Consider the following 41,120-nt stretch of genomic DNA (forward strand, 5'->3'; position numbering starts at 1 on the left):
TTGATGCATGGGAACGACTGGGATCATGAATCTGTTGGCAAGAGCCGTCCAATGGTACGGTTTTGAACCTGGAAGGTCGACCTGGCAACCCGCTGAATATCCCCTGGGGTGACGGCGGCGATCCGATCCAAATCTCGAAATACATGCCGCCAACTGCCGGTTTTAATCTCATATTCCAGCAATAACTGAGCCATCCCTGGATTGGAATCGAGGCGGCGGAGCAGGGAGGCTCGGACTTGAGTTTTCACCCGCCTTAACTCCTGTTCCGACACTGGCTCTGTTTTCAAGCGCTCCAGCTCTATCTGGAGCGCGACTGCTACCTCTTCAACGGTGTGTCCCGGTGCGGTCTGAGCCGAGAACAGCATCAGGCTGGGATACTTGTCCCCTGGGAAACCGCTGGAGCCCTGGGCAGCGAGAGCGACTTGCTGCTCGGCCACCAAGGCTTTGTAAAGGCGAGCGCTGCGGCCACTGTTGAGGAGCTGCTCGATTAAAGTGTAGACCACTTGATCGGGATCATGACTGTCAGGGATGTGATAGCCCTCCAAATACCAGGGTTGAGACGCGAGGTGCAGGGTCACCTCCCGAGGGGCAGTTTGGGGAGGTTCAACCACGGTGACCGCCGGGGGGACAGGTTTGGCCGGATAGCGCCCAAAGTAAATCTCAGCCAGTCGTTTCACCTCCGTGGGGTTGACATCTCCCACAACGGCGATCGCCAGGTTATTGGGGACATAATATTGCTGAAAAAACCGCTGTACCTGTGGCCGTGTCAGCTGCTCAATATCCTGGGTATAGCCAATCACGGGTCGGCGATAGGGATGCACTCGATAGGCCGTCTGCAAGAAAGCTTCGATCATTTGCCCCAGGGGAGCGTTTTCCGAACGGGTGCGGCGTTCCTCCAGAATTACGGCTTTCTCTTGAAAAAATTCTCGAAATACAGGTTCTAGAAACCGCTCGGACTCCAGGGACATCCACAGCTCTAACTTATTGGCTGGGAAGCTATAGAAATAACGGGTTGCATCCACGGTAGTATTGGCATTCAGTCCCACCCCCCCTGCTTGTTGCACAATCTGCCCCATTTGATTCTGCTGCACATAGTCCATAGCCTGGGCTTGGAGGGTCTGGAAGCGATCTTGCAGCGGGGGGAGGGCTGCGGTCTGCTGCTGAGCCTTGGCCTGCTGGATCTGATCAAACAAGCGATCCAACGCCGCCAAGAGGGGGGCTTCAGCGGCGTAATCGCGGGTGCCGATGCGGGTGGTACCCTTAAAGGCCAGATGTTCCAGATAGTGAGCCACTCCGGTTTGTCCGTTCGGTTCATTCACCCCGCCCACATTGGCATAGGTCACAAAAGAGACCACCGGAGCCTGATGCCGCTCCAGGACAATAAACTTCAAGCCATTGTTCAGCCGAAATTCGGTGACTCGCCGGATGACATCCTCCCAATAGGGTTGGATCGAGGGGATTGGCGGTTGTGCCAAAACAGGGTGGGGGCAGCTTCCCCACAGGAGCAGAGTCAGCAGACAGATTGCTAACAGGCGATGCCACGGGTAAGGAATGGGCATCACAGAGGGCAAGGAATTGGTAATGAGATCGTTTTTTTGAGGATTATCTTCCAGCAAAAGTGGCCGGAGGGAAGCAGTAACTAGGGGGTGAGATGGAGGCATATTGAGGCAGAGCAGCTAGAGATGCGGACAGCAGAAGGGTTGCCTCTATTTAAGTTAAACCGAATATTTGCCAATGAGTGACGGTTCTCCAGACAGATCCCCGATTTCCACCCCCAAATTAGTACCAAATTAGTAAAAGTAGGCTTTAAAATTAGCCGTCGCGATCGCACCTTCCAGCAAAATGTCGAGAACTTAGTTACACTGAAGACACAATAACTTTACATTCATCCTATCTGTCTAAACTCCTTTTTATCAGTGTGATTTCTACAGATCACTTGATCACACCCTGATAAATTCCTAAATGTGAGGGCACGTATGATCTCAATCTCCCTACATCTTGAGGTCTTTTCTATGCTCACACATCAACCCCTACAAAAAGATTGGTGGAATTGTCCTGTTACTGGCTCGGATGGCTTGCTAGATCAACTGATTAGCAGACAGAGAAGACAGTCTGTACCTGAGAGTAGTCTTTTACTGCATCATAAACTCCTGAGCAAGGCTGAGAATTTTGCGGAGATAACTCAAAGCAAGGACAGCAATAGATTTTGCAATCAGGAATTTATTCTACTGGTTAAGATTAAGTATCTCTTGGATAAGAATTTGGGCACATACGCTGGATTGAGCAATTTTATTAAATTCTTCGAGGTTGCAATTGCCGCCAAAGATGCTTTTTTTAAGATGGAGCAATCTGAAATGCATTATCAGGGATTTCAGCAGCGGTTGTTCTAACAGTTCATTGAAGATCAGCTAGCGAAATACAAGAATTTTACCCATGACAACCATTTGGCATTTCGGGAAGAAGTAGACAACATGCTACCGAGGTTTCTCTCAGGGATGAAGACTGAGGATGGAAAGTCGGCTCTGGAAGGCTATGTTCAACAAGTAAACCACATCGCAGAACACGAACTGGGCCTGACGCTACTTTATTTATTCAAGTCAAAGAACTTGGAAAGCTATACAATGCTAAGAATTATAGCCAACTTACTTGAAAATCTTGAATATCAAGAGCTGCCTAATTTCAAGACCTTGCTTGATTTGGTCAAAATCAATTGGAATGCCTTTTATAGCCTCGGGACAGTGATTGGAATTCCTGAGAAACTCAATACCCTGAGAACCCACACCAAGATCGTTCAATATTTTGTCCTTTTCAGACGGCACCAAGTCTCTTTTAGCGAGTTCAGTAACCTACTTAAGACTTTGAGGCAGTGGTATCGGTGTTATGAGAGTATTCTTGAAATCAGGCAGAAGTATCCAGCCAGTGAATATAAACAACTCCAGGAATTCTCCCTGAGAATCCCTGGCGAAAAGATTTATCTTAACTATCAGAAGGTATTAACCGATCAAAATACTAAGTATACGTACATCGATTTTGGATAATTCCCCATCTAAGTCAAGAGATTGCTGCAGGTTTCTGACTGGAACCAGTAACTTCTGTTCTCTGGTTCTCTTCTGGCAATATCTTCAATATGCGCCGAATGGGAGGTATAGACCCGACTGCCTAGCACAAGTGTCTGAAAGGCTTGTGGCGCCGTATTTTTTCGGAAAAGGTGAGCTGACATGAGAGGCTGAAATTTGCGTCATTTCAACGTCTAGACGATGTTAGCCACCACCTGCCTCTATGATCAAGTGCTGTCTTTACTGCATCAATACAGTCAACCGCACGATCTGGGGCACCTGAAAGCCCTCACTTGGATGGTAAAGACCCTGGTGTCTAGTGGTCGGTTGAGCTGCCTACCGGAGTGGGAGTCGTATGTGCCCAGTCGCGCCCGTCAGGCGCAAATCACGGAACCAGGAAAAATGAGAAGCTCCCCAGGAGTTGTATCTGCGGGATATTTGTTGCATCATGTAACAAGCTCTTTCCCAAATCGGGATTTTAGAGGACATTTGTGAACGATTAACCTACTATTCAGGAGCATGGTTGCAATGTCTTTAACCGATACTCAAGTTTTTGTGGCCTTAGTTGTGGCTCTATTGCCAGGAGTTCTAGCATTTCGGCTAGCCACCGAGCTGTATAAGTAATCGGCTATTAAATCGCTACGGAGCCTGCCCTGGGTTCTGTGATCAGCGGAGTTAGTGTCTCTTTAAGATTGGTTTCCAGCGGTCACATCAGCCCATGGTGTGCCCTTGGAAGATCGCCAGGGTAGGTTCCCATTGTTACTGACCCTTGTCCTCCTATGAACGCGCTCTTACCGTCGCCCCAACCCCATCAACCTCCCCAAACGCCCCGTGCTCTGCCTCGCCAGCGGCGGCGTCATCAGCCTACCTATCGGGGACGCACGCTTGAAGTTGCCGCCAAACTGGGTGTCAATTTAATGCTGGGAACGGTTGCCGTGATGACGCTCGTTAACTTGCTACCCTATGCACAGACTCAGGATGCAAAGTTGCAAACCATGCGTCAAGAGGTGAGCAAAACAGAAGCGCGGGTGAATCAACTAAAAGCCGACTTCAGTCAATACTTTGATCCCCAGCAGGCTCGGGTGATCATGCAGCAGCAGGGGTACCGTGTGGATCCCCTTCAGTATCAGATTGTCTGGCTTGGAAATCGGAACGCCCCAACTTCCCAGCCATGAACCCAAAACCACTAGCTTGATACAATAACGAGGATGCGCCCCATCCCCTCCTCGCAACTGGGAGGATATGTTAAGACCTAACTCGGTTGCTGTGTAATCCATTTTTTCTTTGCTAGTGATACCCCGGCTTAACATCACGCTATGACAACTGCGATCGCCTATCCCAATGCCCCTGACGTTTCTGCAGAGGATTATCTAGTTCTCGGCCTTGCTACTTGCTTTGTCAAAGAAGATGGCCAAGTTTATGAAGTGAAGGTGGTTGAACCCATTCCCTCAGCAGCTCTGGAAGCATTGATCAAAGGAATTCCCACCTCCTATGCTCGGGCCTGTGCTACCACCCTCGGTGCAGTTTTGCAGGGAGAGACCTTACAAATGCCGATGGACTTTCCTGCCGATGCTCAGTTTTGTGAGGATTTTGCCTACCGAGCTGTTGCTGCCGTTCGTACCTATCGGATTCGCCCCGTTGCCCAAGCCCACATTCCCCTAGGCAGTAGTTACCAAGACTTCAACTATTCAACGGAGCGCAAGCGAGTTTTAAACGCCAGTCGTGTGGTCAAAACTGAAGATAACGTTAAGCAACATTCCTATACACACCAGGTTCTTTAGGGCAACCTCTCAGAATCGGCATTTAGCATTCTGAGAGGTTGCCTGACTCACCAGTGTCGCTAAATATCACTCGATTCGGAGCCAGAATGGGGTGAATTGGCGGTGTTGAGGTGTCGGCTCAGATGGATCGTCATCTGCCTGTTGTGGAAATCCCTCGATGCTTCGTTACAACTTTGTGGATTTTTCCAGTATTCTCATCTCATGGACGCAATATGGCGATGACTGATGAGGGGTTCCCATGGAAGGCAATAATCTAGAGTCCAAAAACACGAATACAAAAAGCCCGTTAGAGCTAGCTGAGTATGCCTCCCTGTTGCTCTCGGTTGCAGGAACAGTTGCTTCTGCCCTCACCCAGCAAGCTGTGCTGGCAGCTGCGCCTCTGAGTCTTTCACTGATTTTGAATTTAGCCAATCGTCGTCGCATCCAAGCATTGCCGCCGTTGGCTGCCCCCGCCGCCCTCTTGGCCGAGCCATCTCCACTTACAACCGATACTCCATCTCATGCCGTTGCCGATCTGGTCAGAATTCAAGAGCAAAGTTTTTTATTTGCAACGCCAAGACACCAGTCTTCAAGAAACGGTCGATAGCTTGATGCAGCAGTTGCAGGGTCTGCCAGCCTCAGGGGCTTTATCGACCATGGAAGAAACTGTCTCCCAACTGTCGCAGGCGATCGCCCAATTACAAACCAATTCTCCCCTGGACCCGGTCTTTGATGTTGCAGTGGGAGGGAACGATTGGCAGGAGCCCTTGCAGGCCTTAGAGGTGAAATTAGAGCGAGTATTGTCAGGCATCCCAACTGAGCTTGCCCCAGCGGATGATTGGCATGCAGCCTTTCAGCAATTGGAAGCCAAGTTAGAAAATACCTTGGTCAGTTTAGCGCCGACCGTGGATGACCCCTTTGCCCCGGCCTCTGACCCAGCCTGGGGGGATGAGATCAAATCCCAAGTGGTGCGTGCCGAAACCAGCATAGGTACGGCTCTAACCCAACTGGCTGCCATCCAACAACAACTGGAACCCCTGGCAGCCCTCCCCGCTCAGGTGGAATGGTTACAGGGGCAGATCAGTGTCCCAACTCCCCCAGCAATGGTCGATGTCACCGCCTTGGTCGAGGAGGCGGTGCAGCAAAAACTAGCAACGTTGGAACCATCGGTTCCCAAGGCTGACCCTAGTGAGGCCATCGGCTCCTTACAAGCCCAGGTGGAAATGTTGAAAACACAACTCGATAGTGTTTCAGCCAGTCTTTCTCAGGGGCTGGCGAATTTGCCTCATCTGGTGAGCGAAGCCATTGTCAACCATCCATCCACCCCCTCAGCCCCCTCCCCAGCGACGGGTGATTTAACGGCACCGGTAGAAGCTGCTTTGACCCAGTTATCGGCAGAGATTGCCGCCATTCCCAATCTGGTGGAAACGGCGGTGCAAAGGCGCATTGAAACCATGCACTCTGAACTAGAGCTATTTCCAGATATTCCAGCCACCTCTGCTCAAGCGGATGATACACCGGATTGGGATTCGCTGCTGGCAGAGCTGGAAATTGACCCCAAGGGTTAAGCCCCCTCAACTACCGGATGCCAGTTGTTTGCCAAGCAGCCCTCGTCACCCTGGCAACCCAGGATTTTGCGGTTGTGGTTGAGTTTTATCAACATCTGCTGAATCAGCAACCCCAACCCCATACGCCCCAACGTTATGCAGAGTTTCAGCTGGCTGGCCTGCGTCTGGGAATTTTTCGCCCCCGGAGAGAAGATCAAGGAGAGTTTGCGAACAGCTGTCAGAGTTGTCTGAGTTTGTGTTTGGAGGTGGAGAACCTTGAGGAGGCGATCGCCCACCTCACCCAACTAGGCTATCCACCCCCCGGCGAGCTGATCACGGCTGCCCATGGGCAAGAAATTTATGCCTATGATCCCTTGGGTAATCGACTGATTTTGCATCAACCACCCAACTAAGAAATTCTCCCAAGGATGGGAGCTTATGAATCCGTTATCAAAGGCGATGAACTGAAGCTGATGCCTTCTACCTTGGCTTCGGCTTGGTGGGCGATCGCCCGCAGTTGATCGACGGTGTGTGGGTCAGCCGTTTGCCACAACCCCCGCTGATGGGCTTCTAACAGACGTTCTGCCATATCCCTTAACGCCCAGGGATTATGCTGCTCAATGAAATCTTGCACCGCTGGATCGAATAAGTAGGCGGCGGCGACTCCCTGATACATAAAATCCTCGACACAATGGGTGGTGGCATCGTAGGCAAACAAATAATCCACGGTGGCTGCCATTTCAAAGGCACCTTTATAGCCGTGCCGCATCACCCCTGCAATCCACTTAGGATTGATGACCCGTGATCGGTACACTCGTCCTAGTTCTTCCTGCAAGTGCCTTACTTTGGGGTTGGCAGGCTGGGAGTGATCCCCAAAGTAAACCTGGGGATTTTCACCCCGAATTGCCCGCACAGCAACGGTTAAGCCACCTTGAAATTGGTAATAGTCATCGGAGTCGAGCAGATCATGTTCCCGGTTGTCCTGATTATGGAGTACCACCTGCAGTTGCCGCAGTCGCTGTTCAAAGGCTTCCGGAGCCGCAGCTTCGCCTCCTTGGGCGGTGTAGGCATAGCTACTCCAGTTGAGATAGGCACGGGCTAAGTCCTGGTCATCTGTCCAGTTTTGGGCTTCGATCAACCCTTGTAACCCCGCCCCGTAGGCACCCGGTTTGGAGCCAAAGATGCGGTAGCGAGCACGGAGGGCGGCCTGGTCAAGGGAGAGTCCAGCCTCATGCCACCGCCGACTTTCTTGCTGGACTTGAGCTGCCAAGGAATTCTGTTCCGGGGGTTCGTCCAGGGCTGCCACCGCCTGTACCGCCTGATCAAACAAGTCAATGAGATTGCTGAAGGCATCGCGAAAGAAGCCGGAAATTCTCAAGGTGACATCAACGCGAGGTCGTCCCAGGTAGGACAGGGGGAGAATCTCAAAGTCCACGACCCGCCGCGATGGCCCATCCCAAACCGGCTGCACACCCAACAAAGCCAGGGCTTCTGCCAAATCATCGCCTCCGGTACGCATGGTTGCGGTTCCCCAAATGGAGAGCCCCAGGGTTTGGGGATACTCTCCGTGTTCCTGGGTATACCGTTCAATCAACACGGCGGCGGCTTTCCGCCCCACATCCCAGGCACTTTCGGTGGGGATGGCTCGAATATCAACGGAGTAAAAATTCCGTCCCGTGGGCAAGACATCAGGTCTGCCTCGGGTTGGGGCTCCCGATGCCCCACTGGGAATATAGCCCCCGGCTAAACCGTGGAGCAAGTAGTGTAGCTCCTGATCAGTGTGTCGTAGTGCGGGTAGTAGTTGTGTCTGAATCCAGCGCTGGGATAGATGCAGCGCCTCGGTCTCGGAAGCCATGGCGGGGAAGCCCTCGCCATCCGCTAACAGGGAGTCTACAAGCTTGGCGGCTGCTAGTTCCAACGCCGCGATCGCATCCCCTAGAATCTGACAGTCCGGATGTCCCTGGGCGGCTAATTGCTGGCGTTGCACGTCAGCAAGGGCAACCCCCATGTCTGCCGTTAAGGGATCCAAGTCTAACCCCCAATCCTGGGCGATCGCCCGGGTGAGTCCTGACTGGGCTGGGTTGGGATGACGGGCGATCGCCACCACCAGATCCCGGAGTTGCGACCCTTGGGGACACTGGCCAAAAATATGCAACCCATCCCGAATCTGGGCTTCCTTCAGCTCACAGAGATAACCATCGGCAACGGTAATCCAGTCTCGATCTAGTGTCCAGGTATCGGTGTCAGCGGTGGCTCCATGGGCGGGTTGGCGGGGCTGGCGGTGCTGTAAATCCCGGTGGAGATTGGCCTGTCGCACCAGTTGGCTCATGCGATCCTGAATCACAGAAACCCTGGTCGGATCAAGGCTTTGAGCTTCGTAGTATTCATCAATCAGCTGCTCCAACTGCTGTAAGGGGCCGTAGAGTTCAGCCCGGGTCATCGGCGGGGTGAGATGATCGAGAATCACGGCCTGGGCGCGACGCTTGGCCTGGGAACCCTCACCGGGGTCATTGACGATAAAGGGATAGAGGTGGGGTAAAGCTCCCAATGCAACCTCGGGATAGCAGTCAGCAGCCAGGGCCACACTTTTACCAGGGAGCCATTCTAAATTGCCGTGTTTACCGACATGGACGATGACGTGGGCACCAAACCCATGCCGGAGCCAGTGATAAAAGGCCAGGTAAGCCGGGGTTGGTTCTAGATCGGGGGCATGGTAGTTTAAGGCTGGATCAATGTCATAGCCCCGGCTGGGCTGAATGCCAACAAAGACATTTCCCAGTTGCAGTCCCGGAATTGCGATGTCTGCCTTGGGGGTACACCGATCTCCCCAGCGATCGCGGATACCTTGGTGTACTGTTGGCGGCAGATGGTCGAAATAAGCTGCAAAGGCGGCGATCGGCAGGGTTTGCTGGATCGGACGCAGGTCGCGCCCTTCGGGGTCATTGGTCAGGGTGGCTGTGAGCTGCTGGATCAAGTCCCCTCCCGTGGGTGGCAATGCCTCGATCTGGTAACCAGCCTGCTGCATTGCCTTCAGCATCTCCACACAACTGGCAGGGGTATCCAGCCCCACTCCATTCGCCAGTCTGCCGTCTCGGGTGGGGTAGTTTGCTAGGATCAAGGCCACCCGTCGTTGGGCAACGGGGGTTTGCCGCAGCTTCACCCAATTAGCGGCCAAATCCGCCACAAACTGAATGCGATCGCCCATGGGGGCATACCCCACCACATCGGTTTCTAAGTCGGCATTCCAGGTTTGCACCGCCTTAAACGAAACGGCGCGACTGATAATCCGCCCATCCACTTCTGGCAGCGCCACATTCATCGCCAGATCCCGGGGAGAGAGCCCCTGGAATTGACTCGCCCACTGCTCCACCGTGCCGCCACTGAGGATCACCTGTAAAATCGGCACATCCAACTGCTGCCAGAGGCCGACTTGGGGGATGGCGGTTTCCAAACGGGCCAGGGAAAAACTCGTAGCGTTCAGCAATACTTGAATGGCCTGACCATCCTGGGGTTTGGAAGTAGGTCAGCAGCTGTGCCTGCACCGCTAGATCGCGCAAGGAGGAGACATAGACAGGAATTGGATCGAGCTGATGCTGAGCTAGGGCGGCACAGAGGGCATCCATGGGGGCTGTGTTCCCCGCTAAATAGTGAGCGCGATAAAACAGCAGCCCGACGCGGGGCTGGGATGGTTGTTGCTGGGAAGCGGGCCATGGATAGAGACCCACCCGAGGCACCCCTTGGGGGGCAGGGGGGTGATAGCGAGTTCCCAGGCAGGTATCGGCTAGAAATTGCAACCCATGGGTGAGGTTCTCGAGACCCCCTTCGGTGAAATACCGCCAGAGTTGGTGAGCCGCCCCGAGGCTGGTGGTGGAATGGCTGAGCAGATCGGGGTCAGGGCGATCATCCCCAGGCAAAAGCACCAAGGAGGCTCCAGTTCTACCTACCAGATCTTTGACCACCTCAAGGCCATAGGGCCAGTAAGCGCGACCTCCCAACAGGCGAACCACAATCACCTGGGCGTGCTGGAGCACTGTCTCTGCATAGGTATCGATCGTCAGTTGTTGCTGAAGTTGCAGCAAATTGACCACCCGGAGTGCCGGAAAACCATGGGGTAGGCGAGACACCGCCTGAGCCAGGGTTTGAATATCAGTATCGGCAGTGGTGAGCAAGATCAGAGGGGCGGGGGTTTGTTCAATAAAAATCACCCCAGCTTGATCCGGGTTCCAACCTCCGGGAGTGGCGGCAAGACGGTGCATAGTAATACCGTTTTAATCGGGGGCAGGAGGGCGATAGCGTTCACGGATGGATTGTGTGTTTACCGAACCGCTGTCTGGAAAGACGGGGCTTGAATCCCGTGCTTTTGATCAAGGGGAGTGATAAGCTCAAAAAACCTCCGTGCTTCTCCCGTAAATTCGAGGCATGACATTCGCCGACGCTGAATTTTATCCCCCTGTCTCTGTTTGCCAACCCGTTGAAGAAGCGCTACGTCAGCAAGTAGAGCAGGAGCGACTCCTCAACCAAGTTACCACCCAGATTCGTCAAAGTTTGGAGTTACCTGTAATCCTGGAAACTGCTGTGCAGCAAGTGCGGGATTTTTTACTGGCAGACCGCCTGGTAATTTACCAATTTGATACCCAGAGTTCCACCCCATCGACGGAGACCTCCCCAGGGATTGCCAACTGTGCAGGTCAGAGCCGGGAAATTGAAGGATTGGGCGGTCAGGTTACCTATGAAGCGAGAGCCTCCCAGGGGATTATTACCGCACTGCATTGGGCGGAACCAGACAGCTGTTTTGTCCGGGTGCCGCTGTGTCGGGAGCGTTATCACCGGGGCAGCACCCTGGCGATCGCCGATACAGAACTCACCTATGCCAACGTTCCTTGTTTAATGAATCTGCTGCGCCAGCTACAGGTGCGTGCCAAACTCGTCGCTCCGATTATGGTGCAGGAATCTTTGTGGGGGTTACTGATCGCCCATCAGTGCTTTGAACCACGGGAGTGGCAGCCCACGGAACAACGATTTTTACAGCACATTGCCGAACACCTGGCGATCGCCATTTACCAAGCGCAGCTCTACGCTCAAGTTCAACAGCAGAAACAAACCCTCGAACAGCGCGTCATTGAACGCACCCAAGATCTCCGGGATACCCTACTAGCTGCCCAAGCTGCTAACCGTGCCAAAAGTGAGTTTCTGGCGAACATGAGCCATGAACTCCGCACACCGCTCACCTGTGTAATTGGCATGTCAGCCACCCTGTTGCAATGGTCATTGGGGCAACTGAGTCAACGCCAACGAGACTTTCTCCAAACCATTCACAACAGCGGCAAGCACCTGCTAGAACTCATTAACGACATTTTGGATCTGTCCCAAGTTGAGGCTGGCAAGATGCTGCTGAATGTCAGCGAATTTTCCCTCACTCAACTGGCCTATCAAAGCCTCCAAATCCTGAAGGAAAAAGCTGAACGCAACCAGGTTACCCTGGCGTTAGAAATTCAGTCTCAGCGGTTCGAGATTGATGCTCCCGAACCGCCCCCCACCCTGAACTTCGCCGCTGACCAGCGGCGGGTACGGCAGATTCTCTTGAATTTGCTGAGCAATGCGATCAAATTTACCCCAGAGGGCGGCCAAGTGATCCTGAGACTGTGGTCAGAAACCAACAAGGTCGCCTTGCAGATAGAAGATACGGGCATCGGCATTCCTGAAGATCAAAAAACCCCTGCTGTTTCAAAAATTTCAGCAGCTCGATACCTCCCATGATCGAGAATATGAAGGTACGGGACTGGGACTGGCGTTGACCCAGCAGTTGCTAGAGTTGCACGGTGGCTGGATCGAAGTTGAATCTACCGTTGGTGTTGGCTCTGTCTTTACTGCCTGGGTTCCGGCCCAACTCCTCCCTGCTGCTCCTCTAGCCTTTGTGAGTGCGGGGAATACCCAGGGGCAAATAGTCTTGATTGCCCATCAAGAAGAAACCGCCAAAATCATCTGCGATCTGCTGACCACTGCGGGATATCAGGTGATCTGGATCATGGATGGACTCAGTGCTGTCGCTCAGGTACAGTTACTTCAGCCCCAGCTTGTGATCTTAGAGATGCAGCTCTCAGGTGCGGATGGGACGGAGGTAATTCTGCAATTACGCAGGACGCCCCTTGCCAAACCCCTCAAGATTTTGTCCCTCTCCCCTCCGGATGGCTGCACCCATCCCTGCCACCCCCTGACCGTGGGAGCCGATGACTATATGAGCTATCCTTTCCAACCCCAGGAGCTATTCCACAAAATTGTCGCTTTGCTCGCACTTGTCAATCCTTAATATTTGTATTCTCAACAGACAACTGGTGGGCGATTGGTATTTCCCCGACGATCAATCCACGCTGATTTTGATTCTGGATCCCCCATGGCTGATTCGAGGCAACTTCTCAACACCCTACACCACGGTCTGATTGTTTCCTGTCAAGCGCCCGTTGACTCCCCGTTGCACACCCCCCCCGATCATTGCCGCGATCGCCCAAGCAGCGGTCAATCAGGGAGCGGTTGGTGTGCGGATTGATACACCTGCCCATATCTCCCGAGTTCGACAGCAAGTGAGTGTCCCCATCATTGGCCTCTGGAAGCAGCAAATTCCAGGTTCCGAAGTCTACATTACGCCGCAGTTTCACCACGCTCAAGCGATCGCCGAGGCAGGAGCCGATCTGATCGCGATAGATGCCACCCTGCGATCGCGTCCCCAGGGCGAAACCGTTGAATCCCTGATCCGCCGCATTCACCAAGAGTTAGGGAAACCCGTGATGGCAGATATTGATACCCTGGAAGCCGCGATCGCCGCCGAGACAGCAGGTGCGGATCTGATTGGCACCACCCTCTATGGCTATACCGCCGCAACCCGGCATCTAACACCACCCGGTTTTGAACTGTTAAGCGATTGGGTGCAGCAGGGGCACATCCCTGTCATCTGCGAAGGGGGCATTCAGACGCCTGCAATGGCACGGCAAGCCCTAGAGTTGGGTGCCTATGCGGTGGTGGTGGGAACCGCCATTACCGGGATTGATGCCCTCGTCAACGCTTACTGTGCTGCCCTGCGTCAGCCTGTTTAGCAGTAGATCGACACGCAGGATGGGAGGTGAGCCCTGGGATTTGCTGGAGACTCGTCTCCCAGGCACCTGCAACCCCAGGGAATGCTGCAAAACTCCAAAGTGAGAATTACGGCCTGGTTGGTTCCAAAGCTTGTGTAGTCAGCTAAGGTCATAGTAGAATTAACGTTTGTGTCGAATTAGAGTCAGTCCATGCCCAAACTCAAGACTCGCAAAGCTGCTGCCAAGCGTTTCCGCAGCACGGGTAGCGGCAAGATTATGCGCCGCAAATCCATGAGGAACCACCTGCTACAACACAAGAGTGCCGCTCGGAAGCGCTCCCTCTCCCATCCAGCTTTGGTGGACGAGCGAGATGCTGAGAACGTGCGCCTCATGCTGCCCTACTTATAAGATTTTGAAGGTCTCAGGTAACTATGACACGGGTCAAACGCGGTAACGTTGCTCGTAAACGCCGCAAAAAAGTTCTCAAACTTGCTAAAGGGTTCCGGGGTTCTCACTCCAGCCTATTTCGTACCGCTAACCAGCAGGTAATGAAAGCCCTGCGGAATGCCTATCGCGATCGCCGGAAGCGGAAGCGAGATTTTCGCCGTCTGTGGATAACTCGCATCAATGCTGCTGCCCGTCTCCATGGTCTCAGCTATAGCCAATTGATAGGTCAGCTGAAAAAGGCCAATATCTTGATTAATCGTAAGATGCTAGCTCAGTTAGCGGTGATTGACCCTGCAAGCTTTGGCAAGGTGGTCGAACTGGCTGCCCAATCTGGGGGTTAAGCTGGGCGGCTCATCACCGTTTCTCCTCATGTCATCGGTTTATCGAGCCATGGGGCTGCACATTGATCCTTACTCAGTGACATCTGATTACGAATTGTTCGGGTGAGCCAGCGTCAGCAGGTCGCCAACAGGAGTCCTTGATGTTCATCGTCAAGGATATTTTTTTATCTGGAGGCGTTTTTAAATGGAGGCTTTCCCAACCCCCTCGGCCAATTGTTGCGAGTGGATGTTACTCCGTGATCACCATTGGTAACTCCGTAGTCACGAGCTTACAGTATGATGCAGTTACGGCAGCATCGCTGCAATGACCCGCTAGCAAGCAATGGTTAGCTTTAGGATAGCGCGCTCAATTTTGGGGTTTGCCTGGATGGTCGTTTATGGATGAAATTTTACCCGTTATCTACCTGGGAATTTTGTTGGTTTTGCTGGGAGTCGCTGCTTGGGCGATTTTGCAACAGGTACTCAAAACCCGTAAGACTGAAAGTACCCTCACCGAGCTCCAGCGGAAACTCAGTAAAGAGAAGGGAACTGCCCAAGACTACTTTGAACTAGGCACCATCCTTTTAGATAAGAAGATTTATGCTCAAGCGATCACTCAGCTCCAGAAGTCGCTGAAAGCTGAGAGTCTGGACACGGCTACCGATGCTGCTCTGGTTTACAATGCCCTAGGGTTTGCCTATTTTGCCCAAGAACAGTATGACTTGGCGATTCGCAACTACAAAGAGTCGGTGAAATTAGTGCCGGACTATACGACCGCGCTCAATAATTTGGGCCACGCTTACGAACGCAAAAAACTCACCAGTCAAGCGTTAGAAGCCTATGAGCAAGTCTTGGCTCTGGAACCCAACAATACCACTGCTAAGCGCCGAGCTGCTTCGTTGCGGAAGCTGGTAACCCCTGCTGCTTGAACGGTTTATCTTAGGCTGGGGATGCTAGATCGCTCACGTTTCTGCAGTTGGACAGCCAAGCGGCACCAGTATCTAGCTCTCCCCCAAGAATGGATGATCGTTGCGGGGCAAAGTCAGGTATTTTTAGAATGATTTGGCCTTTGTGGAGTTGCGGTTGCCTGCCGTTCCATGGTTCTGAACTTTTACCCCGTCTACCTATGAGAATTCTTGTTACGGGTGGAGCTGGCTTCATTGGTTCCCATCTCATTGATCGATTAATGGCTGAAAATCATGAAGTCCTTTGCCTGGATAACTTTTACACCGGACATAAGCACAACATCCTCAAGTGGTTAAGCTCCCCCAACTTTGATCTGCTCCGCCACGACATCACTGAACCGATTCGTCTGGAAGTTGATCAAATTTACCACTTAGCCTGTCCGGCCTCACCGATTCACTACCAGTACAACCCGATCAAAACGGCTAAAATCAGCTTTTTGGGAACCATGAATATGCTGGGGTTGGCGAAGCGAGTCAAGGCTCGGATTCTGTTGGCCTCCACCTCAGAAGTTTACGGTGACCCGGATGTGCATCCCCAGGCAGAGGAGTACTGGGGCAATGTCAACCCCATTGGGATTCGCAGTTGTTATGACGAAGGCAAACGAGTTGCTGAGACCCTTGCCTTTGATTACCATCGCCAAAATGATGTCCAGATTCGCGTGGCGCGGATCTTTAATACCTACGGCCCCCGGATGCTAGAGAACGATGGTCGGGTCGTCAGTAATTTTGTCGTGCAGGCGCTGCGCCATCAATCTCTGACAGTGTATGGGGACGGTTCTCAAACCCGCAGTTTTTGCTACGTCTCAGACTTGGTGGACGGCCTGATTCGGTTGATGAACGGGGAACACACTGGCCCCATCAACCTGGGGAACCCAGATGAATACACGATTTTACAACTGGCAAAAACCGTGTTGCAGATGGTGAATCCAGATCTGACCATTGAGTTTAAGCCCCTTCCCCAGGATGATCCCCGCCGCCGCCGCCCTGACATTACCCGCGCCCAATCCTTTTTGGGCTGGCAGCCAACGGTACCGTTGCAGGAAGGACTGAAACTGACGGTTGAAGACTTTCATGCCCGAGTCAGTCGGGAGGCATGCGCCCCGAAATCCAGCAGTGCTGCTTCCACCCTGGGTTCTTAGCTACTGAAACGATTCATCGCTTGTCTTGAGAAGGATTGTCCGTTATGCGTGTTTGTGTCATCGGTACAGGATACGTCGGTCTGGTTACAGGAGCCTGCCTTGCATTTATTGGTCACCAGGTCATCTGCGTTGATAACAATGAAGAAAAAGTCAAATTGATGAAAGCCGGGCAGTCTCCGATCTTTGAGCCTGGCTTATCTGAGATTATGCAGGCGGCTATCCAATCCCAGCGTATCGAATTTACAACCGACCTGGCAGCCGGAGTCAAGCACGGCGAGATCCTGTTTATTGCCGTTGGTACCCCCGCCTTACCCAATGGCGAAAGCGACACTCGCTATGTGGAGGCGGTGGCTCGGGGCATTGGTCTCCATCTCAATGGGGGCTATAAGGTAATTGTGAATAAATCTACAGTGCCCATTGGTTCAGGAGACTGGGTGCGGATGATTGTTCTGGATGGGGTGGCCGAGCGCCAGCAAACCCTGGTGACCGCGACTGATCTGGCCTCGGCCTCGGCAGCTCCGGTGGAGTTTGATGTCGTCAGCAACCCAGAGTTTTTACGGGAAGGCTCTGCAGTATTCGACACCTTTAATCCCGATCGGATTGTCCTCGGTAGTAATAATGCCCGGGCGATCGCCCTGATGGAGGAACTCTATGCCCCCATTACAGCTCGTCAGATTCAGGTTCCCAGCCATATTCCAGTGGAGATGCTCCCCCCCTCAAGGGCCAATTCCAGTAGTGGTAACCGATCTCAGCTCTGCGGAGATGATCAAGTACGCTGCCAACGCCTTTTTAGCTACCAAGATTAGTTTTATTAACGAGGTTGCCAATATCTGCGATCGCGTCGGGGCAGATGTAACCCAGATTGCCAAAGGGATTGGCTTGGACTCGCGCATTGGTGGCAAGTTCTTACAGGCTGGCATCGGTTGGGGGGGATCTTGCTTCCCCAAGGATGTAGCGGCTCTGATCCACACTGCCGACGATTATGGTTACGACGCTCAACTCCTGAAAGCAGCGGTTAGCGTTAACCAGCGCCAGCGCTTGATCGCGGTTGAAAAGCTCCAGCAGGTCTTGAAAATTCTCAAGGGAAAAACAGTGGGTCTCTTAGGACTCACGTTTAAGCCCGATACCGATGATATGCGCGATGCCCCCTCTCTCAACCTGATTGAACAGTTGAGTCGCCTTGGAACCAAAGTCAAAGCCTATGATCCGATTGTCGCTCAAACAGGGTTGCGCCACGGGCTGTCCAACGTGTTGGTCGAGACCGATCCTGAACGGTTGGCCGATGGATGCGATGCCTTGGTGCTGGTTACTGAATGGCAACAGTTTCGCACCCTAGATTACAAGACAATGGCAGCCTTGATGACCAACCCAGTGATGATCGATGGTCGGAATTTCCTCGATCAAGTTGCCCTCGAACAGGCAGGCTTCCGCTACCTGGGTATTGGTCGCTAACCGACAGGGTGCAAACCCACACCCCAGCAGGTAGAGGCTGCCACCGAATTCAGGCCGCCAATGCTCCTACCTGCTCCCGAAACTGGGTCACTGAAGTCTGTCGCAGCCAGTCAACTTCTCCTGGGCTAAACACATGGCGGGGCTGGGCACTAATCAGCGCCAAATAATCACCTGTCGAGCAGCGAACCAGGAGGGCTGACTGAGCCTTGAGGCGAATTGTGAAATACTCCAGCCCCTCTAAAGCAAAGGAAGATGCCAGCATCATCCGTAATCCAATGGCTAAAAATATGCTTTGGACACAGTCTTGATCCTCTACGGTGTTGCCCAGACTATCTATGCCTTGAATCAACAGTCCATTTTTATCAAATAACATTAAACCCAGATGGCCCGATGGAGATTTACCTACCGATAACTTGATCCCTGGTGTTTTCATTGCTGGTTTTGTTAGAGTTCGTCGTTTTGCCTTAAAAAGTTTGATTTTGAAGGAGCTGCCATCTAAAATGTTCATGAAATGTTTGCAGCCCCAGGTTTTGCTAATTATACAAAAGTTGACGTTTTGTGCATAGTTTTTTTAACTATTCTTGAGCTTCACAAAAATTTGTATTGAGTGAAATCTAGCGGGGATCAAGAATCTGTGAATTTTGACCTGTGGGCAGCTTTCCAAATATAGTCATCGCCCGAAAATCTTGTGAGATAGCCAGGACTTACTCAAATCGGGTGGCTTCTGGACTTTTGAACACTACATATAGTATTTAAGGCCAGGTTCTAAGTACGATGAAACTAGTCTCTGGGTAAAGTTCCCAGGATTCAAAGCCGGGAGTGCATCGGCAAAACATGAACCAGACTCCCGGCTGTGATGGTGAAAGATTGACCTGGCTCTAGTGGAGCGGATACCCCTGGCTGCATCACAGGCAAAACTGCTAATCCATTTGTCCCCGCTAAATTAATTAAGTTGCCAGAACTATGGCTGCCCCTAGCCAGTTCAAACCCATAGCCATGCTCGTGGCGATACAACCGCCCCCAAAGATAGGTCTCCCGCTGACCATCACTGAACAGGTCTTGCGCCGTATAGGCTGGGATAAAGGTCGGCGTCCAGGGCGCAACCAGACCCGAGAGTTTGCGCAACGCTGGCTGCACAAATCGCCAGAAGGTTACCAGCGCTGAAACTGGGTTTCCGGGCAAGCCAAAGTATAAAACGGGAGCCTGGGGAGAAGCCCTCGGGAAGGTAGCAACGGTCAGTGGTTTTCCTGGTTTGACCGCTACCGAGCGGCAATGGATCTGCCCCAGTAAATCTGCTAAGACCCGATCCACGTAGTCGTAATCCCCAACGGAAACCCCACCGGAGGATATGACTAAATCTGCACTGGCAACTGCATCGGCGATCGCTGCTTTCAGGGCCACTGGATCATCGGGCACAATTCCCAGGGGGTATCGGTTCAGCTCCACTCTGGTTGACCAGCGCGGCTAGGGCAATTTGATTCGAGTCCACAATCTGACCAGGCTGAAGGGTCTGGTTAAGGCTGACCAATTCATTTCCAGTGGAGAAAATGGCGACCCGTGGACGACGAAAGACACTAACCTGAGCACATTGCGCCGCTGCCAGCACCGCCAGATCTGGTGCGGTGAGTTGGGTTCCCACAGACACCAGGCAATCTCCCTGGCGACAATAGCTACCCTGGTACCGCACAAATGCTTGCGGTCTAGGTGTTTGCAGAATCTGCACCACCTGTCCCTGTCGCTGCGTATGCTCCTGGATCACAATCGTATCGGCTCCCAGAGGCAACATCGCCCCGGTAAAAATTCGGGCACACTGTCCGGGTTGCAGGGTGCGGGTCGGTAGCTTTCCGGCGGGAATTTCCTCAACCATCTCCAAGGTCACGGGATGGTCAGCATTGGTGGTCTGGACATCGGCAAAGCGCACTGCATAGCCATCCATGGCGGAATTATCCCAATGGGGAAAGTCAAGCTGGCTGATTGCTTTCTCAGCCAGAATCCGTCCGGTCGCATTGGTTAGATTCAGCATTTCGCTGGCCGATGCTGGATCAAGGGGGTGTACCAAACCCAAAATCATGGCTTCTGCTTGTTGAACTGAAAGCATCGGCAGAACCTGCTGCACCGCAAATAATTCTATTCTCAGGGATGGCAGCCTCTTTGGCAGCTATGAGCCTCCCCGCAATCAGAAGGCCATCTAGTCAAATCACAAGATTGGCTGGACTCACACTGATGGCTGAATCAGAGCGAAAATAGAGACAGTCAACCGTCCATCTTCAGGAACTCTCGGTTCCCCGTAAATTCCCATGCCCTCAGTCTCCTCCCCCAAAAATCTGGAGTTTATGACACCACGTTACGGGATGGAGCCCAACGGGAGGGACTCACCCTATCCATTGAAGATAAGCTGCGCATTGCCCGACAGTTAGACAGTTTAGGGGTGCCGTTTATTGAAGGGGGCTGGCCCGGTGCCAATCCCAAGGATGTGCAGTTCTTCTGGCAATTGCAAGCAGCCCCCCTGCAACAGGCAGAGGTGGTTGCCTTTTGCTCCACCCGCCGACCTCACCACACCGCCGCTGAAGATCCGATGCTGCAACCCATTCTGACAGCAGGAACCCGCTGGGTGACCATTTTCGGTAAGTCCTGGGATCTCCAGGTAACGGAGGGTCTGAAAACCAGTCTGGACGAAAATTTAGCGATGATTCAGGACACCCTCGAGTATCTGCGATCGCAAGACCGACGGGTGATCTATGATGCTGAGCACTGGTTCGACGGCTACAAGCAGAACCCAGATTATGCACTGGAGACCCTAGCCACGGCGATCGCCGCTGGGGCAGAGTGGATCGTCCTCTGCGATACCAATGGGGGCACCCTCCCCCACGAAATTAGCCAGATTGTCGACTCCGTGAACCAGCAATTCCAATTCCTTGGCACTGAAGGGGTTGCAGCTCCCCAGACTCCCCTCCTGGGAATTCATACCCATAATGACTCGGAAACGGCAGTGGCAAATGCACTGGCAGCGGTACTCGCCGGAGCCAAAATGGTTCAGGGGACGGTGAATGGATACGGTGAGCGCTGTGGGAATGCCAACCTCTGCTCTGTAATTCCCAATCTGCAACTGAAGTTGGGCTACGACTGTTTGGCAGCGGATCAGTTGGCGCAGTTAACCAAGACCAGCCGCTTCATTAGCGAAATCGCCAATCTGGCCCCCGATGAACATGCGCCGTTTGTGGGGCTATCCGCCTTTGCTCATAAAGGCGGGATCCATGTCAGTGCTGTGGAGCGAAATCCCCTCACCTATGAGCATATTCAACCTGAATCGGTGGGCAACCTCCGCCGGATTGTGATTTCAGATCAGGCTGGATTGAGTAATATTCTCGCCAAAGCTCGGAGTTTTGGTCTGGAACTTAGCCGCCAGGATCCGACCTGTCAGCAGCTGTTACAACGGTTAAAACTCCTCGAAAATCAGGGCTACCAGTTTGAGGTTGCGGAGGCTAGCTTTGAACTCCTGATGCGAGAAGCCCTAGGACAACGACAATCCCTATTTGTTGTCAATGGATTTCAGGTGCATTGTGGTGTGACCGAAAGTCCAGCCCTGCGCCAAAGTCACTGTTTTGCCACTGTGAAAGTAACGGTCAAGGGGGAGGATATTCTGGAAGCCTCGGAGGGCAATGGCCCCGTTGCTGCCCTTGATGCAGCTCTGCGCAAGGCATTGGTGAATTTTTATCCGGCTCTGGCGGATTTTTACCTCACAGACTACAAAGTCCGGATTCTCGATGGGGCGGCGGGGACTGCTGCTAAAACCCGCGTCCTGATTGAGTCCAGTGATGGGCAGCAGCGCTGGACAACCGTTGGAGTTTCTCAAAATATTCTTGAAGCCTCCTATCAGGCTGTTGTCGAAGGTCTGGAATACGGGTTGCTGCTGCAAAAGTTCCCCCACCCACTGGAGGCAGCGGTACTGATTCCTCCCCTCCATCAAGAAGTCTGAACACTTCGATTTTCCCAAGTAATTGATCATGGGGTTCTGTGGGTGATCAAATCCCGAATCTCCAGAGCAGTTGCAGGGGCAAGTAAGATTCCATTGCGGTAATGGCCAGTTGCCACCAGGATATTGGCATAGCCAGGCAGGGGTTCAATCATCGGAGCTGGTCGCCCCACCGGGCGGGGACGAAGACCTGACCAAGTTTTGAGAATCGTTGCTGAGGCCAGTTCCGGACAAAAGGCGATCGCCCTAGACAGCATCCCATTTAAGGCATTGGGATCAGGCGTAGCCACAGCTTCATCCTGGGGAAATTCCACCGTTGCCCCGACCCAGCACTCCTGAGGACTCAGGGGCACAAGATGCACATCATCAGTGGTGATCACGGGCTGGGGAGTCGGCCACGCCGAGGCTAATCGCAGGTGCATTGCCTGACCTAAAACGGGTTGCAAGGGGAGCGATCGCCCCAGGCTGGCCGCTAACTGGGTAGATCCCAACCCTGCACTCAGGACTAACCAATCTGCTGCCAACGGGGTTGGGGTGTTACACCCCGCTTCCCCCACCTCTACCTTGAGGGTTGCAGCTTTAGTAGGAGTCGCTTCCACCCCTAGAACTCTAACGCCAAACTCAAATCGTACCCCCCGTTTTTGGGCACTGGCGACGAGTGCCTGGGTTAAAGCTACGGGATCAACCTGCCGATCTTGGGGGGAGTAGAGGGCCGCTGTCCAATGAGACCGATCCAGTTGGGAGTATTGGGCATGAACTTGTTCAGGCTCTAGGAGTTCGAGCTGCCAACCCTGGGCCGCCCGAGCAGCGATTAGGTGCTGCCACTGGACACGTTCCCTGTCACTTTCACAGCGTTTCAAAATTCCCTGCCGATTATAGGGAATCCGCAAACCTGTGTCAGCTTCTAGTTCTGGAATCAGCGTCTCATACCGTTGCAAGCTCAACAGTCGCCGTCTCAGCGCTGCTCCCTTCAGCTTTTGGCTGATCACTGCCATCAGCACCCCCAGTGCTGCCGCCGTTGCCCCCTGCACCGGAGGGTGGCGATCGACCACCGTCACAGCAAGACCAGGCACTCGGCTGAGTTCATAGGCGATCGCTGCCCCGATCACCCCACAACCAACAACTACAATGTTTGTCATTCTGGGTAGAGGGGGAAATATGACTCCCCAGGGTTTTAGAAATTAGCGCGACGGAGAAAAGGGATTAATGCCCCATGAACCTGTTCCGGCCAATCTTCCTGAGGGTAATGCCCCACCTGATCCAGGGTCACGATTTCACCCCCAGCCAACCCACTGGCAACCTGTTGAGCCATACTGAGCGGCAGCCACGGATCTTGCAGCCCCCACACCAACAAGGTGGGTTGTTGCCAGTGAGTAAACCCCGCAGTAATTTCAGCCATCGCGGTCGCTAATTGTAAGTGCCGCACCGTTGCCAGTAAGGCACGTCCTGCCGAGGAACTGGTCAGAAAAGGCCGACGATAAACATCTAGGGCGGCATTTTGCACCTGATAAGGCCCCCCCCCTTCCAGGGTGCGATCCACTAGCAGGGGATCTTGGGTGAGCATGTCCCCGATCAGTGGCAGCCCCAGTTGTTTAATTTTCCAGGGCAATTTTGCGGTGGGGGTAATGGGGGTATTCAGGATGACTAACCGCTCAATCTGGTCAGGATGGCGCAGTCCATACTGGAGCCCGACAGATCCCAGAAAGCCTTGAACCACGAGGGAAAACCGCGAGAGTTCCAGCACCCCTAGAAACGCAGTCAATGCCTCAATAAATGCTTCGGGGGTGTAGGCAAAGTCTTGGGGTTCCGGCCAGTCGGAGTAGCCAAAGCCAATCCAGTCAGGAGCGATCGCCCGAAATCCCTGTTTGCCTAACTCCGGCAAGATCTCCCGCCAACTGTAGCTCTGGGAGGGTAACCCGTGCAACAACAGTACGGGGGATCGCCCATTGGGGGTTTCTGGGATCACCTCCCGGTAAAACCACTGTAGACTGCCCACTTGAACCTTATATTCGGCGATCGCCACCATGTTCCTCAATTTGGGGATCAACCCTGGTAAAGCACTTCCGTTGTTTGAGCTTACCGTTCCCTGGGATCTGGCAGCAAGCCATGCCTGAGGTTTGACCGACCCAGCTACTTGTGTTAATTTTTGTGATTTACGATATTTTGTAGTTTTGAATACAGAATTTTTCTGATATTCTTATTTTAAGAACAAAATAAAAACCTGTTATCCGAGAAGGAGCCTGTCATGTCTACTGAGCAACAAGCCCGTGCCCTCATGGTTCGTCACCACCAATTAGTCAAACACCGCGAACAGTCAATGCTGAGTCGAGTTGCCTCAGAAGTCGGGATGCCAGCAGAAGCTGCTCATTTCTGGAACCACATTCAAGGTAAGCCCCAGTCCAGCTTTCAGCAAACCTATGATCGCAGTCACTCCACCATGAGCTAGTCCTTGTTAGCTCTGCTGAGACGGCGCTAGGACTGCCAATCTAGGACTACAAATCATGGTGGATATAGAAAAGGGCGTGACAGATCTGTCACGCCCTTTAGATTTAATCTTTTTAATGCCCAACTAGTTAGCAGCTTCCATACCCCGAAACACCGGGGAGAAGCCACTGTTAAACGTTGTGCTCTGGTTATAGAAAGCACCCACCAGGTTCGCTCGTTCTAAAATCGCACCACTCAGATTGGCAGATTGGAGACTGGCAACCCCCAAGTCAGCCCGCAGAAGGTTGGCTCCACTCAAGTTGGCACTTGTCAAATCAGCATTGATCAGAATCGCCCGGTAAAGATTGGCATTAATGAGGTTGGCTCCATTGAGATTGACGGCACTCATGGTTGCATAAGCCAGATTTGCCTGCTGGAGGTTTGCCTGCCGCAGGTAAGCGCCCAACAGGTTCGCCCCCGACAGATTCGCACCACTCAAATTATTGCCAATCAGATCGGCACTGCTGAGATTAGCTAGGCTCAGGTTGGCACCCTGCATATTCGAGCCTCTTAGCCCTGCACCGCTCAAATTCGACTGGGACAAATTCGCGCCACTCAAATCGAGTCTGCCTAGATTTGCATAGCTGAGATCACAGTTGGGACATTGCTTGGAAGTTTTCAAGCGTTGCACATCTGCAGGATTAAAGGCAGAGGCCATCGATGCCCCAAAGGTCGCAGTCCCTAAAAGGGAAAGAGCCAAGGTCAGGATGGATCGGGATCGGGTTACCATAAAGCCTCCGAAAAAGCGCCAAGCATGGAACAAGACCTGCACAGAATTGCTGGGGAAAATGGATGTTCTTGAATACCTATGATTCTCAGGCATTCACCTTAGGAATTCTCTAGGGATATTAAAAAAGCCAGGAAATCACCACAGCTTCATTTTTGCACTTTTACCCCCATTAGGACAGCACTTTGAGCAATTGATAGACGCGCATCTGAGCAGCCTTGAGCGCAGCTCTTGAGCGTACCAACTTACAGGGAATCCCAGCATCCTTGGCCAGGTAATGCCCTAGTACTTTTCCAATCGCTTATCCAGAAAATCATCCCATCCAAAGTTGACAAACCACTGGGCGGGATCGCCCAACGGCTTAGGTTTGGGGGATCCGCTTCAAAGCGATCGCAGCAACCAGCGCCAGGGTGCCACCCACCAAGCCTAGAATCAGCCATCGACCAAGATGCCGTCCCTTCCGTTGGGCAATGATGGCGGCAATGCCACCTAGCAGACAATGTAAGTTCAGCAGCAGGTAGAGAGTGGCATCAATGGGTAAGTCTGACATGAAAGTAGGTGGAGTGCAGCGTGTCGGTTAGCTTAGAGGGCTCTTCTGGAGTTACAGTAATAAGTAAAACTAATCAGAAAAGCAAGCTAGTAGTCTAGCTCGAACGTGATCGACGTTAACAAGGCCATCAGCTGGATACCTCTAGTCTGCTAGATGGTGCCATGCTGTTCTGGTTATTTGTAGTTTATCTTTCCCCATGCGAACCATTGCCGAGATTAATGACAAAATTAGCCGTCAATGTGCGGTTGCCTGGACGGTTGAAGAGCTGAAGGCGCGGGTCATAGAGGTTGGGGTCACCCAGGCGGCAAGGGAAGTCGATATCATTGCCACTGGCACCTTTGAACCCATGGAATCTTCTGGGGCAATTATCAACTTGGGCCATACGGATCCTCCGATTAAGATCCGTCAATGCTGGATGGATGGAGTACTGGCCTATTCCGGGTTTGGGGCGGTGGATCTCTATTTGGGAGCCACCCAGGTAGCCGAAGAGGCAGAGGAGTCACGGGCTTGGGGTGGTGGCTATGTGATTGAAAACTTGATCGCTGGCAAACCTGTGCATCTGCGGGCGTTGGGGCAGGCAACCGACTGCTATCCCCGCACTGCCTTTGAAACCACGATTACCCGTGACTCGATTAATCAGTTTTATCTGTTTAATCCCCGGAATGTCTACCAAAATTTTGTTGTCGGAGTCAATGGCGGCGATCGCCCGCTTTTTACCTACTTAGGGCCGCTCCAACCCCGATTTGGCAATGCGGTTTACTCCAACCCTGGTGCCATTTCTCCCCTGATGAATGACCCGGATTTACAACTTGTGGGGATTGGCAGTCGCATTTTTCTAGGGGGCGGCATCGGTTATGTCGCTTGGGAAGGAACCCAACATTTCCCCTTGCAAAAACGCTTAGCCAATCGCACCCCCATTGGTCCCGCCGCAACCCTGGCGCTGATTGGCGATGCAAAACAAATGAGTCCCCAATGGGTCAGGGGATGCTACTTCAAAAACTATGGCCCTTCGTTGATGTTGGGGGTAGGCATTCCTCTGCCGGTGCTGAATGAAGCAGTGGTGGCTCACAGTGCGGTTTTGGATCAAGATCTGGTGGCACCGATCGTAGACTTTTCCATTCCTCGACGGGTACGTCCCACCTTTGGATTGATCAGTTATGCCAAGTTAAAGTCTGGTCGCATCACCCTGGAAGGGAAGAGCGTGCGGGTGGCTCCCCTTGCTAGTCTCTACCTCTCGCGCCAAGTCGCTCAAACCTTGAAGGACTGGATTCTGGCAGGCAAGTTTCTCTTGAGTGAGGCCGTTGCCCCTCTACCCTGCGATCGCGCCTTCTTACCCCAGGATCTCGGCGGTTCCCAATTGACAATGGATTGAGTCTATTTCCAAGCCGGACAGATTCGATATTCCCTTTGTTTCACCCCTGTGAGTACTGGAGGAACAGCGTGTACCAAGCAAAGCCAATCATGACAGCGATCGCCATCGGAGTTTTGATCCTAATGGGACTCATCGGCGGCAAATTCGTCGCAGCTTCGACCCTGAATTTTCCCTATGCTTCCATCCGTGACGATTGTGCTCCCTGGGATGGGGCAGCCGTGACAATCCGCTTGAGCCAACGTCCTGATCACTGTCAATTTACTCACTACCCCGCGATCGAGATTCGCCTCTGGATGGGTCGCAACGAATTGATGCCAAAGCTTCCCGCCAGCTATTCTTTGCCATCCAATGCTCAAAATTCCCAGGGCGTGGTCATCCTTTGCGATCGCCCGAATCACTGTCAGACTGCCCAGTCCAGTCGAATTTGGTTGGATGCCATCTATCCAGACACAACCGCAAAGGGCAGTTACTCCATTCAAGTGGATGGCAAGAACCTTGAAGGTCACTTCCACACGGAAAAATGGTGTACACAGAGAGTCCTTTGCGGCTAACTCACCAACCGGTCTGTTGCTTCCAGAACTCCCATTCCTATCGATTGAACCCCTGCCTGCAACCCTAAAAAACTTGGGGCACAAAGGATTGCATGGACATGGGCGGACGCTCATACTCCACCGCAACTTGGCGAGGGGGCAACTCAATCGGCTCAGGGGTTAAATCTTCATAGGGAACCATACTCAGTAAGTGGCTGATACAGTTGAGTCGCGCTCGTTTCTTATCATTGGCATCCACCACTGACCAGGGCGATCGCGTCGTATCGGTAGCGGCAAACATATCGTCTTTAGCCTGGGAGTATTCCACCCAGCGAGCGCGGGATTCTAAATCCATGGGGCTGATCTTCCAGCGTTTGGTGGGATCGGCAATCCGGTCTTTAAATCGCAGCTCTTGCTCTTCGTCACTGACGGAAAACCAGTATTTAACGAGAACGATCCCAGACCGCTGCAACATATGCTCAAATTCTGGACATGAGCGAATAAATTCGACGTATTCCTCATGGGTGCAAAACTTCATCACTCGCTCGACTCCGGCTCGGTTATACCAGCTGCGGTCGAAGAGGACAATTTCTCCAGCAGCAGGCAGATGCTGCACATACCGTTGGAAATACCACTGGGTTTTCTCCCGTTCCGTGGGGGTTCCTAAGGCAACGACTCGACACCCCCGTGGATTCAGACATTCTGAGATCCGCTTAATGGCTCCCCCCTTGCCAGCAGCATCTCGACCCTCAAAAATAACCGCTACTTTTAAGCCCTTGTGTTTTACCCACTCTTGCAGTTTCACGAGTTCAATTTGCAGCTTCTTTAGTTCTTTTTCATAAAGCTCACTGCTCATCTTCTTTGATTTTTGAGTCTGTTCTTTTTTCTGTTTTTTGGTTTCTGGGCTACCACTAAATTCAACAACATTGTCTTTAGAATTGCTACTCTGATGTTCCTTATTTTTAGCCATGTCGATATGCCTGTTAGACTGCGAAGGAGACAGCAAGGGACTGTAACTGAGTGTGTATTAAATTCAAGTTTTGTAGAGTAGACACTCACTCACAGTCCGGTGACTGGGTGTAATATCTCAATCATATCGCTTGCCCAGCATCAAGCTGACAAGATTGATACCGTTCATCTGGTGCATACTGAGGGCTTGATTCAGTTGGAATCAGGGGAAGGCATCATTTCGCTGCCGATGGCTGAGTGGATAGAGAAATGGTGAAACTCCTGATTGTTGAATCTCCGGGAAAAATCAAACCGTTAAAATCCATCCTTGGCGCTGCCTGGGATGTCAAAGCCTCGGTGGGGCACCTTCGCCAACTGGCCAACGATGGAGACAGCTCCCTGGGGTTAGATCTAGGGAGCTGTCTCCATCGATTGCCGCTATATCCCCCGAGACGATCGCGCCAAGCAAACCATCGCGGGATTGAAAACTGCCGCTCGACACGCGGAAGCTGTCTTTATTGCCGCCGATCTCCACCGGGAAGGGGAAACCATCGGTTGGCATATTGCCCAACTATTGGGACTGCATAAGCCTCACGGAGTGGTGTACCAGGAGATTACCGAAGTAGCTGTCAGAGCCGCGATCGCCTGTCCCCGCCCCTTGGACATACATCAAATTTCCAGGGTTTTTCATGCTAATAAGTGAGATTCATAAAGTACAATAAATGCAACTCAAAATTGTAAATATTATAAGTATTTTTAGGGAGAATAAAACTAATGTATAAGATTGGGAAGAAATTTATTTTCCACAGCCAAATTATCAGCATACTAGTGCCTTTGGTTTTTAATTCTATCCTGATATCTCCATCTGTGGGCGAATCAGTTGAAGGTTTTCTAGTCTTAAATCGAGATTTTTCAAATATTGAAAATATCCCGTGCTGTGACTTCCTGCTAGTTGAAGGGGAGACCCTAAGGATAGATACACAAATTCTCCCAATTATTAGCAGTGAAATAGAGGCTAATGCTGGCTCTCCCCAACTCAATCTAGATACCCTATCTTTCTCTAGTGATTTATTACCGACAGCGGATCATCTTGACACAAATACCGAACCGTCAGGAACAGTTAATCATGTCCCATCCCCGCTGCTAGCAGCGGGATCAATTCCTTCAGTGAGTGGTAATCCAGCCGCATCGGAAATGACCGTTGGAGTGGGGAGTCTGGGGCGTTGGCTGGAACTTAATGAAAAATCCCCGATTCGATTGGGAGGGATTCTAATCGGTAATGTCAGTCAGCAAATATCCGGTGGAAGCCAATCAGGAACTACAAATTTTAATGGCACAGCCACCCTGGGTCTTGGTATTGATTTAGAAAAAGCGGTTGGTTGGCAAGGTGCGTTTTTTTGAAGCTGAACTACTTCAATTTAATGGACAGCAGGTCAACGAAGCCGCTGGAAGTGTTCAAGGCTATAACTCTTTAGAAGCAACTGCTCCTTTGAACAGGACTGAACTTTATCAATTGTGGCTCAATCAAACCTTTAATGGTGACCAAATCTCTCTACGGATTGGCAAGCTAATTCCTTCTTTGAATTTTGGTAATGTTAGTCGGCCATTTGGGACGCAATCACACCCGCAACTTTTTCCCTCATCGACTTCCTTAATTTACACCCCTATATTCGTAGTTCCGTCCATGCTGGGCTTTATTCCTGGCTACTATAATTCAGCATTTGGTATTTATGGGTCATGGAAGTCTTGGGGAAGCCCTAAGAATGATCCTGCGGTTCCCAATGGTTGGTATTTCCAAGCTGGAATCTATGATGGCAGAGGCGCACAAGGAATTCAAACCGGTTTAAACTGGCCAGACTTTTCTGGGGCACTGTTTGAAGTCGCAGAAATCGGAGGAGTTTGGACTCCCTTTGCTCATCAACCGGATGACGGTGCCGGAAGTATCGCCCTGGGAGCCTGGCACCAAAGTGGCCCCCTTTCTGCCCCTGGCGGAGCAACTGAATCTGACACGGGTGGTTTTTACACCTATTTGGTTCAAAAAATAGTGAGGTTTCGTCAGAGTTCCTATCAAAATGGAATTATTGGATTTTTACAAGGAGGCTGGAATAACTCTCGTACAGCGATTATTAATAATTCCTTTGGCTTGGGTCTGACTGCCATTGGCCCTTTTCCTCAGCGACCATTGGATAGCTATGGCGTTGGCTTTTCCATCGCTGGACTTAATGATTCACCAACAGCTGGATACGGTTTTAATTCCTATGAAACCATGATTCAAACCTATGCTCAGTATCATCTGATCTCTAATTTATATCTGCAACCAGTTTTAACGATTTTGCCGAATCCAGGGGTGAAGGGTGCAAGTTCGCCATCTATTGCGGGTACCTTACAACTAACGTTTCCATTTTAAGTGGGTCGTAAAATCCCAATTCTACCTCGGTAAATTCAGGTAACAATCAGGCCATCTTTGACGTGGATAATGCGGCGGGTTTGAGCCGCAATATCTGGCTCATGGGTAACAATAACGATAGTAATTCCCTGATGATTGAGATCATTGAGTAAATCCATGACTTCTTGAGAAGTCTGACTGTCTAACGCTCCCGTCGGCTCATCTGCCAACACTAAGGCTGGACGATTGACCAGGGCGCGGGCGATCGCCACCCGCTGTTGTTGTCCCCCCGACAATTGATTGGGACGATTCGATAACCGCTCGGCCAGCCCAACTCGGGTGAGAGCTGCGGTTGCCCGGAGACGGCGCTGTTGCTTGGGGATGCTGGCATAGATCATCGGCAGCATCACATTGTCGAGGGCGGTTGCCCTGGGCAGCAGATTAAATTGCTGAAAGACAAAGCCAATCCGTTGATTGCGGATAAAGGCCAGTTCATCATTGTTGAGGGTCGTGAGGTTTCTCCCCTCTAGGACGTAATGCCCCCCGGTGGGGCGATCCAGGCAGCCGATAATATTCATGAGGGTAGACTTCCCTGAACCCGATACCCCCATGATGGCGACATACTCGCCTTCCTCAATCGTCAGATCAATGCCCTTGAGGATCGGCACCTCCATTTCACCGAGATGGTAGGTCTTGGTAATGTTTTCCATCCAGATCATGGCTGCCATGTCATTCACTCCGCAGTGCCGCAATCGGATCGAGTTGGGCGGCGTTGCGGGCTGGGATCACTCCTGCCAATAGCCCAATCACCAGGGACAATCCAAAGCCAGCCCCGATAGACCAGAGGGAAATCACCAAGGGGAATTGGAACAGGGTGGAGGCTCCCCAAGCAATGCCAATCCCTAACCCAATGCCAATCCCCCCCCCGAGCGATCGCAACCAGGACGGCCTCGGTTAAAAACTGACTGAGGATGGCACCATTGGTTGCTCCCACCGCTTTGCGAACCCCGATTTCCCGTGTCCGCTCCACCACAGAAACCAACATGATATTGGCAATGCCAATGCCACCAACAACTAGGGAAATTCCGGCGATCGCCCCGACCATCACCGTGAACAAGCCGACTACGTTACTGAAGGCATTGATAATGTCAACTTGATTGCTGATGCGAAAATCATCCAGTTGTTGCGGGGGATAGAGATTGTGGCGAATGCGCAGTAGGTTTGTCACCTGAAACTGGGCTGCTTCCAATTGCACCGCATCCCTGGCTTGTAACCAAAACCCCGTGATGGCCGTACCGTTGAGGGCATTATTGCCGACAATCCGGGCAGACATATTGGTCAGGGGCACGTAAATCCGGTCATCTTGGTCTTGCCCTCCCACCGATCCCTTAGGCTCCATAACTCCAATGACGGTATAGCGTTCGTTTTGAATCCGGATATGGGCTCCAATGGCTGGGTTTCCTGGCCCTAACAGTTCATCCCGTACCTCACTGCCCAGCACTGCTACCGGTCGAGCGCTCTTGAGATCCTCCTGGCTGAAAAATTGCCCTGACTGGGGATAAATATTCTTCACCCCTGGGTAGTTCAAGTCGGTACCCAAGAGAGTGGTTGAGGTATTCTCTCCTTCGTAGACCACCTGAACCGAGCGTTGGAGAAAAGCCGTCACGGCTTGAGCCGCCGGAGCCTGCTGGGCGATCGCCTGGGCATCTTCCCAGGTCAATTTTGACGCCGACCCCGAACCCTGACTGATGCCGCCCGACCGAGCGACGCCGGTGAGCACCAACATGACGTTGCTGCCTAGGGATTGAATTTGCTGCTCCGTTGCCTTTTGGACCCCCTGGCCCACGGAAGTGACTGTGATCACCGAGGCGATGCCAATAATCACCCCTAGCATGGTCAGCCCAGTTCGGAGCCGATTACTCCAGAGGGCTTCCACCGCCATGCTCAAGACTTCAACCAGAGAGACTTGAATCGGATGGATGGGGATTGACCCTGCCATTACCCTGCTCCTAACGTTGACGAGAACCACCCCCCGATCCTCCCATTCCCGGAATGATCGAGGGAGTTCTGGACTGGGGACGCTCACCCTGAGGAAAGCTGAGTAGCACCCGCTCTCCCTCTTGAAGTCCTGAGATCACTAGGGTTTTGTCTGCTACAGATACGCCGGTTTTAATGGGGCGGAACTCAGGACGACGCTTGCCCTTTTGGCCGCCAAGCACCAGTACACCGCTCGTGCCTGCTTGGCGCACAATTGCCACCGTAGGAATCACCAGGACTTGGTTTAAGGTTCCTACCTGAAAGTTGACATGAACGTTCATCCCAGCCCGCAGCAGCTGCTGGGGATCCGATGCAGAGGTTTTGACCTCAAAACTAGTGACGTTTTGCACGGTGGTTGACTGGGAGGCTACCTGAATCACCTTGCCCTCAAAGGTTTGACCGGGGTAAGCATCTGCTTCGATCTCCACGGTTTGCCCCAGCTTAATCTGGGCGATATTGGACTCAGCCACATTGGCACTAATTTGATTGATGGAGGCCAGAGCCAGAATTGAAGCTGACGCCGAAGAAGCAGCACTGCCGGCGGTTGAGGGGGCAACGTAGGCACCTGGATCGGCATACTTTTTGGTCACCAGCCCGGTGAAGGGTGCACGGATCACCGTGTCATTCAATTGAGCTTGAATGGTTTGCAGGGTGCCCTGGGCTGTTAAGACCTGGGCACGGGCCAGGGCAATATCCTCTGGGCGCGCCCCTGCCTGCTGTAGATCCAGGGCTTGCTGTGATTTCATTACCAGGGCAGCGGCTTGATCCCTCGCCGTGCGGGAGTTATCCAAATCTCGGAGAGACAGCGCGCCAGTGCCAAACAATTGCTGATTTTGCTGGAATGTTTCCGCTGTCTGCTGAAGCGCTGCCCGGTCATTTTGTAATTGGGCGGCTGCCTGGGCAATATCCTGATGTCGGTTGCCAGCGATCGCCCGTTGCAGAGTTGCCTGGGCTTGGGCTAGTTGTCCCCTTGCCTGGGTGAATTGTCCCTGGAGGTTAGAGTCATCCATGTAGGCCAGCACTTGCCCCTGTTGCACCCGATCGCCTTCCTTTACGAGCAGTTGTTTCAGCAGTCCCTGGGTTTTGGGGCTAACATTGATCGAGCGTTCGGGCTGCACAATCCCATTGGCTGCAATGGTCACAGGCAAATTCAGGCGCTCCACTTTGGCGGTTGAGATTTGGCGACTGACTTCCTGACGTTGGGCAGTCGTTACTTGGATGTATAGGATATACCCGCCTCCAGCGATCGCCCCTAGAACGAGTAGTCCCAACAACCACTTGGAAAAACCAGTTTTAATCAGATATTTCACACGTCTGTTCCTTCTCTACCGGTGATGCACGTCACCCCAGTCAAAAACATTCAGACTGCATACCAACCCTGAAGGTTACTGTTTCGTGCAGAAACCCGTTGATCGTTAGACACCAATCAGCACCACTAGGTTCAGACAGCCAGCCCTAGGGCAGCTAAACTAGCCGAGCAGTGCCATTGAACCAATTGAGGGATTAGGTAGGTCTAAGCTATAGAACTCACACTGAAAACTTGATCTCTCATGCGTATCCACTGGACTCAATCAACGGCACTGTTCCGCCCAACTTTGAACGCATTTGCCCTGGCATTGCTCTGTTCTGGAACCATGCTGTTACCTGTTAGTGCTCAAACCCTTCCCCCCGGTTCACGGTATGAACAACTGACGCCCTTTCCGCAGCCCTCTTTACAGCCCGCTGCCACGCCGCTGAATCAGCCGCCCCAACACCATAAGCCTACTCTCAACTTGAGCAGTGATCAAAAGGCCAAAATGCAACAGATCAGACAACGATCCCTGGCTCAGATTACTGCACTGCTAAATCCCAGCCAACAGCAACAAATGCAAACCGCTATCCAGCAGGGACAAAAGCCCCATCAAGCACTGAAATCTTTGAATCTGACATCGGATCAAAAAGCACGAGTTAAGCAGATCAGAAAAGAGACAAAACAACAAATTCAGGCCTTATTGACACCGGAGCAACTGCAACAAATGCAACAGCAGCATCAAGCCCGCAGGAACCACCAAAACTAATTTCTCACCTTTCTTGAGACAAAGTCAAATGTATCTCATGCTACAGAGATAACGAATTGCTGGAGAATTCTAGCCGGATTTAAAGCTGGGTTTGAAGCACACGTGAGATTGGTGTTGTGCTCGATTTCAACCGTGTGCTTCAAACCCGGAGCACAGGGGTTTAACAAGGAGGAACTGCATTCTTAAACTCTTCATAACATCTCAGGGCTACCATAGGGGGGTCGCCGAACTTTTATACATCCATTGCTGGGGCTAGGGAATAATGCTTCACCTCAATCAGCTTACGTTTGATTCCACCCTAGGGGATCTTCCCAATCACAATTTTGAGGTCAGCCCCTCGACGATTGGGCTGGTTGTATCTAAGGCCTTTGAGCAACAGCCCGATTTGCCAGGGGTGATGATTACCCATGAAGGTCAGTTGGTGGGCATGATCTCGCGGCAAAAGTTTCTGGAGCAAATGAGTCAGCCCTTCAGCCTCGACTTATTTTTAAACGCGCCCGATTCATGTGCTGCTAGATTTCATGAAGATTCCTCCCACCCAGCTTCCCTATCTGGCAAAAATCGACGAAGCAGCCCAGGTTGCCCTGCAGCGATCGCCGGAAGTTTATTTGGAACCAATTGTCGTTGTTTACGAGCACCAGACATTGGGGTTGCTGGACTTACATTTGTTACTCCAAGCTCAGTCCCATATCTTGAACTTGGTGAATGCTGTTGTCCAGCAGCAAAAACTGGAAGCCCAACAGTACTCAGCAAAATTGCGCGAAGAGCAAACTAAAGTTCATGAATATACTCGCTTATTAGAAGCACACCAGTCTGAAATTCAAGGCCATAATCAACTACTGGAACTACAAAAATCAGAACTGGTAAAACAATCTCAAGAAATTTCCTTATTGAATCAGAAGTTTATTCAGATTGCTCAATTACTTTCTTTAGAAGGGACAAAAGCTTTTCAGGCAACCTTTGATGGCGTTGACTCCATCTGCGCCAATACAAGCCAAATTGTGGATATTGGACAAGCTCTAGATAAGGAACTCGAAACTGTGCAAGGGACCTCAAAGCTGATTGAACGGGTCAGTAAACAGGTGCAGTACTTAGCCGTTCAGGCGGCAGTTGTTGCCAACCAAACCACCAATCAATCGGGGAGTGGTCAAATTGGGGGCTTCAGTTTCATCACCACAGAAATTGGCAAACTGGTAACTCAAACCTTTGAAGCTGGCAACCAGGTGAATCAGATTGCTAATCGATTTCGGATTCGGATTAAGCAACTTACTGACTCGGCACAGGAAGGGGCGGCGATCGCCCGCTCCCTGATTGAAAAGATTGAAAGGGCTGAAGTTGCCCTCTCTCAACTAGAGGAACTGGTCGGGCACGAGGAACTAGGGGGTGGGGTGCCGATTTCTCTCAAGGCTCCAGGTGACACCTCTACCCCAGAACTAAACCCAGACAGGTTAGAGCCGCAGTCCCCATCCCGACAAGCAGACTTAAGTCGCCGTCAGGAAGTGCTGAGTCTGATTCAGAAAATCGAGCAGAAGCATCAGCGAACAACTCGCATCTGAGTTCACCCATTAAGACTCGTGGTATTCGTAGGCGGCGACGATCCGCTGAACCAGTGGATGACGTACAACATCCGCTTGGGAAAGATGACAAAACGAAATGCCCTCAACACCGTGCAAAATTTTCTGGGCAACTATCAGTCCCGAAGGCTGGTGCATCGGTAGATCGGTCTGGGTGATGTCTCCGGTCACGACCATCCGAGAGTGGAAGCCCAGACGGGTCAACACCATTTTCATTTGGGCTGGGGTGGTGTTTTGGGCCTCGTCCAAAATCACAAAGGCGTTATTAAGGGTTCGTCCTCGCATATAGGCAAGGGGAGCCACTTCAATCACCCCTCGCTCCATCAAGTTGGGAATTTTTTCGGGGTCAATAAACTCGTACAGGGCATCATAGAGCGGACGTAGGTAAGGGTCCACCTTCTGTTGCAAGTCACCGGGCAAGAAACCAAGTTTTTCCCCTGCTTCCACCGCCGGGCGAGTCAAAATCAGCCGCTCATACTGATTAGAAAGCAATGCCTGCACTGCCAGCACTGCGGCCAAATACGTCTTCCCGGTTCCAGCAGGGCCAATTCCGAAGGTGAGGTCATGGGAGCGGACACTCTGGATATACTGCCATTGCCGAAAGGTTTTGGCGCGAATCACCTCACCTCTGCGGGTACGTGCGAGGACATCTTGGCGTAGTTCTCGTAATTCTTGTTGCTGCTCGGTCTCAATGGCCTGTCCAGCAGTGAGAATATCCACACGGGTAATGCTACCCCCTTGGCTCCAGGTATCTTCTAAGGCTCCCACAAGTTGGGAACACAACTGTACCTGGGTTTCAGTACCGGAAATCAATAGTTCTCGCCCTCGGAGGGACAGGGAGGCTCCAGTCTTCTGGGTCAAGAGTTTCAGATTCTCCCCCTGCACTCCCCCCAAGGCGATCGCACTCTTTGTGCTGGGAAGCTGAATGCTGATGGTTTTAACCTCTACCATGGAACCATAGGTTGCCTGCCTCAGCAAAAATTTAGGTGGACTTCCCTATTCTCCAGTCAATATTCAGTGAACCACAAGATCTACTAGAAACTTCTTCATCAGCAGTTGCCTTTATAGCTCCCCAATCGACTGAGCGCAGCGAAGAAGCAGTACAAGAGTATCTAATTTAGGCCAAAAATTAGCATAAGATATGATGGTTGTATGTTAATTTTTGAGTTCAAAGTCTACGGAAAACCTACTCAGTTCAGCGCAATTGATGAGGCGTTGAGGACTGCCAAATTCATCCAGAACAAGTGCTTGCGCTACTGGATGGATAACAAAGGTGTGTCTAAGTACGATCTCAATAAATACTGTGCTGTTCTGGCTAAAGAGTTTCCGTTTGCTAATGAACTCAATTCAATAGCTAGACAGTCATCGGCTGAACCTGCCTGGTCTGCAATTTCTCGGTTCTACGAGAACTGTAACAAGGGTGTTCCAAATAAAAAGGGATTTCCAAAGTTCAAGAAAGCTGTTCGTTCAGTGGAGTACAAAACCTCTGGGTGGAAGTTGGCTGAAGAGCGGTAATCAATCACGTTCACCGATGGTAAGCAAATTGGGCGACTCAAGCTCAAAGGAACTCGTGACTTGCATTTCTACCAGTTTGACCAAATCAAACGAGTCAGACTGGTAAAACGTGCGGATAGCTACTATGCTCAGTTTGCTGTATCTATAGAGCGCTCTGAGTCAGTTGATTCGGCTCTCCCGCTAATATGGTGATAATTTTTTCTAATCAGAGAAGCAAGCTAATAACCTTTCCCGAAAATTGTTGAAATTCACAAAGCCATAAGCTTGCCGTTTAATCAACTTAATGCGATTATTGATTCCTTCCATTGCTCCGCTCGTCGTTCGATTCCAAAAATAGTTGCTAATCCCATCTAAATGGTTGCGAATTGTGTAATCACTTCACTGTAAACTTCGCGGGCTTTACCCAGCCACTCTTGGAACTGATACTTCCCCTCCTCAACCGTCAATGTGCATATGGCAAGGCTGTCCGTTTGAGTGTCAGTTAGGCTGGAATTACTGGAACACTTAAGTGGGAGTCGTAACGCCCACCGAAGTGCAAAATGTGTGTGCCAGAATTGATGCTAAGATCTTTCGTAAAGATTGGCGATGGACACGTTTCATAAGAGGCGACCACAAGCCTTAAACCCTCACCTTTAGAGAAAAAAGTTGAGCTTGGTTGGAGCGTGAGATCAATCGGCACAATTTCACCACGGGATAAGGTTTGTTTGGATCGCCCACTAAACTCAAACCTCCACGAGGTAGAGAGAACTGAATCTATCTCTCTACGCGAAACGCGGAGATATCCACGGGTTACCACGTCGTCTGAAATCCCAAGCGTTCCATTAAACCGAACCGAACGCCCACATTCATCCAGCTTATCTACGACAACACACAAAATCATGTCGTCGGAACACTGGCTACCTTCATTGAAAGACCGTGCCTCCACCCAAAGTCGGAGGTTCATGAATCCGCTCAGTTCGGTATCCACATTGAATGTATAATCAAACTCCGCCGATCCTTTCTTACCACTGTAGGAAACCTCGGCTTCACTCGTCGGAATTTCGGTCTGAAGACCAGTTTGATTAAGAAAGAGTTTTCGATACTCAGTCCGAGAAAGTGGCCATTCATCCTCCCAGCGTAACTCATGCACTTCATCACGACTCGATCGAATTTCGAGGCGAACGGGCTTCGCTGTGGCGAACCGATTCGATTCGCCTTTCAGGAAATGATCCATAAAATCTTTTATGAGGGAACATGCTTCCTGAGAATAGAACTCCGACCATTTTCCACCGCGATGGGTGTAGAGCCACTTCTGAGCAGAACTCACACGCTCAAATGCCCGATGTGATCCTCGTGTATGCAACTCATGGTCGGAAAATGACCCACATACGAGCATTGGTACTTCTATCTCTTCGAGCTTGATCGCCTTGCTTTCCCAGTATGAATCCATCATTGGATGTAACTTAATTACTTCTGGTGGAATCGCTCCCTCCGTTTTGATAAATTCCTCAACGGACTGGTTCAGAGCCTGTTTGACCTCTGTATGCCACCAAAAATTCAGGAACCCAGATCCCGTCACCCCTCCGGGGCAAGCGACATCGCGATAAACATCGGTCAGTCCTTCCCATGGGACGATGCACTTTAGGGCAGAGGAACCATTTTCTGTGTAGGAACAGGCAGCGGCAAGAAACTGGCTGATTGCCAGATAACTAACACCGAGGAGACCAATCGAACCAGTGCACCAGTCTTGCTGTCCGACCCATTCGATTGCCTCGCGATAATCAGTGCCTTGAGCCATTGAGACGATTGAAGCGGTTCCTCCACTGTTGGAGTAGCCCGGAAGATTTAAGTTCACGAGCGTATAGCCAGCTGATACCCAATAATTTGGATCGGGAGATTCCCAACTCGTCAACTTGGAGAAAATCGGATACGGGTGTCCTTGGGGAATCAAGCGATATTGCTGTGGAGGCCCTGCTATCGGAGTCCTTCCCATTGCTGGGATTAGGTGATTATCATAAGGATGTGCACACATGATCACGGGTTCCGCCGAACTGTTCTTCATCCGAGCCTTGGAACGAAAGATATTCGCCGTCAGCGAGTAACCCTTGGAAATCGGTATCTTGACATCATATTCGCAGTCAACATCCGGATCTGCCTCTTCTAACTTGCATTGAGGATTAAAAATCTGAAGGCTCTTGATTGCTTGTTGCAACATAGGATAGGCTGCTTTGAGAGTTTTCCAAGTCTCGCTTATCATCAATTTCTTCTTTTTTGCTCTGGTGTGCAGTCTTCTAAGAAAGCTCCCGATAAACATGTAGAAATGCTCACCAATATCGTTGCTTTCTTCCAGCCTGAATCGGCGATCGCCCATGGAATGCTAACGTTGCCCATCACCCGCCGCCGATCAACTTTGCATCATAATAAATCGTCTTTTAGCGGTCAGCATGCATGGGCGTTTTTAGGTTGTTCAAGAACAAAAACTTCTTTCATACACTTTCTGCATCATGTTCCAGAATGAACGATATCGATAGGCTCCAGGATTTTTATTACCAAAGTCCCATGCTTCCCATTCGCTTCTAGAGTCTATAATTTGTGGGTTGAGAAGATAAACATCTCCATCCTCAGCAGAGCTAATCTGGAGGGCAGTCTTCAAGTATCGACCTCTTATCCAGCAGCAGTCTTGATGTTCCCCATATTGGAAGTACTTCTCATCCTCAACATCATCGCCATTATCCCAACATTCTGCCCAATCTCTATTTTTATCAATAAACCAGTTAATTTGGTCTACCCCATATAAATCGCGATATTCATTCAAGACCGTAAAACCATTAGAAGCAAGGAGGAAGTTCCGATAGCCTATGGGTAGTTTTGCTCCTAATCTTTTCTCTAATTCAGAAACTTCTTCCTCAGTTGCGCCTGTCCGAAGACAAGATTTACTTGCCAAAACATCTGGATATTGAAATTCATAGTTATCCCTATGTTCTTCGCCAAGATTATCAAATATCACTTCGTTCCATTTCTTTAAGAAATTATTCCAATTATCAACTGTTGGGATAAAATCAATATTTATAGGAATGTAGTTTCTTCTATTCACCAAATCTAGAAATTCTTGGGCTTGTTCTTGGGAAAGATTAATCCTGTTTTGTAAAGCACCTGCTGAAATCCTGTTCATGAGTTCAGGTAAATAAGCCACAAGATACAAACCAATTATTAAGCTTTCTAAGGATTGCCACCA

Annotated in this window: 35 protein-coding genes and 8 pseudogenes (1 of these 43 running past the window's edge); 26 read left to right on the forward strand and 17 right to left on the reverse strand. The window is 51.4% G+C overall.

Features of this window, described 5'->3' with window-relative positions; translation table 11 throughout:
• Together DO97_RS27320 and DO97_RS04245 are read right to left on the reverse strand one after the other, a co-directional pair.
• A pseudogene (locus DO97_RS27320) lies at positions 1-9 on the reverse strand (M16 family metallopeptidase); it reaches 1,514 nt to the left of the window's first position.
• 14 nt (positions 10-23) lie between these two features.
• Complete coding sequence (locus tag DO97_RS04245; protein WP_052128372.1) at positions 24-1,559, reverse strand: M16 family metallopeptidase; 1,536 nt, start codon at positions 1,557-1,559, stop codon at positions 24-26.
• A 453-nt stretch (positions 1,560-2,012) separates the two neighbouring features.
• Between DO97_RS04245 and DO97_RS20580 the strand changes: the two genes are divergently transcribed.
• From DO97_RS20580 to DO97_RS04275, 8 genes are all read left to right on the forward strand, one after another.
• The gene (locus DO97_RS20580) at positions 2,013-2,390 is read left to right on the forward strand and encodes a hypothetical protein (RefSeq protein ID WP_156120430.1); all 378 of its coding nucleotides are present in this window, start codon (positions 2,013-2,015) and stop codon (positions 2,388-2,390) included.
• 105 nt (positions 2,391-2,495) lie between these two features.
• Positions 2,496-3,038 (forward strand): hypothetical protein, encoded by a 543-nt coding sequence (locus DO97_RS20585; RefSeq protein ID WP_156120431.1) that lies wholly within the window; start codon positions 2,496-2,498, stop codon positions 3,036-3,038.
• Positions 3,039-3,584: 546 nt separating this feature from the next.
• Complete coding sequence (gene psaM / locus DO97_RS21925; RefSeq protein WP_072016353.1) at positions 3,585-3,680, forward strand: photosystem I reaction center subunit XII; 96 nt, start codon at positions 3,585-3,587, stop codon at positions 3,678-3,680.
• A 155-nt stretch (positions 3,681-3,835) separates the two neighbouring features.
• Entirely contained in the window at positions 3,836-4,231 is a 396-nt protein-coding gene (locus DO97_RS04255; RefSeq protein ID WP_036531316.1) for a slr1601 family putative cell division protein, read from the forward strand.
• Positions 4,232-4,372: 141 nt separating this feature from the next.
• The gene (locus DO97_RS04260) at positions 4,373-4,837 is read left to right on the forward strand and encodes a hypothetical protein (RefSeq protein WP_036531319.1); all 465 of its coding nucleotides are present in this window, start codon (positions 4,373-4,375) and stop codon (positions 4,835-4,837) included.
• A gap of 238 nt (positions 4,838-5,075) precedes the next feature.
• Positions 5,076-5,423, forward strand: a complete 348-nt coding sequence (locus DO97_RS04265) for a hypothetical protein (RefSeq protein WP_036531320.1) — start codon at positions 5,076-5,078, stop codon at positions 5,421-5,423.
• Complete coding sequence (locus DO97_RS04270) at positions 5,383-6,384, forward strand: hypothetical protein (protein ID WP_156120432.1); 1,002 nt, start codon at positions 5,383-5,385, stop codon at positions 6,382-6,384. The genes DO97_RS04265 and DO97_RS04270 overlap by 41 nt, the downstream gene beginning before the upstream one ends.
• 17 nt (positions 6,385-6,401) lie before the next feature.
• Entirely contained in the window at positions 6,402-6,776 is a 375-nt protein-coding gene (locus DO97_RS04275) for a VOC family protein (RefSeq protein WP_036531322.1), read from the forward strand.
• Between the two features lie 23 nt (positions 6,777-6,799).
• Here DO97_RS04275 and cobN read toward each other — a convergent pair.
• Positions 6,800-10,619: pseudogene (gene cobN / locus DO97_RS04280) on the reverse strand (cobaltochelatase subunit CobN).
• A gap of 163 nt (positions 10,620-10,782) precedes the next feature.
• Here cobN and DO97_RS04285 point away from each other — a divergent pair.
• From DO97_RS04285 to DO97_RS30725, 8 genes and pseudogenes are all read left to right on the forward strand, one after another.
• On the forward strand, positions 10,783-12,120 hold the full coding sequence (locus tag DO97_RS04285) for a sensor histidine kinase (protein ID WP_052128360.1): 1,338 nt from the start codon (positions 10,783-10,785) through the stop codon (positions 12,118-12,120).
• Entirely contained in the window at positions 12,083-12,670 is a 588-nt protein-coding gene (locus DO97_RS27330; protein ID WP_275574938.1) for an ATP-binding response regulator, read from the forward strand. Before DO97_RS04285 ends, DO97_RS27330 begins: the two co-directional genes overlap by 38 nt.
• Positions 12,671-12,754: 84 nt before the next feature.
• Positions 12,755-13,451 (forward strand): annotated as a pseudogene (locus DO97_RS04290) (N-acetylmannosamine-6-phosphate 2-epimerase).
• Between the two features lie 189 nt (positions 13,452-13,640).
• The gene (gene rpmI / locus DO97_RS04295; RefSeq protein ID WP_036531323.1) at positions 13,641-13,838 is read left to right on the forward strand and encodes a 50S ribosomal protein L35; all 198 of its coding nucleotides are present in this window, start codon (positions 13,641-13,643) and stop codon (positions 13,836-13,838) included.
• Positions 13,839-13,861: 23 nt separating this feature from the next.
• Positions 13,862-14,218 carry a 50S ribosomal protein L20 gene (rplT, locus tag DO97_RS04300; protein ID WP_036531324.1) on the forward strand — a complete coding sequence of 119 codons (357 nt, stop codon included), beginning with the start codon at positions 13,862-13,864 and terminating at the stop codon, positions 14,216-14,218.
• 377 nt (positions 14,219-14,595) lie between these two features.
• Entirely contained in the window at positions 14,596-15,126 is a 531-nt protein-coding gene (locus DO97_RS04305; protein WP_036531325.1) for a tetratricopeptide repeat protein, read from the forward strand.
• A 197-nt stretch (positions 15,127-15,323) separates the two neighbouring features.
• Positions 15,324-16,301 (forward strand): UDP-glucuronic acid decarboxylase family protein, encoded by a 978-nt coding sequence (locus DO97_RS04310; protein WP_036531326.1) that lies wholly within the window; start codon positions 15,324-15,326, stop codon positions 16,299-16,301.
• A 44-nt stretch (positions 16,302-16,345) separates the two neighbouring features.
• Positions 16,346-17,753 (forward strand): annotated as a pseudogene (locus DO97_RS30725) (UDP-glucose dehydrogenase family protein).
• Positions 17,754-17,802: 49 nt separating this feature from the next.
• On the opposite strand, the gene DO97_RS04320 reads toward DO97_RS30725, so the two are convergent.
• A complete protein-coding gene (locus DO97_RS04320; RefSeq protein WP_162182938.1) occupies positions 17,803-18,186 on the reverse strand; it encodes a hypothetical protein in 384 nt (127 codons plus the stop codon).
• A 374-nt stretch (positions 18,187-18,560) separates the two neighbouring features.
• Positions 18,561-19,851: pseudogene (locus DO97_RS30730) on the reverse strand (molybdopterin molybdotransferase MoeA).
• Positions 19,852-20,016: 165 nt separating this feature from the next.
• Between DO97_RS30730 and cimA the strand changes: the two are divergent.
• Positions 20,017-21,729, forward strand: coding sequence for a citramalate synthase (cimA, locus tag DO97_RS04330; RefSeq protein WP_052128362.1), 1,713 nt, complete (start codon positions 20,017-20,019; stop codon positions 21,727-21,729).
• A gap of 26 nt (positions 21,730-21,755) precedes the next feature.
• Here cimA and DO97_RS04335 read toward each other — a convergent pair whose 3' ends face one another.
• Together DO97_RS04335 and DO97_RS04340 are read right to left on the reverse strand one after the other, a co-directional pair.
• The gene (locus DO97_RS04335; RefSeq protein ID WP_036531328.1) at positions 21,756-22,865 is read right to left on the reverse strand and encodes an NAD(P)/FAD-dependent oxidoreductase; all 1,110 of its coding nucleotides are present in this window, start codon (positions 22,863-22,865) and stop codon (positions 21,756-21,758) included.
• A 35-nt stretch (positions 22,866-22,900) separates the two neighbouring features.
• Complete coding sequence (locus tag DO97_RS04340; RefSeq protein ID WP_036531370.1) at positions 22,901-23,749, reverse strand: alpha/beta fold hydrolase; 849 nt, start codon at positions 23,747-23,749, stop codon at positions 22,901-22,903.
• A 222-nt stretch (positions 23,750-23,971) separates the two neighbouring features.
• Here DO97_RS04340 and gifA point away from each other — a divergent pair, with 222 nt between their 5' ends.
• Complete coding sequence (gene gifA, locus DO97_RS04345; protein ID WP_036531329.1) at positions 23,972-24,172, forward strand: glutamine synthetase inactivation factor IF7A; 201 nt, start codon at positions 23,972-23,974, stop codon at positions 24,170-24,172.
• A 123-nt stretch (positions 24,173-24,295) separates the two neighbouring features.
• On the opposite strand, the gene DO97_RS04350 is transcribed toward gifA, so the two are convergent.
• Positions 24,296-24,940, reverse strand: a complete 645-nt coding sequence (locus DO97_RS04350; protein WP_239651435.1) for a pentapeptide repeat-containing protein — start codon at positions 24,938-24,940, stop codon at positions 24,296-24,298.
• Positions 24,941-25,298: 358 nt separating this feature from the next.
• Positions 25,299-25,487, reverse strand: coding sequence for a hypothetical protein (locus DO97_RS04355; protein ID WP_036531330.1), 189 nt, complete (start codon positions 25,485-25,487; stop codon positions 25,299-25,301).
• A 196-nt stretch (positions 25,488-25,683) separates the two neighbouring features.
• On the opposite strand from DO97_RS04355, the gene DO97_RS04360 reads away from it, so the two are divergent.
• Both DO97_RS04360 and DO97_RS04365 read left to right on the forward strand, forming a co-directional pair.
• Positions 25,684-26,859 carry a homocysteine biosynthesis protein gene (locus DO97_RS04360; RefSeq protein WP_036531331.1) on the forward strand — a complete coding sequence of 392 codons (1,176 nt, stop codon included), beginning with the start codon at positions 25,684-25,686 and terminating at the stop codon, positions 26,857-26,859.
• 68 nt (positions 26,860-26,927) lie between these two features.
• On the forward strand, positions 26,928-27,410 hold the full coding sequence (locus DO97_RS04365) for a hypothetical protein (RefSeq protein ID WP_156120434.1): 483 nt from the start codon (positions 26,928-26,930) through the stop codon (positions 27,408-27,410).
• Between the two features lie 64 nt (positions 27,411-27,474).
• Here the strand turns inward: DO97_RS04365 and ppk2 are convergent, their stop codons facing one another.
• Positions 27,475-28,245 carry a polyphosphate kinase 2 gene (gene ppk2 / locus DO97_RS04370; RefSeq protein ID WP_338038279.1) on the reverse strand — a complete coding sequence of 257 codons (771 nt, stop codon included), beginning with the start codon at positions 28,243-28,245 and terminating at the stop codon, positions 27,475-27,477.
• A gap of 573 nt (positions 28,246-28,818) precedes the next feature.
• Between ppk2 and DO97_RS25865 the strand changes: the two genes are divergently transcribed.
• The 3 genes from DO97_RS25865 (at position 28,819) to DO97_RS25875 (ending at position 30,744) form a co-directional block, all read left to right on the forward strand.
• Positions 28,819-29,040: a toprim domain-containing protein gene (locus DO97_RS25865; RefSeq protein WP_036531334.1), complete on the forward strand. Its 222-nt coding sequence runs from the start codon at positions 28,819-28,821 to the stop codon at positions 29,038-29,040.
• A 71-nt stretch (positions 29,041-29,111) separates the two neighbouring features.
• Positions 29,112-29,738: a hypothetical protein gene (locus tag DO97_RS25870; RefSeq protein ID WP_239651436.1), complete on the forward strand. Its 627-nt coding sequence runs from the start codon at positions 29,112-29,114 to the stop codon at positions 29,736-29,738.
• Positions 29,725-30,744 (forward strand): carbohydrate porin, encoded by a 1,020-nt coding sequence (locus DO97_RS25875; protein WP_239651437.1) that lies wholly within the window; start codon positions 29,725-29,727, stop codon positions 30,742-30,744. Before DO97_RS25870 ends, DO97_RS25875 begins: the two co-directional genes overlap by 14 nt.
• A gap of 35 nt (positions 30,745-30,779) precedes the next feature.
• Here the strand turns inward: DO97_RS25875 and DO97_RS04385 are convergent, their stop codons facing one another.
• From DO97_RS04385 to DO97_RS04395, 3 genes and pseudogenes are all read right to left on the reverse strand, one after another.
• Complete coding sequence (locus DO97_RS04385; protein ID WP_275574935.1) at positions 30,780-31,451, reverse strand: ABC transporter ATP-binding protein; 672 nt, start codon at positions 31,449-31,451, stop codon at positions 30,780-30,782.
• Position 31,452: 1 nt separating this feature from the next.
• Positions 31,453-32,722, reverse strand: a pseudogene (locus DO97_RS04390) (ABC transporter permease).
• Between the two features lie 10 nt (positions 32,723-32,732).
• Positions 32,733-34,070, reverse strand: a complete 1,338-nt coding sequence (locus DO97_RS04395; RefSeq protein WP_036531335.1) for an efflux RND transporter periplasmic adaptor subunit — start codon at positions 34,068-34,070, stop codon at positions 32,733-32,735.
• 285 nt (positions 34,071-34,355) lie between these two features.
• Between DO97_RS04395 and DO97_RS04400 the strand changes: the two genes are divergently transcribed.
• Together DO97_RS04400 and DO97_RS04405 are read left to right on the forward strand one after the other, a co-directional pair.
• Positions 34,356-34,817 (forward strand): hypothetical protein, encoded by a 462-nt coding sequence (locus tag DO97_RS04400; protein WP_204368470.1) that lies wholly within the window; start codon positions 34,356-34,358, stop codon positions 34,815-34,817.
• Positions 34,818-35,338: 521 nt separating this feature from the next.
• A complete protein-coding gene (locus DO97_RS04405) occupies positions 35,339-36,373 on the forward strand; it encodes a methyl-accepting chemotaxis protein (protein WP_052128365.1) in 1,035 nt (344 codons plus the stop codon).
• A gap of 9 nt (positions 36,374-36,382) precedes the next feature.
• Here the strand turns inward: DO97_RS04405 and DO97_RS04410 are convergent, their stop codons facing one another.
• The gene (locus DO97_RS04410; RefSeq protein WP_036531374.1) at positions 36,383-37,342 is read right to left on the reverse strand and encodes a PhoH family protein; all 960 of its coding nucleotides are present in this window, start codon (positions 37,340-37,342) and stop codon (positions 36,383-36,385) included.
• Positions 37,343-37,543: 201 nt separating this feature from the next.
• On the opposite strand from DO97_RS04410, the pseudogene DO97_RS04415 reads away from it, so the two are divergent.
• Positions 37,544-38,071, forward strand: a pseudogene (locus DO97_RS04415) (RNA-guided endonuclease InsQ/TnpB family protein); the annotation flags it as partial.
• A gap of 36 nt (positions 38,072-38,107) precedes the next feature.
• Here the strand turns inward: DO97_RS04415 and DO97_RS23675 are convergent.
• From DO97_RS23675 to DO97_RS20595, 3 genes and pseudogenes are all read right to left on the reverse strand, one after another.
• Positions 38,108-38,221 (reverse strand): annotated as a pseudogene (locus DO97_RS23675) (transposase); the annotation flags it as partial.
• A gap of 166 nt (positions 38,222-38,387) precedes the next feature.
• Entirely contained in the window at positions 38,388-40,256 is a 1,869-nt protein-coding gene (locus tag DO97_RS04420; RefSeq protein ID WP_239651440.1) for a CocE/NonD family hydrolase, read from the reverse strand.
• Positions 40,257-40,352: 96 nt separating this feature from the next.
• A partial coding sequence (locus tag DO97_RS20595) for an SMI1/KNR4 family protein (protein WP_156120436.1) occupies positions 40,353-41,120 on the reverse strand: 768 nt, incomplete at its 5' end.

This window comes from Neosynechococcus sphagnicola sy1, from assembly GCF_000775285.1.
Classification (GTDB): Bacteria; Cyanobacteriota; Cyanobacteriia; order Neosynechococcales; family Neosynechococcaceae; genus Neosynechococcus; species Neosynechococcus sphagnicola.

Bases quoted from the DNA above. Each gene is read 5' to 3' on its own strand.
- DO97_RS04245 (WP_052128372.1), bottom strand. From the start codon at position 1,559: ATGCCCATTCCTTACCCGTGGCATCGCCTGTTAGCAATCTGTCTGCTG.
- DO97_RS20580 (WP_156120430.1), top strand. From the start codon at position 2,013: ATGCTCACACATCAACCCCTACAAAAAGATTGGTGGAATTGTCCTGTT.
- DO97_RS20585 (WP_156120431.1), top strand. From the start codon at position 2,496: ATGAAGACTGAGGATGGAAAGTCGGCTCTGGAAGGCTATGTTCAACAA.
- psaM (WP_072016353.1), top strand. From the start codon at position 3,585: ATGTCTTTAACCGATACTCAAGTTTTTGTGGCCTTAGTTGTGGCTCTA.
- DO97_RS04255 (WP_036531316.1), top strand. From the start codon at position 3,836: ATGAACGCGCTCTTACCGTCGCCCCAACCCCATCAACCTCCCCAAACG.
- DO97_RS04260 (WP_036531319.1), top strand. From the start codon at position 4,373: ATGACAACTGCGATCGCCTATCCCAATGCCCCTGACGTTTCTGCAGAG.
- DO97_RS04265 (WP_036531320.1), top strand. From the start codon at position 5,076: ATGGAAGGCAATAATCTAGAGTCCAAAAACACGAATACAAAAAGCCCG.
- DO97_RS04275 (WP_036531322.1), top strand. From the start codon at position 6,402: ATGCCAGTTGTTTGCCAAGCAGCCCTCGTCACCCTGGCAACCCAGGAT.
- DO97_RS04285 (WP_052128360.1), top strand. From the start codon at position 10,783: ATGACATTCGCCGACGCTGAATTTTATCCCCCTGTCTCTGTTTGCCAA.
- rpmI (WP_036531323.1), top strand. From the start codon at position 13,641: ATGCCCAAACTCAAGACTCGCAAAGCTGCTGCCAAGCGTTTCCGCAGC.
- rplT (WP_036531324.1), top strand. From the start codon at position 13,862: ATGACACGGGTCAAACGCGGTAACGTTGCTCGTAAACGCCGCAAAAAA.
- DO97_RS04305 (WP_036531325.1), top strand. From the start codon at position 14,596: ATGGATGAAATTTTACCCGTTATCTACCTGGGAATTTTGTTGGTTTTG.
- DO97_RS04310 (WP_036531326.1), top strand. From the start codon at position 15,324: ATGAGAATTCTTGTTACGGGTGGAGCTGGCTTCATTGGTTCCCATCTC.
- DO97_RS04320 (WP_162182938.1), bottom strand. From the start codon at position 18,186: ATGAAAACACCAGGGATCAAGTTATCGGTAGGTAAATCTCCATCGGGC.
- DO97_RS04335 (WP_036531328.1), bottom strand. From the start codon at position 22,865: ATGACAAACATTGTAGTTGTTGGTTGTGGGGTGATCGGGGCAGCGATC.
- gifA (WP_036531329.1), top strand. From the start codon at position 23,972: ATGTCTACTGAGCAACAAGCCCGTGCCCTCATGGTTCGTCACCACCAA.
- DO97_RS04350 (WP_239651435.1), bottom strand. From the start codon at position 24,940: ATGGTAACCCGATCCCGATCCATCCTGACCTTGGCTCTTTCCCTTTTA.
- DO97_RS04355 (WP_036531330.1), bottom strand. From the start codon at position 25,487: ATGTCAGACTTACCCATTGATGCCACTCTCTACCTGCTGCTGAACTTA.
- DO97_RS04360 (WP_036531331.1), top strand. From the start codon at position 25,684: ATGCGAACCATTGCCGAGATTAATGACAAAATTAGCCGTCAATGTGCG.
- ppk2 (WP_338038279.1), bottom strand. From the start codon at position 28,245: ATGAGCAGTGAGCTTTATGAAAAAGAACTAAAGAAGCTGCAAATTGAA.
- DO97_RS25870 (WP_239651436.1), top strand. From the start codon at position 29,112: ATGTATAAGATTGGGAAGAAATTTATTTTCCACAGCCAAATTATCAGC.
- DO97_RS04385 (WP_275574935.1), bottom strand. From the start codon at position 31,451: ATGGCAGCCATGATCTGGATGGAAAACATTACCAAGACCTACCATCTC.
- DO97_RS04405 (WP_052128365.1), top strand. From the start codon at position 35,339: ATGAAGATTCCTCCCACCCAGCTTCCCTATCTGGCAAAAATCGACGAA.
- DO97_RS04410 (WP_036531374.1), bottom strand. From the start codon at position 37,342: ATGGTAGAGGTTAAAACCATCAGCATTCAGCTTCCCAGCACAAAGAGT.
- DO97_RS04420 (WP_239651440.1), bottom strand. From the start codon at position 40,256: ATGGGCGATCGCCGATTCAGGCTGGAAGAAAGCAACGATATTGGTGAG.